Raw genomic sequence first — 57,671 nt, 5'->3', positions numbered from 1 at the left:
ACATCACCGACATGGCATGGCGCCGCGTGCGTCATCCCTCGGAAGTCGTGCAGGCTGGCCAGGAAATCACCGCCAAGATCCTCAAGTTCGACACCGAGAAGAACCGTGTCTCGCTGGGTCTGAAGCAAATGGGCGACGACCCGTGGATGGGCGTTTCGCGCCGCTACCCCTCGAGCACCCGCCTGTTCGGCAAGGTCACGAACATTGCCGACTACGGCGCGTTCGTCGAGCTGGAACCCGGCATCGAAGGCCTGGTGCACGTCTCCGAAATGGACTGGACCAACAAGAACATTGCTCCGACCAAGCTCGTTACCCTGGGTGACGAAGTCGAAGTCATGGTGCTGGAGATCGACGAAGACAAGCGTCGCATCTCGCTGGGCATGAAGCAGTGCAAGGCCAACCCCTGGCAAGAGTTCGCGCAGAACACCAAGCGCGGCGACCGCGTCAAGGGCCCGATCAAGTCGATCACCGACTTCGGCGTGTTCGTGGGTCTGGCTGCCGGTATCGACGGCCTGGTGCACCTGTCCGACCTGTCCTGGAACGAGCCCGGCGAAGCCGCCGTGCGCAACTACAAGAAGGGCCAGGAAGTCGAAGCCATCGTGCTGGCCGTGGACGTCGAGCGCGAGCGCATCTCCCTGGGCATCAAGCAGCTGGACAGCGATCCCTTCACGACCTTCGTGACCGTGAACGACAAGGGCCAGATCGTGTCGGGCAAGGTCAAGACGGTGGACGCACGTGGTGCTGAAATCGACCTGGGCGAAGACATCATCGGTTACCTGCGTGCTTCGGAAATCGCCGTGGACCGCGTGGAAGATGCCCGCTCGGTGCTGAAGGAAGGCGACGAGATCACCGCCGTGGTGGTCAATGTGGATCGCAAGACCCGCAACATCCAGCTGTCGATCAAGGCCAAGGACCAGGTCGACCAGCAAGAAGCCATGGCTTCCCTGTCCGCTCAGTCGGCCAAGGAAAACGCCGGCACGACCAGCCTGGGCGCCCTGCTGCGCGCCAAGCTGGACAACTCCGACAAGTAATCAGCAGCCAGTCTGCTGACCGCTGAAGGTCGGATGCGACGGGCGCCTCCGGGCGCCCGTCGCCATTTCAACCCCTGATTCCTATCCTTGATGACCCGATCCGATCTCGTCGAAGAACTCGCCGCCCGCTTTGGCCAACTGAGCCAGCGCGATGCCGAGCAGGCCGTCAAGACGATTCTTGACGCCGTCAGCGATGCCCTGGTGCGAGGCCATCGCATCGAAATCCGCGGCTTTGGCAGTTTCTCGGTCAACCATCGCCCGCCCCGCATGGGCCGCAATCCCCGCAGTGGCGAGGCCGTCCACATTCCGTCCAAGCGCGTGCCGCACTTCAAGCCCGGCAAGGCCCTGCGCGAAGCCGTGGACCTGCGCCCCGGCGCGGCCATCGATACAGACAACACAGGCTCCGGCACAGGCACCGGCCCTGCCGCCTGAAAGCGGGCTGACCGGCTGCGCGCGCCGCAGCCGCCCTCTCCGCCAGGCTCTAGAATCGTTCCCGTCACACAAGGGAACACATGAAGTACTTCCTGTGGCTGCTCAAGGCGGCCATTTTTTTTACGCTGTTCGCTTTCGCCCTGAACAACCAGCAGGACGCGACGGTGCACTTCTTCTTCGGCACCTCCTGGACTGCGCCGCTGGTATTGGTGGTGCTGGCCGCCTTCGCCCTGGGCCTGATCGTGGGCGTTCTGGGCATGGTGCCGCGCTGGCTCAAGCACCGCAACGCCGCGCGCTCGACCCAGGCCACGGTGCCTGCCGCGGCCGAGGCACCGCAAGCGGCCACGGCGCCCAAGCCCGCCCCATCCCCCATCCTGCCGGGCGACGTGCATGGAATTTGATCTGAGCTGGATATTGCTGGGCCTGCCCGTCGCCTTCGTGCTGGGCTGGCTGGCCTCGCGCTGGGACCTGAGGCAGATTCGCGCCGAAAACCGCCAGGCGCCCAAGGCCTATTTCAAGGGCCTGAACTTCCTGCTCAACGAGCAGCAGGACAAGGCCATAGACGCCTTCATCGAAGCCGTGCAGAACGACCCCGACACTTCGGAGCTGCACTTCGCGCTGGGCAACCTCTTTCGCCGCCGTGGCGAATACAACCGCGCCGTGCGCGTGCACGAACACCTGCTGTCGCGCGGCGACCTCAGCCGCGTGGACCGCGACCGCGCCCAGCACGCGCTGGCCCAGGACTTTCTGAAGGCAGGCCTGCTCGATCGCGCCGAGGACGCGCTGCGCCGCCTGGAAGGCACGGCCTTCGAGGCCGAAGCCCGCCTGGCCCTGCTGGCCATCTACGAACGCTCGCGCGACTGGACACAGGCCGCCGCCATTGCGCGCCGCATGCAGGAAGCCAACCAGGGCGACTTCAGCGGCCGCCTGGCCCACTACCTCTGCGAAGACGCCCAGGCCCTGTTGACCCAGGGCCAGCAGGCCGAGGCACTGCAGCGGCTGCAGCAGGCCATCACCACCGCCCCACAGGCCGCACGCCCGCGCCTGGAGCACGCGCAGCTGCAGCACCGCATGGGGCAATCGACCCAGGCCCTGCACACGTTGGAAAGCCTGGCCGAGCAGTCCCCTGCCTCGCTGCCGCTGGCGGCTCAGCTGCTGGTGGACATTGCCGCCGCCACGGGCCAGCGCCAACACATCCACCAACTGCTCAGCCAGCAGTACGAGCAGGCGCCCTCGCTGGATCTGCTGCAGGCGCTGGTCGCGCTGGACGCTCAAATCGAAGAACAGAGCAACGATGGTGAAACCAAGGCACCGGGACGCGCACGCCTGGTCCAGCATCTGGACAGGGAGCCCTCCCTGGTGGCTGCCGCGCAGTGGCTGGCAGGCGAGAAGCTGGCCGAGGAGCAGTACCACCCGGCCGTGCAACGCGCGCTGGACCACGCGGCCAAGCCGCTGACCCGCTACCGCTGCGCGGCCTGCGGCTTCGAGGCACGCCAGCATTTCTGGCATTGCCCCGGCTGCCAGAGCTGGGACAGCTATCCGGCCCGGCGCGTCGAGGAGCTGTGATGCAGGGCAGGCGCGAGAAGCAGCTCCCCCTGCATCGCGTCACCCCCATTGGCAAACACGGCATGGACGGTGTATTTTCAGAGTATTCCTAGAAACCGCCTTGGCAGGCGCATGGCCATTGACTTTGCACACGTTCGGCCATGCCTGCACGGGCCTGCTGGCCCCCTTCACCGCCTAGCCGCACGCCAAGGCCCTGCATAAGATGCCTCTGGGTCGCAATGTTGCGGCCCTCAACATTTTGGGATCAGGAGGTTTGTATGTTCAGAAAACTGATGGCTGGCTTCATTGCACTGCTGTGGTCCGTGATGGCCCTGGCTGCCGTGGAAGTCAACAAGGCGAATGAAGCCGAACTGACATCCATCAAGGGCATTGGCCCGGCCATGTCGGCACGCATTCTCGAGGAGCGCAAATCTTCCGCCTTCAAGGACTGGCCCGATTTCATTGCCCGCGTCAAAGGCGTGGGCGAACCGACCGCCGCCAAGTTCTCGGGTGACGGCCTGACGGTCAATGGCGCCAGCTACAAGGGCCAGGGAGCCAAGCCCGCTGTAAAGGATACGGCGGCCAAGGATGCCAAGGATACCAAGGACACGGCAGCCAAAGGCACCAAGCCGACCAAGGACCAGGCCGCCAAACCGGCCACGCCGGCCAAGGCCGGCGCGGCCTCCTGAGTACGCCAACTGTCTCTATCCAACCCGCTTCGGCGGGTTTTTCATGCGTACTACCCTCGGGGTATGCGCGGCCATAGCCTGAAACATGCTCAGGTTTTCATAGCGAAGCAAAAAACCTTGCCCGTAAAATGAACCGCCCATGCCCCTGATCACCCTCATCCTCCTACCCTTCATCGGCAGCCTGATTGCCGCAATGCTGCCCGCCAATGCGCGCAATACGGAGTCAACGCTGGCCGGCGTCATTGCTCTGGGCTGCGCCATCCAGACGGCATTGCTGTTCCCCCAGATCGCCGATGGGGAGGTGCTGCGCCAGGAGATCGAGTGGCTGCCGGCACTGGGGCTGAATCTGGTGATCCGCATGGACGGCTTTGCCTGGTTGTTCTGCATGCTGGTGCTGGGCATCGGTTCGCTGGTGGTGCTTTATGCGCGCTACTACATGTCGCCGGCCGATCCCGTGCCGCGCTTTTTCTCGTTTTTTCTGGCCTTCATGGGCGCGATGGCGGGCGTGGTGCTGTCGGGCAACATCATCCAGATTGCCTTCTTCTGGGAGCTGACCAGCCTCTTCTCCTTTCTTCTGATCGGCTATTGGCACCATCGCAAGGATGCACGCCGGGGCGCGCGCATGGCGCTGACGGTGACGGGAACGGGCGGCCTGGCCATGCTGGCCGGCATGCTGGTGCTGGGCCACATCGTGGGCAGCTATGACCTGGACAACGTGCTCATCGCCGGCCAGCAGGTGCGCGACCACCAGCTGTACCTGGTCGCCCTGGTGCTGATCCTGCTGGGCGCACTGACCAAGAGCGCGCAGTTCCCCTTCCACTTCTGGCTGCCGCACGCCATGGCCGCGCCCACGCCGGTGTCGGCCTACCTGCACTCCGCCACCATGGTCAAGGCCGGCGTCTTCCTGCTGGCACGCATGTGGCCCGTGCTGGGTGACACCGATGCCTGGTTCTGGCTGGTGGGCGGAGCCGGCGCGGCAACGCTGCTCATCGGTGGCTATCTGGCCATGTTCCAGCACGATCTCAAGGGATTGCTGGCCTATTCGACGATTTCCCACCTGGGCCTGATCACGCTGCTGCTGGGCCTCAACAGCAAGCTGGCCGCCGTGGCTGCGGTGTTCCACATCATGAACCACGCGACCTTCAAGGCCTCGCTGTTCATGGCCGCAGGCATCGTTGACCATGAAAGCGGCACGCGCGACATCCGCCGCCTCTCGGGCCTGCGGCACATGATGCCCATCACGGCCACGCTGGCCTGCGTGGCCAGTGCGGCCATGGCGGGCGTGCCGCTGCTCAACGGCTTCCTGTCCAAGGAAATGTTCTTCGCCGAGACCGTCTATCTGGACGCTGCCCCCTGGGTGCGCACGGCCCTGCCCGTGGCCGCCACGGTGGCGGGCATGTTCAGCGTGGCCTATTCGCTGCGCTTCACCATTGACGTCTTCTTCGGTCCCAAGGCCACCGACCTGCCGCACGAGCCGCACGAGCCGCCGCACTGGATGCGCGTGCCCGTCGAATTGCTGGTGCTGGCCTGCCTGGTGGTCGGCATGCTGCCCGCGTGGGCGGTGGGCAGCTTCCTTGCAGCGGCCGCCACGCCCGTGGTCGGCGGCGATCTGCCCGAGTACAGCCTGGCCATCTGGCACGGCTGGAACATGCCCTTGATCATGAGCCTGGTCGCCCTGATTGGCGGCATCCTGCTGTACATGCTGCTGCGCTGGCAGCGCCAGGCCGGCCACATCGATAACGCACCGCTGGTGGGCACGCTCAGCGGCCAGCGCATCTTCGAGAACCTGCTGGCCCGCCTGTCCCTGCTGGGCCGCTGGTCACGCCGGCGCCTGTCCACCATGCGCCTGCAGTGGCAGATGCTGTGGCTGGTGTGCACCGCCGTGCTGGCGGGCGTTCTGCCGCTGTGGCTGCAGGGCATCAAGCTGGGCGATCGGGGCATGCTGCCGCTGTCGCCCGCCTTCGTGCTGCTGTGGGCCGTGGGCATTCTCTGCGCCCTGGGCACGGCCTGGAAGGCCAAGTACCACCGGCTGACCGCGCTGATCATGCTGGGCGGCGCCGGCCTGTGCACCTGCCTGACCTTCCTGTGGTTCTCGGCACCCGATCTGGCGCTGACCCAGCTGGTGGTCGAGGTCGCCACCACGGTGCTGATGCTGCTGGGCCTGCGCTGGATGCCCAAGCGCGACAAGAGCCTGCACATTCCCGTGCTGTCCGCCGAGCTGCGAGCCCGCTCGCGCCGCATGCGCGACCTGCTGCTGTCGCTGGTGGCCGGGGGCGGCATGGCCTGGCTGGCCTTCGCCATGATGAGCCGCCCCTTCTATGACGGCGCCTCCACCTTCTTCCTCGAACATGCGCTCAGCGACGGCGGCGGCACCAATGTGGTCAACGTCATGCTGGTGGACTTCCGTGGCTTCGACACCTTCGGCGAAATCGTGGTGCTGGGCATCGTGGCCCTGGTGGTCTATGCCCTGCTGCGGCGCTTCCGCCCGGCGCGCGAGACGCTGGACCTTCCCGAGCAGCAGCGCTACGTGCCAGGCGACCTGCAGACCGATCTGTTCAATCCGCGCAATGCCGGCGATACGGCCGTGGGCTACCTGATGGTGCCCGCCGTGCTGGTCCGCCTGCTGCTGCCTTTCGCGGCCCTGGTCTCGGTCTACATCTTCATGCGCGGCCACAACGAACCCGGAGGCGGCTTCGTCGCCGGCCTGGTGTTCTCGGTCGCCTTGCTGATGCAGTACATCATCTCCGGCACGCAGTGGGTCGAGGCCCACTTGCCGATCTTCCCGCGCCGATGGATCGGTGTCGGCCTGCTGTTCGCACTGGGTACCGGCATGGGCTCCATCGTGGCCGGCTATCCCTTCCTCACCAGCCACACCTTCCATATGACCCTGCCAGTCGTCGGCGACGTGCATCTCGCCAGCGCCCTGTTCTTCGACATCGGTGTGTTCTCGCTGGTGGTGGGCGCGACCATGCTCATTCTGACGGCCATCGCCCACCAATCGGTGCGCAGCCACCGCTACCACGCCCGCCTGCTGGAGGAGCAGCAACAACAGGCCGAGGAGGCCGAAGCCGCCGTGCAGCAGGCCACCGCTGCAGCCCTGGCGCGAGGAGGTTTCTGATGGAAGTCGTGCTTGCCATTGCCATCGGCGTACTGACCGGCTCGGGCGTGTGGCTGCTGCTGCGCCCACGGACCTACCAGGTCATCATGGGGCTGGCCCTGCTGTCGTATGCGGTCAACCTGTTCATCTTCAGCATGGGCCGCCAGGGCCTGGCCATTGACAAGGAGCCCGTGCTGCGGGCCGGCGTACCGCAGGATCTCGCGCACTATGCCGATCCCATGCCCCAGGCGCTGGTGCTCACGGCCATCGTGATCGGCTTTGCCATGACGGCGCTGTTCCTCGTGGTGCTGCTGGCCTCGCGCGGCACCACCGCCACCGACCATGTGGACGGAGCCCATTCCCGCACCGAGCAGGAGATGCCATGAACGAGCTGACCGCCCGTCTCATGCCGCACCTGATGCTGGCGCCCATCGTGCTGCCCATGCTCTCGGCAGCGCTCATGCTGCTGCTGCGCGAGGAGCGCCAGCGCGTGAAGTTCGCCCTCGGCCTGGTGTCCACCGTGCTGGGCCTGGGCGTGGCCGTGCTGCTGATGCTGTGGACCGACCAGGCCGGCGCACCCGTCAACCTGGGCGTCTACATGCCGGGCAACTGGCCCATGCCCTTCGGCATCTCGCTGGCGCTGGACCGCCTGACCGGCATGATGCTGGTGCTGACCTACACGGTGGCCCTGGCCTCGCTGATCTTCTCCAGCGCCCGCTGGCACCGCGCGGGGATGCACTTTCACTCGCTGTTCCAGTTCCAGCTGATGGGCCTGAGCGGCGCCTTCCTCACGGCGGACCTGTTCAACCTGTTCGTGTTCTTCGAGATCATGCTCGCGGCCTCCTACGGCCTGCTGCTGCATGGCTCGGGCCGGGCGCGCATCCAGGCGGGCCTGCACTACATCGCCATCAACCTGGCCGCCTCATCGCTGTTCCTCATCGGCGTGTCCATGCTCTACGGCCTGACCGGCACGCTGAACATGGCAGACCTGGCGCGCGCCATTCCCCAGATCAGCAGTGCCGACCGCGGGCTGCTGCATTCGGCAGCGGCCATCCTGGGCATCGCCTTCCTGACCAAGGCGGCCATGTGGCCGCTGAACTTCTGGCTGGTGCCGGCCTACAGCGCGGCCACCGCGCCCGTCGGTGCCGTGTTCGCGCTCATGACCAAGGTGGGCGTCTACGTGGTGCTGCGGCTGTGGACGCTGCTGTTCAGCTCCGAGGCCGGCTCCTCCGCCCTGTTCGGCAGCACCTGGCTGATCGTCGGCGGCATGCTGACCATGGCCTTCGGCGGCCTGGGCATGCTGGGCTCGCAGCGCCTGACGCATATCGCGGGCTTTGCGGCCATCCTGTCGTCGGGCACCCTGCTGGCTGCCACGGGCTTTGGCCAGAACGCGCTGACGGCGGGGTTGCTGTACTACCTGCCCAGCTCCACCCTGGCCGTGAGCGCGCTCTTCCTGATTGCCGACGTGGTGGACCGCTGGCGTGTGGATGACGACGCGGGCGAGCCCTATGAAGACGATGAGGCGCCCTTCCTCAACGCCGAGCTGCTTCCCACCGAGGGATTCAACCTTGACGAATCCGAAGAGGTGCTGATCGGCCGCGCCATTCCCGCCGCAGCCGCCTTCATCGGCCTGAGCTTCATGCTGGCCACCCTGGTGGTCACCGGCCTGCCCCCGCTGTCGGGCTTCGTGGGCAAGTTCGCCATGCTGTCTGCCCTGCTCAACCCGCTGGGCCTGGGCAACTCCAGCGGCTTCCAGGCCGGCTGGGCCGGCTGGGTGCTGGTGGCGCTGATGATCATCACCGGGCTGCTGGCCCTGCTGTCGCTGGTGCGCGCCGGCATACGCCACTTCTGGGCGACCGAGGAGCAGAACTCCCCCTCGCTGCGCGTGGTCGAAGGCCTGCCCATCGCCTTGCTGCTGGCCTGCTGCGTGGCACTGACGATGCGCGGCGGCGAGCTGATGGGCTACACCCAGCGCGCAGCCGATGCGCTGCTGGCGCCCGATGTCTATGTACGCTCCGTCATGGGCACGCAGCCCGAGCCCAGCCCGGCAGAAAAGAAGGCTCGCCTGGAAGCCGGCCCTGAAGGCGCGGCACGCGCCGCGGCCCAGGCCAGTGGCGCGCCCATACCCGCAGGCATAGGCGATGCAGGCACGACGGCGGGCAAGGAGGATTCCCGATGATGAAAACCTTGCTGCCCGCGCCGCTGCTGTCGGTGGCGCTGTTCCTGCTGTGGCTGCTGCTCAACCGTTCGTTCAGCAGTGGACAGATCCTGCTCGGCGCCTTGCTGGGTCTGCTGCTGCCGCTGCTGCTGCGCGGCCTGCGCCCCTTGCCCGTGCGGGTGCGCCATCCGCTGACCATCCTGCGCCTGGCGCTGCGCGTGGTCTGGGACACCTCGTTGTCCAACTTCAACGTCGTGCGGTTCATGCTGTTTCCGGGCATGCGCAAGCACCCGGCCAACTTCGTGCGCATCCCGTTGGAACTGCGCGATCCCAACGGCCTGGCCGTGCTCGCCATGATCGTGTGCATCACGCCCGGCACGGCCTGGGCCGAGATCTCGCGCGACCGCTCGCAGCTCATGCTGCATGTGCTGGAGGTCGATGATCCCGAGGAGATCGTCCAGCACGTCAAGCGTTGCTACGAGCGCCCCCTGATGGAGATTTTCGAATGATGCCCTGGTTCCACTGGACTTTGATGTTCGCGCTGGGCCTGCTGGTCGCGGCCATGGGTTGCGCCGTGCTGCGCCTGCTCAAGGGCCCGCACGCCCAGGACCGCGTGCTGGCGCTGGACTGCATGTACCTCAACGGCATGCTGGCCATGCTGCTCATGGGCATCATCTACGACAGCACAAGCTACTTCGAGGCGGCCTTGCTGGTCGCGCTGTTCGGCTGCGTGGGCTCCACCGCCATGGCCAAGTTCCTGCTGCGCGGCGAGGTGATCGAATGACGCCGGAGACCACACTGCCGCTGTGGTGCCAGATCCTGGTTGCCGCGCTGGCGCTGGGGGGCGCCATCATCGCCTTCCTGGGCTCCATGGGACTTTGGCGGCTGGGCAGCTATTTCGAGCGCGTGCATGCGCCCTCCATCATCGCCACCATGGGCTGCTGGCTGATCATGCATGCCACCTGGATCTACTTTTCCGTCAGTGGCCAGAGCCTGGCCGTGCATGCGCTGCTGATTGCGGTCTTCATTTCCGTGACCGTGCCCATCACCACCATCTTCCTGATGCGCGCAGCCCTGTTCCGCGCGCGCCGTGCGGGCCAGGACGTGCCGCCGCCGCTGAGCACCGTCGTGCGCAACGAACCGGCCGAGCACCCGGACGTCTGAAATCGCTTGCGGCGCCTGAAAATGCCCGCCCATTGCCGGTGGCGGGCCCCAGGCCCAAGCCCTGCCCAACTGCTCAGCATACGAATCTGCCACCGGCCCCGTCAATGCGCAAAGCAACGGATACGCGAGCCCCGCGGCTATGAGTTTGTGAGCGTATAGTGCAGTCATCATCTGCGCTGGCAACGCATTTGATGGAACGGCCACAGGCGTGGCCGCCCTGGGTTTTTCTGTGTACGAGGGTTCATGCAAATCTCTTCCCCCCTGACCGATACCGATCTGGCCAACGGCTGGTCGGCCCTTCACAACCAGGCGCACAACGGCATGGCATTGCAGCAGAATTCCAATCGCCTCGCCTTCGCGGACCCGGAATTCATGTTCCGCCGCGAGACCCGCGGCATCCGCATGCAGCTGGAGCTGCTCAAGCCCGACCTGGCGCAGATCGAACGCGGCATAGAAAACACCGTCGTGGTCTATGGCAGCGCGCGCTTCGTGGACCTGGAGCAGGCCGAGCAGCAACTGGCCGACGCGCAGGCCAGCGGCGATGCACAGCGCATTGCAGTGGCCGAGCGCGCCGTGCGCAACGCCCACCGCTACGAGCAGGCCCGCGCCTTCACGCGCATCGTGGCCGCCGACAGCCTGAACCAGCCGCCCGAGGAGCGCCTCTATATCTGCACCGGCGGCGGCCCCGGCATCATGGAGGCGGCCAACCGTGGCGCCCATGATGTGGGCGCACCCAGCATCGGCCTGAACATCGAGCTGCCGCACGAGCAAAACGGCAACCGCTTCATCTCGCCGGACCTGAGCTTCAAGTTCCACTACTTCGCCTTGCGCAAGATGCATTTCATGATGCGCGCCAAGGCCCTGGTGGCCTTCCCCGGCGGCTTCGGCACGCTGGACGAGCTGTTCGAGGTGCTGACCCTGATGCAGACCGGCAAGACGCATTCCGTGCCCGTGATCCTGTTCGGCACCGAGTTCTGGAAGCGGCTGCTCAACATCGACCTGATGATCGAGGAAGGCACGATCTCGCCCAAGGACCTGCAGCTGTTCCGCTATACCGATGATCCGGTGGAGGCCTGGGCGCTGATCAAGCAGTTCCACGCTGGCGGCTGGTAAGCCGCAGCGGCCGGCAGGCCGCCACCGCATCGCAAGGCGATCTGCGCACCAAGGCGCAGGTCGCCTTTTTCATTCCGGCTTGCGCGGCGGCAATCCCATGAACCAGGCCGTGCGGATGCCCGAGGCCACGGCTGCGCCCACAACCCAGAACAGCGCAGACACGCCGATCAGCGCCCCCGCCGAGCCGAACAGCACGGGCATGGCCACGCTGGAGGCATTGATGGCCATGAGCCGCAGGCCCAGCGCCTCGCCATGGCGGTGCTCGGGCGTGATCTGGTGCAGCATGCTCATGACCATGGGCTGCACCGAGCCCAGCGAAAAGCCCAGCAGCACCGAGCACACGCCCATGGTCAGTGCCGAGTCCATGAAGGGGTACAGCGCAAAGACGAAGGCGGTGATGGCCATGGCGCCGGAGATCACGGCGCCTTCGCGCAGGCGCTCGGCCACCAGCGGCATGGCCAGGCGGATGGCGGCGGCCGCCACGGCAAAAATGCCCAGCAGCGTGCCGATGACCGAGGCGCTCAACCCCTTCTCATGGCCCAGCAGCGGCAGCACGAAGGTGTGCACATCCCAGCACGCCGACTGCAGCCAGTTGACCAGCAGCAGGTTGCGGAAATTGCGGTCGCGCAGCAGGTCCCAGGCATGCTGCTTGGGGCCGCCGATGGGCGCGCGCACGGGCGGCAGCTCATGCGTGTGGCGCACCCAGCTCCAGGCCAGCACGGGCACCAGGGCCAGCAGGCCGAAGGCGACGCGGTAGCCCATGGTGCTGCCCTCGCCTCCAAAATTCGCGTGATCGATCAGCAGCCCGGTGCTGAAAGGCCCGATGAAGTTGGAGATGGCCGGCCCTATGGCCAGCCAGCTGAACACCTTCTTGAGCGCCACGGCGTCGTGAGTGACCCGCCCTGCATGGCGCTGCACGGCAATCACCACCGCGCCGCTGGCACCGCCCGTCAGCAGCGCCACCAGGCACAGCACGGGATAGACCGGAAACGCCAGTGCCAGCGCACAGCCGCCGCTGGCCGCCAGCATGGACAGGAAAAACGGCTTGCGAAAACCATGCTTGTCCGCAAAGCGCCCGGCCGGCAGCGCCAGGAACACCTGGGTCAGCGCAAACAGCGCCAGCAAGATCCCCACGGCCGCCGCGCTGTAGCCCTGCTGCAGCGCCAGCAAAGGCGCGGCCAGCCGCATGCCGGCCATGGTGGCGTGCACGCTGACCTGGGCCATGATGACTTTGAACAGCGCCAGATTCATCTCAGTCCTGCTCCGACCCTGGCTCCATGCCTGCCGCCGTGTCCTTGTCGTCCGGCAGACCGGGCAGCCCTGCGCTCGAGGCCGGCGCGGGCAGCTCCTGCACATCGCGCAATTGCCGCTGGATGGCGCGCGTGCGAACACCCACCTGCTCGAAGCGCTTGGCGGCGGCATCGATGGATTTGCGCGTGGCATCCACCACCTCGCCGAACTTGGCGAACTCGGTCTTGACCTGGCCCAGCACGGCCCAGACCTCGGAGGAGCGCTTTTCGATGGCCAGCGTCTTGAAGCCCATCTGCAGGCTGCTGAGCATGGCCGCCAGATTGGCCGGGCCGGTGACCATCACGCGGCAGCCGTTTTGCACGGCCTCGACCAGGCCGGGGCGGCGCATGACCTCGGCAAACAGGCCTTCCGTGGGCAGGTAGAGCACGGCAAAGTCCGTGGTGTGGGGCGGGCTCACATACTTGCCATGGATCTTGCGGGCCTCGAACTTGATCGATGCCTCGAAGGCATTGCCGGCCGAGGCAATTGCCGCCTTGTCGGCCGCATCCTGGGCGTCGAGCAGGCGCTGGTACTGCTCCACCGGGTACTTGGCATCGATGGGCAGCCAGACCGGCGTCTCGTCGCTGCGTCCGGGCAGGCGGATGGCGAACTCCACCATATCGTCGCTGCCAGGCACGGTCTTGACGTTGCGCGCGTACTGCTCGGGCGTGAGCACGTTCTCGATGATGGCGCCCAGCTGCAGTTCGCCCCAGGTGCCGCGCGTTTTCACATTGGTCATCACGCGCTTGAGGTCGCCCACGCTGCCGGCCAGCGTCTGCATCTCGCCCAGGCCCTTGTGCACCTGCTCCAGCCGGTCGCTGACCAGCTTGAACGACTCGCCCAGGCGCTGCTCCAGCGTGGCATGCAGCTTCTCGTCCACCGTGCGCCGCATCTCCTCCAGCCGCGCCGCGTTGTCCGACTGGATGGTGGCCAGGCGCTCGTTGAGCGTGCCGCGCAGCTGTTCGGCATGGACCTGGCTGGATTGCGCCAGCCCGCCCAGCTGCTGCTGGATGTCGTTCTTGAGGGAGTCCAGCGTGCTGCGCGTGGTCTGCGCCAGCGCCTCGAAACGCTCCTGCACATGGGCGTTGAAGCGCTGCGTGCTTTCGCCCTGGGCCTCGCGGGCCTGGGCGCTGTCGGCGGCCAGGCGCACGGTGAGCCGGCCCAGTTCCATGCGAAAGGCTGCCAGCGCCTCGCCCTGCTCGCGCCGCGCGGCCTGTGCATCGAGCTGGGCCTGGGCCAGATGGGCCTGCAGCTGCTGCGACACACGGTCCAACCCACCGTCGCTCTTGGCCACGGCCATCTGCGTGGCCTGGGCGCCGCGCTCGAGCTGCTGCAGCCGCACATCCAGCATCTGCAGCGCCTGCAGCAACTGCTGCGGCGCCACCCCGTCATCGCGCTGCGCCGAGCGCCTGCATAGCAGCCAGATCACGGCCGCCTGCCCCAACAGCAGCACGGCCCATGCCGCCCACCACACTCCGGATATCTGGGTCAAGATCTTGCTTCAGCTCCATTCAGCGGGAAGCGGCCAGGGCCTGCCTTCCCGCGATTGTCGGGATACGGCACTCAGGCCTTGGCGCGCGCGCCTGCAGCCGCCGCCTCGGGCTGGTTGACAGGCGTGCGCGGGCCCTTGCCGCTCAGAAAGTCGATCAGGTTGTCGGCTGCCAGCTCGGCCATGGCGCTGCGCGTGCCCATGGTGGCGCTGGCGATGTGCGGGGTCAGCACGACATTGGGCACGGTCAGCAGCTCGGGATGGACCGAGGGCTCGCCCTCGAACACGTCCAGGCCGGCGGCGGCAATGGTCCTGTCGCGCAGCGCCCTGGCCAGCGCCGCGTCATCGACGATGCCGCCACGGGCGATGTTGATCAGCGTGGCCGTGGGCTTCATCCTTGCGATCTCGGCCGCGCCTATGGTGTGGTGGTTTTCCTTGGTGTAGGGCAGCACCAGCACCACATGGTCGGCCATGGCCAGCAGTTCGTCCTTGCCCACGTAGCCGGCCTTGCATTCGGCTTCCAGCTCAGGCGACAGGCGCGAGCGGTTGTGATAGACCACCTTCATGCCGAAGCCATGCGCACCGCGCCGGGCGATGCCCTGGCCGATGCGGCCCATGCCGATGATGCCCAGCGTGCTGCCGTGCACTTCCGAGCCGGCGAACAGGTCGTAGCGCCAGGAGTTCCACTTTCCAGCGCGCAGGTAGTGCTCGCTCTCGGTCACGCGGCGGGCCGTGGCCATGAGCAGGGCGAAGCCGAAGTCGGCCGTGGTCTCGGTCAGCACGTCGGGCGCGTTCGTGCCCTGCACGCCCGCTGCCGTCATCGCGGGCACGTCGAAGTTGTTGTAGCCCACGGCCATGTTGGCCACGACCTTCAGGCGCGGGCAGGCCGCCAGCAGTGCCGCATCGATGGTCTGCGAGCCTGTGGTCAGCACGCCGTCCTTGTCCTGCAGATGCGCGGCCAGTTCCTGCGGACTCCAGACCACGTCGTCCTGGTTGGACTCGACCTCGAAGTGCTGCTCCAGCTTGCGCACCACCTCGGGCGGGATGGCGCGGGCGATCAGGATGCGGGGTTTGCTTGCCATGTCTGTCTCTTTCCTTGTCTTGGCGGGAGGCGGTTCTTCAGCGGAACCAGATGAAGCTCATCAATACGAACAGCGGCACCAGAATGCCCAGCGACCAGGCCATGTAGCCGAAGAAGCTGGGCATCTTCACGCCGCGCTCCTCGGCAATGGCCTTGACCATCAGATTGGGCGCGTTGCCGATATAGGTGTTGGCACCCATGAACACCGCGCCCGCGGAGATGGCCGCCAGCGTGGAGGCCATCGTGGTCATCAGCTGCGCGGCGTCGCCCCCTGCGGTGTTGAAGAACACCAGGTAGGTCGGCGCGTTGTCGAGGAAGGAGGACAGCAGGCCCGTGGCCCAGAAGTACATCAGCGGATCGGGCGTGCCGTCGGCGCGCGTGACGGCGCCCACGATGGCGCCGAACGGCCCGCCCGTGCCCGCCTTGAGCATGGCGATCACGGGGATGATGGTCAGGAAGATGCCCGCGAACAGCTTGGCCACTTCCTGCATCGGCCCCCAGCCGAATTCGTTGGCCTGGTGCACGCTGCGCGGCGTGAGCCGCAGGGACAGCAGCGCCACCACGATCAGGCCCGCATCGCGCACCAGCCCCGGCAGGCCCACATGCGTGCCGGCCAGCACCAGCCCTGCATCGGTGCGCCACAGGCCGCTCATCAGCACCAGGGCCACCACGGCCAGCAGCAGCGCGAAGTTCACGCTGCCATCGAAGCCCAGGCGGCTGGCGCGGCCCGAGGCGTCGATGCTGGGCGTGGGATCGGGCAGGTCCGCCTCGCCGGCCTTGCGCAGCAGCCAGGTGTCGATCGCGTAGAAAAGGGCCAGCAGCACGCCGACCAGGAACAGGGTCTCGGTGAAGATGTGGCGCACCGTCCAGAAGAAGTCCACGCCCTTGAGAAAGCCCAGGAACAGCGGCGGATCGCCCAGCGGCGTCAGCGAGCCTCCGGCATTGGAGACGATGAAGATGAAGAACACCACCACATGCGCCTGGTGCCTGCGGTTGTCGTTGGCGCGCAGCAGCGGCCGGATCAGCAGCATCGATGCGCCCGTGGTTCCCATGAAGCTGGCCAGCACGGCGCCGATGGCCAGGATGGCCGTGTTCAGCCCCGGCGAGCCCTTGAGATTGCCGCGCACATAGATGCCGCCAGACACCGTGTACAGCGCCGTCAGCAGGATCACGAAGGGCAGGTACTCGGCCAGCAGCGCATGCACCAGATTGGCCAGGGCCGCACCCGCACCGAACACCGCTGCAAAGGGCAGCAGGAAGGCCAGCGCCCAGGCCGCCGTCAACTTGCCGAAATGCCGGTGCCAGAAATGGGGCTCCACCAGCGGCACCAGGGCAATCGACAGCAGCATGCCCGCAAAGGGCACGCCCCAGAGCACCGACAGCTGGCCCCCATCGATCTCGGCCGCCAGTGCCCAGGAGGGCACGCAGGCGACAAGCAGCACCAACAATCCACGCAAGGCCTTCATGGTCCCGTCTCCTCTTTGTTCTGTATTCACTGTCCCCTCCTGGCAGCGGGCCGCGCAGTGATCAAGTCTGTGCCGCGGGCGCCGCGATCTCGAACACCTGGCGCAGATAGGCCAGGTATTTCTCGTCGTCGCACATGCTCTTGCCCGGCGTGTCCGAGAGCTTGGCCACGGGCTGGCCGTTGCAGCGCGTCATCTTGATGACGATCTGCAGCGGCACATGGTCGGGCGCGTCGCCCAGGTCATTGGTCAGGTTGGTGCCGATGCCAAAGGCCAGCTGGCAGCGCCCGTGGAAGCGCTGGAACAGCTCGATGGTGCGCGGCACCGTCAGGCCGTCGCTGAAGATCAGCGTCTTGGTCAGCGGGTCGATGCGGTTGGCGCGGTAGTGGGCCAGCAGCCGCTCGCCCCACTCGAACGGGTCCCCGCTGTCATGGCGCGCGCCATCGAAGAGCTTGCAGAAGTACAGGTCGAAATCGCGCAGGAAGGCCGACATGCCGTAGACGTCCGACAGCGCAATGCCCAGGTCGCCCCGGTACTCGCGCGCCCAGGACTCGAAGCCGAAGATCTGGCTGTCGCGCAGGCGCGGGCCCAGCGACTGGCAGGCCTGCAGGTATTCATGGGCCAGCGTGCCCAGGGGCCGCACGCCCAGCTTCATGGCATACAGCACGTTGCTGGTGCCCGCGAACTGCCCCTCGGACTCCGCGGATGCGCCGGGCCGGCCCAGGCGTGCGCACAGCACGCGCAGCACCTCTTCATGCCAGGCCCGCGAAAAGCGGCGGCGCGTGCCGTAGTCGGCAATCTTGAGCTGCTCCAGGCCCGGCTGCTGCAGCAGCGCGATCTTGGCATCCAGCCGGCGCCGGCCCTCGGGAAAATCGGGCACCGGCTGGGTGTTGCGGAAGTACACCTCGTTGACGATGGCCAGCACGGGAATCTCGAACAAGATGGTGTGCAGCCAGGGCCCGCGAATGGTGATGTCAATCTCGCCGCTGGGCAGCGCCTGCACCGTGACGCACTTCTCGTTGAGGTGGAACAGGCTCAGGAAATCGACGAAATCGCTCTTGATGAAGCGCAGGGAGCTCAGGTAGGCCAGCTCCGCATCCTGGAACCGCAGGCTGCACAGCGAGCGGATCTCGGCCCGGATCTCGTTCACATAGGGCGCAAGCTGCACGCCGGGATTGCGGCACTTGAAACGGTACTCGACCTGTGCCCCGGGAAACTGGTGCAGCACCACCTGCATCATCGTGAATTTGTACAGGTCGGTATCGAGCAGGCTGGTGATGATCATGGACAGAGCCGGGCGGTAGGCGCCCAAGCGGTCAGATGGCAGACAGCTTTCGAGTGTAGGCCATCCACACGCCGCCGCGCTGCGAGCGGGCGCCTTGCATGCGCCCCGAACGCCATCAGCCGCGCAGCAGCGGCTCCAGCACCCGGCGCAGCGCCTGCGGAATCTGGGCAGGCCGGCGCGTCTGCCGGTCCACATAGACATGGACGAAATGCCCGGCTGCGGCCGACAGCGGCTCACCCTGCGCAAACAGCCCCACCTCGTAGCGCACGCTGGAGCCGCCGATGCGGGCCACGCGGATGCCGGCCTCCACCTCCTGCGGAAAGGCCAGCGGGGCGAAGTAATTGCATTGGGTCTCTATGACCAGTCCTATCGTCTCGCCCGCATGAATGTCCAGCGCGCCCTGCTCTATCAGATGGGCATTCACCGCCGTATCGAACCAGCTGTAATAGACGACGTTGTTGACGTGCCCGTAGACATCGTTGTCCGACCAGCGGGTTGTTATAAAAGTGAAGTGCTTGTAAGCATCTCTTCCCTCTGGAATAGGTCTAGTAGCTACAGAATTTTTGTCCATTGTCACCCCCATACTTCAAGCAAAACTGCGAAAATGTCCATTGAATTGACCATCTGACCATAGGGCAAGCACATGAGCACCAGAAAATTGACCATTGGCACCAGCCCAGCCCCCAGCCGTCGCCCAAGGCTTCCTAGTGGCATCAGCTACCACCCTACCCCCCAAGGGCTGAAATATCGTATCCGCATCAGGAGCGAGAAGAAGTTGAGGGCTTTAGGAGCTACAGAGCAGATTGATGAAGTGTTTGATGAACTCAAGCAAGCAGAGCAACGACTCATCAAGCTCAAGTACAAGAAAGATGAAGTTCAACAAGAATTTATAAAGAAATTTATTGATGAAGTTTCTTTAATAACAATAGCCGAACTTCTAGAAGAACACTACACACAATATTATTCCAAGCTCAAGTCTTCAAAAGAACACAAGAGTAGAATGAACGTCATCAGCAGAACTTTAATTCTTGCAGAAGACCCGAGAATTATCAAAATTGCAACAATTAAATTCAGAACGACTCAAGCGGTAGACAACAAAATTGAGTTCGGAAGTGTTCCAGTAGTTGAGTTTTCAAAGTATCTAAATTCTTTTATTTTTTCCAGAAAACAAAAAGTCAAAAATCAAACGATTGTCAATGATTTGATGTTTCTATTGACAGCTTTGAAAAATGCACACAACTATTTTTCAAACATTGAGAAGATAAAAGATCCCTTAGAAACTGTAGATTTCAAGCAACTCAAAGACCAAGTTACTTATAGAAATAAGCGACTTAACCCGCAAACAAGAGCAGCAATAGAAACAATTCTCTTAGAGAAAAGCAGGAAGCTGCACTATTGGGAAATGTTCGTATTTCTAAGCGAAACAGGAATGAGAATTTCAGAAGCTTTGTCAGTTCTTAAAAAAGATGTTGACACAAGCAAAGATATTATTTCTTTGATTTCAAAGAAAAACGACAAACCAAGATTTGTCGGAGTGACGGAAAAACTTAAAGAAATTCTCTACAAAAAAATTGAAAATTTAAAGGCTACTGATAGAGTTTTTCCGTTCTCTAAAGAGACATTTCAAACAAAGCTCAAGAACATTCGCCCACATCTAGATGAGTTAGGAATTAGGTTTCATTGGCACATGCTCAGGCATACATTCATCAGCAATGGTTTTGAGAGCAAGTCAATTCCAAACTTAATGAATGAGGTTGATATCAACGACTTCCAGCACTTTCAACAGCAATACTTGAATCCCCACCAGAGTGAACAGATTGCTATCAAAGTAGCCAAAGCTCAACAGCTAACACCCTATGAGATGCAAGTAGTTGCAGGACACGGGAGTCCTGAAGTCACTATAGGCACATACACACATCAAAGAGAGCTAACAAAAGAAGAAATTCTTATAAAGCAAAACGAGGAGCTAAAAATAATGCTCATGCAACTAACAAAGAAAATTGCAGAAAAAGATTAAAAAAGTCCTGGACAAGAGAAAATAATAACAATAAAATGGAGTCTTCTTAAACAGCCAAAGCGAGGGCTTTAAAATGTTTGCCAACCAAAGTTTTTTGACTTCTGCACAAATCAAGGCTCAAATGGAGGCTCTGCAAGCACAGCTTGCACAGGCAGAAGAGATTGAAAAATCCAGCAAGAAAATTATTGAAGAAATCAAAAAGAGCAAGATTGACCCTAAGGCTCTTACCGCTCTTCTTGTTGCCGAGAAACTGATTATTCTTCCTGCGGGCAGCCAATCTACAGATAAAGAACTAATCTTTACTACTGCTGTCACGACAAAAGAAGGTCGGCAAAGTACTTTTAAAGTGTGGAAAGACCGCGAAGTTTGGAAGCTCACTGCTGATGCTCTCAAATACTGGCAATCTGTAAAACAACTTGGGCAAGAAAAATTTATTGAGAAATCAAACGAGGTCGGCAAGGCTTGGTTTGCAACAGAAGCCGGCAAAAATTGGCTGGCAAAAGCTTTTGCATAAGCACCCTATCCCATCCCACACAAGCACTCTACGGAGTGCTTTTTTTTCGTCTAAATCATTTTTGCTTAATTTAGCTTTTTCTTAAAGAACATCTTTTCTCTACGAGAATTTCAGATAAAACAGTGATTTCATTAACCGCTTATCTTAAATACTTAAGAAAGCTTGCATTTTGAATTATTTTGCTGTACAGTTATATAACAACAAAGGAAATAAAATGAAAACAATATCAAATTTTATAATAGATGAAGAAATAAAATTATGCGATGCCTTCCCTTTAGAGGGGGAAGATGCGGTTGCAGCAGTCTTAAAAATAAAACTAGACATGCCTGAGTTAGCTACTTATGAATACTTGACTATATTTTCAAGCATTTATATTGATCAAGGAGAAATCAAAGAAAAACTTTCAAAGCTAAATGGACTGAAAGAAAAGATGCTTCCATTGTTATTAAAAAAATACGAATACAACATCAAATACGAAATAGTTTACGAGTTAAGCGAAGATATTGGCGATGTAGAAATAGAGGAAGAGTTTATTCAAAATAAAGTTGACTACATCAATGAAATTCTAAGGGAAGCAGTTGAGCAGCAAATTAAAGACAATTTTGATCTTTAACCAAACCAGCGAAAGCTGGTTTTTTTTCGCCTCTCAAATCTTTTTAGCATCATTTTATATGATGTTTTTCTATACACCTTTTTATACACTACTCCGCAAACATTGAAACCCGCATGGATAAAGGCTTTCCGAACGATTGAGAAAATTCTTATACACTAATCCATACACCCCACTACTTTTTTATACACTACTCAAGAAACCTTGAAAGCCTTTATCCATGCGGGTTTCAAGGGGGTTGACAAATTTTCTATACACTATTTTCGTGCATTGTTGATATTAAGAGTGACAGATGTATTCTAGAATAAATATCTATTAGATATAGACTAGTATTGTCGTAGACAACTGTATTCTTTGTATTAAGAATAAAAAAAAGGAGGCGGCGCGAAAAAATGCAATTTGCTCTTGATTTTTTATTATTTCACTGTACAGTTATATAACAACAACAGAAAATCAATGAACAATATAAACAACAAGACAGTGAGAGATAGATTTGTAGCAATCAGTCATTTAACAATAACAGCCTTAGCTAAGTTAAATTGTTTAGCTAGCTACACACTGTATTTTTATCTATCTAGCAAACAAACCTTCAAAAACGGACTTGTCGGAGTTTTTGAAGAATTAACAATTTATGATGTTTCAAAATACTTGAGCGAAACACTGAGCAAGAAAATTGACACAACAACAGCAAAATACTATTTGAACAAATTAGAGAAAAATTCTTTAATCAAAACACACAATCAAAAACCTCTTCTTTTGTCTCTAACTCAAGCTGAATTCGCTGAGAGCTTAGAGACAAAAGAAGAGGTTTTTTCTTATGTGCAAAACAATGAAGAAGAGTTTAATTTTCACATACATAGAAGACGAGCAAACGAGTTCTACAGCACTTTCAACATACAGCCGCTAGCTACCCCCTCCCCCACTCCAACGGGGGCAAAGGAGCAGGCTTTAGATGCGCTCATCAAGAGCAGGCCGACAAGAGCACAACCCACAGCCTTGGAGCTCTGCCAAGCACAGACTTGGCGGGATGAAATTGATGAGCTAGACCCGTTTGCAGACCCGCCCGAATTTGACCCATTCGCGCAACATCTAAATAAAAATAGAGAAATAGTAGAAAGATATAAACAACAAAGAAAGATTGAGATATGAAAGATTTATCAAAACAAGATGAGACCAATTTAGCAAAAAAACAGTTCAAAGAAGTCAAAGAAAAGATATTTAACTTGCTAAGTTTTCAAAAAGATAACAGTGAAGAATTAGAGTTTTTAAACAAAACTACAATATTATTTGTCAACAATCAACATGCAAATTATGCTGCTTACGCAGATTTTGACTACAAGTATTTTGACTTTAGAAACGAAGATTACATACATGCTATTGTCTACAACATAGCAAGTACAACAGACAATACCAATCTTTTTATTCACGAGCTAGCTCATTTAATATGCATTCAATACAACATATTAAATGAGAATCAGTCCGGCCACCACTGTTTAGAATTTGCAATAATAAATTATTGCATTCAATGGAAAGCAATTTACCAAAAGATTAATATACATAAAAGTTTTTTCAGGTCATCTGACATAAAAGACGATAAATCTTTCCCTACACTATGTGTAAATGTTTGTCAATTTGACAGCTTTATAAAAAATATTGAATGGCAGACACTTTCAGAATTAGTTAGAGAAAGCAAAAGGCTAGCAAGAATCATTAGACAAAAATCAATTAGATAAAATCAATTAAATAAAGGAAAGTAAAATGAATTTAGAAAATTTAGAAAATCATGAATTAGAAGAATTTCAAAAACAAGTGAATGACGAAAGAAATAAGCTCTACTTGTTTATGCTGGCTTTAGAGATAGCAGAGGACACAAGCGACTTGCAGCATCATTTTGAAGTCTATCAACATCATTACATCATAAATTCTTTTGAAGAAAACATAAATTTCCTAAAATCTCTTGAGCTGGAAAATATCAGTGCAATTGAATTCAGTTCACAGCTATCTTCAGAAATTCAAAGAGAAACATCAACAAGACGGAAAGATTCTCTTGAAAATAATTTAGAAATAAAACACGATAAACTTGATAAAAAGAAAAAGATTTGATATAACTGTATAACTGTACAAGAAAAAAGGAGAAAGAAATGAAGAAAATAGATAGGAAGTTTATAGAGTCATCATCGTTTAGACTTGATTTGCCAACCGCAATCTACAACGAAATAAAAGAGATTGCTGACAAAGAAAACAAATCAAGAACTTACACAATGATTGAAGCTCTGCAAGAATTTATTGAGAAAAAAGGAGAAACAAATGAATGAAGATATACAAGATATTTTAGAACTAGCTTGCTATTCCGTACTGATAATTTTTGTCGGTTTGGCAGAAACAGGAATTCACACGATAGCAAATTTTTTATAAAGGAACAAAAAATGAACGAGACAAAAAAAGAAAAAAGACAATACGATTTTAGTCCAAAAGCAGAAGCAGAACTAAAACTTGCCGGGTTTTTCTTCTTCAGCATGTTTGCCGGCATAATTTTTTCTGTGATGTATTTAATTTTGAAGGGATAATTATGAAAACGGAAAAAGAAATTGACGAGATGAATTTACTCAAGCACTACTACAAAGAGCTGAAGAAAATTCTAAAAGATGACTCACTGAGTCATGAGCAATTTGAAGAGCAATATCATTCAATACAAAAAGAAATAGAAAAATTAGAAAATTAAAGGAAATAAAATGAAATTACAAGAACTACAAACAAGACTCACTGAGAAGAAAATTAATTCGACTTACTCAAAAATCAGTAATGAATTTGTCAATCAAGAAAGAGTTTATCTAAACATCAATAAACAATTTTTAGTTTACTTTATTCAATTTGATGACAAGCCTTTTTTAAAAGTCTACATTCAAAGACCTAAAAATTTTGATTTCAAGAACATCAAACAAAGTGAACTTGAGACAGAACGATGCAAAAAAGCGAAGCTACAATTTTTAAATGCAATCAAATTTCTTGAATCAGGAATTCAAAATTTAGAAGAATATGAAAATTGGAATGATGTACAACTCTCGCCAAAATCCGAAGGCATCAAGATTGAAGTCAACATATAAAAGAGGTAAATTGATTACAAAAAAGGGCTGCAATTTTGTAGCCCTTTTCTTTTTTCTCTCCTGAATTTTTTATCTTTCTCAATTTACCGCTGTAAAAGTAACACTTGTTTTTGAACTGCTAGAAAAGACCGTATTCCACTCCAAGGGACAAGACAGAATACCTTTACACCTGTCGCAACCCCTAGCGGGCTTGCATTAAGAGCTTTGCTCACTCTGAAAACATAGAAATTTGATGGAATACGAGAAGAATACAAAACAACTCTAAGACAGCTTTAGTATTCCACTCAAAGCCTTATTTCATAAGGCTTGCAAGAGATTTTGAAAGTATTCCGCCGAAGACTTGATTTTTAGTATTTTTAGAATACTATAAATAAGCAACAAAGGAATACATATGCAAAATAAAAACAAGATAAAAATATCAGCCGGATTAAATTACTTTCTTCACAAGAAAGCTCAAGAATTTGTCAAAGAGAAAAATATTTCTCTCACATATTTAGTGGAAACTTCGCTTGAACTTTTCTTTGAAGAGCAAAAGAAAATTGAAAGCAACAAGAAATTTGAAGACAACTTTGCAACCCTTGCAGAAATTCTTTTGGAGATAAATCAAAAAATAGACGAGTTAAAAAATGATAACTAAAAGAAAAATACTCTATGCTCGTTCAAGAAAAACAGATTATCAAATCTCAAACGAAGACTATAGAACTTATTTAGACCAACATTTATTTTGGTTCATTGTTAGCTTTGCCTTCTCCACTTTTTTATTTTTTCTATTTTTCAAAGCTCAAGGCTATGAGTTTAGAGAAGCTTTGAAAATAAAAGACAAGCTCACTTTTTACATCATTGTGTCAACAATGATTGCAAGCTATCCAGCAATCAAGTTTGTAAAACCGTTTCAGCGACTCAAGATAAAAGACTTGAACAGTCCGCGACTTGTCTACGATGAAACAGCTTTAGAGCAGTTCAACAGCTACGAGCCCGCTCCCAAGGCTTTACAGCTCACTGACCTGGTACAGCTATCCAAGAGGGCCGCCGAGGTGGCCACTCTCATCACTGGAGAACAAGGCTCAGGCAAGACAGTGACTCTTGACCGCTACCACGAAGCCAGTATTCAGGCCGGCAGCTACTCAATTGTTCACGACCCCAAGGGCGACTACACAGACAAATATCTTTCAGTCGGGGAAAAGATTGCAGTGATTGCCCCATGGCTTGAACAAACAAAAGCCATAGATTTTGGGGGCATGATTTTCAACAAAGATAAGAACAAGCAAGATGTAATTCTTGACTTGTTCTTACTTTCTTTTCATGGCACAAAGCCCGAGGGGGACAGCTTTTGGTATGAAACATCTTATGCAGTTCTTAAAGCGATTTGCTTAAAGCTCTGCAAAGAAAAAGAAAACAACTGGCAAGAGTTAGATATTTGTCAGGAATTTTATTCAAAACAAACAGCAGAAGATTTTCACAACCTCAAAGAATTTTACCCGGCAGTCGGCAACTTAATTTCCAAAGAAGAAAGCAATATGATTTCTTCAATTATTGGCTCTTGTGTGCCCACAATAATTAAATGGCAATCACTTGCAAATTTTTGGCATGATGAAAAAAGCAGACTAAACATCAAAAACTTCATCTACAGAAGAACAAAATACAAACACATCATTATTAGAAATGATGCAACATATGAAAGCATTGCAAACTCTGTTGTTGCCTGCTTTGTCAATGTTGCAACAGCATTTTTATTAGACAGTGAATATTTAATCTTCTCAAAGAAACTAAAAGATTCCGAGCAAAAGTATGAATTCAGATTTCTTCTTGATGAATTTAATGCTTTTGCAAAGTTCTTAGATATACCAAAATTTAATGGCTTGAATGACCTTGGAAGACAAGCCGGCATTAGGCTAGTAATTTGCTTACAGAGAAGAACTCAAGCACTTCACTTTACAAAAAACAAAGACCTAGCAAACGATTTTCTTTCTACATTCCCCAATCTTGTGATTTGCAGAATGGCTACAGATGATGTGAAAGACTATGAAAATATTCTTGGCTCTTACAAAGTCATTGAAACTTCACAATCTGCCAACTTTAATAAAGATGGCCAGAGCTCATCAGAGAGAACTCAAGAGAGGGACATAAAGAATGACCCACTCATTCTAAAAAATATTTTAGGTCCTGATAAAACGGGTGTTTTTGTCTGCATTAAGACAGTACAAAATCCTATTTTTGCAGTGGTAAAAATTCCATTTAAAGAAGTCTTTGGCAAAGAAATTATTGAGCAAAGACAAGCACAGTGCAAAGCAAGCGACGAGAAATTTATAACAAACACCTTCAAGCAGAAGAACAAAGAAAGTAAAGAGATTGTTATAAATGTTGCAAGCAAAGAAGTAGAGCAAGCACAACCCACAAAAGAGAAAGAAGGAGTTCAATTCTCTGTAGATTTTGAAGAAAATCTAACTACGAAGTTAGAACAGCCATCGGCTGAAAGCTCTTCTTCTAAAGAAGAATGCAACGAGATAGCCAAAATCGGCATAGAGGCTCTTACAAGCCTCGCTGACCCAGCCCATTGCATCGGAACAATAAATACGGCTGTAGAGGTTCTTGAGGCTATAGAGCCATCCACAAAAAACACTAACACTCTGACAACAGAGGAAAAACTAAAAAAACTAAAAGGGAGAAGATAAATGCTAAGAATAAAACAATCAAAAAATAGTAGCTACTATACCAATGAGTACGGCGAAAAAGAAAACTATTACGACAAAGAAAGCAAGGGTTTTTGGCTAGGCTCTGCTAAGGAATTTTTAGGCTTGAAAGACGAGCTAACGATAGACGAGTACAACAAACTATTTAAAGGCCAATCACCTAATGGAAAAAATCTTACTTATCAGACTGGCAAGCATAGAACTTATGATTTAACTTTATCTTGCAACAAAGATGTTTCAATCTTAAAAGCAGCCTATCCACAGCTAGCCGACACAATAGACAAAATTACCCTAAATGCAGCCAAAGAAACTTTACAAGAAGCTCAAAAATTCATTGCAGTCAGAGAGACAAAAAACGGAGTAACAACAAAGAATTTTGAGACAAATTCTGTGTTTGGAACTTTCCACCATTCAACAAGCAGAGAGCTAGACCCACAGGAGCACTATCACAACTTGCTCATGCCCTTGAGCTTCAACAGCAAAGGCAAAGCCTATGCAAACGATGTGAGCAAGCTATTTAAAAATCAGAAATATCTAGGGAATATTTTTCAAAAGTCTATTGCTAGAGAGCTAGAAAAACAGCTAGGACTTAAGACCGTTTTCAATGAAAAAGGCTTATCTAGAATTATCGGTATCAACAAAGAAGAAAGAGACTATTTTTCAAAAAGAAAAGAACAGATTGAAAAATTAGCAGGAGACAATGCAAGCTATAGAGATAAAGACTTAGCAAGTCTTGCAAGCAGACAAACAAAAAAGGATTACGATTTATCTAAACTTCAAGAAAATTGGAACAAGGAGCTACAGCAGAAGTTTGGCTTCAATGAAGCAAGACTTCAATCAATGAGAAATAAGCCGGTAGAAACAAAAAAGGCCGACTTGCTTCAAAGCAAATCAGCCAATCTTGACAACAGAACAACAAGACAAATTTCAATATTCAAGAATATTGCAAAATTGTCAAAAGTCAAGCCCCGAGGAATTTCATCAAAATCTGTAGCAAGCTTTTCAAGCTCATCAAGAGAACAGCTACACAACAGCATTGCACAGCTTCAAGCAAGCTTAGGAAGCATACAAGCTCAACTTTCTTCAATGAGGCAAGAAGATCCCAACAGGCTTCAAGTATTTTCACAGTTCTTATCTTTAGGCTTTCAACTTCAAGAACTACAACAACAGCTAGCAGAGCTTCAAAGAAAAGAACTGGAAAAAGCTATTGAGCAAAACAAAGAAAGTGAAAAAACAAAAGGTAGAGAAAGAACTAGATTTGATAGAAGTCCAAAAGACCGCTAACCCCCCTGCCCCCTCTACACGAGGGGGAGAGGACCCCGTGTTTATCAAGAAGAAGAAGGAAGGCAGGACAGCCGTTATCGCTTCGCTACATGGGGCTAGCCCCATACCCCTGAAATGCTGCACGATTGTCCATCTTTTTGACCATTGCACTCTGTAAGCTATTGATTTGTATAGCTAAACATCGTTGTCCGCCCAGCGCGTGCTGATGCGTCGGAATGCCGCATAGGCCGAACGGGGCTGCGGCGCGGGGCGGCTCGGGGGCGATTCATTCATGGCGGCCATTGTGCCGCTGGCCGAATGCGCCCTGTCCCCGGCCACTGTCGCCATCACGACGCGCACTGCGGCCAATCACTCGCCAAGCGAGTAAGCATGCCAACTGAAAAATGTCGTCAAACCGACATAAAACCAATTCAAAATCAAAGACTTACAAAAAACCCACAGCTTTCCGGATTTTTTTGCTGCACCGCAGCATCAGGTACTTGATTCCTTTTTTGCAATCCCTACAATAAGACCCATGCTGCACTGCAACATGACACTCAGTCAGGTCAGCGCAGGCAATTCCCCGTAACCCGAGACCCCTGTGGTCCGTTTTTCTGGAGACTGACATGAGCTTGACCCCTGACCAAATCCTGAGCGCACAAAAGGCCAACCTGGAAACCCTGTTCGGCCTGACGAGCAAGGCCTTCGAAGGCGTTGAAAAGCTGGTGGAACTGAACGTGACCGCCTCGCGCGCCGCACTGACCGAAGCTGCCCAGCACACCCAGGCTGTCCTGAGCGTCAAGGACGCACAGGAACTGCTGTCGCTGCAGGCCAACCTGTTCCAGCCCCTGGCTGAAAAGACCGCTGCCTACAGCCGTCACCTGTACGACATCGCCAGCGGCACCGGCGCCGAACTCGCCAAGACCTTCGAAAGCCAGGCTTCCGACCTGCAAAAGAACTTCAGCGCCCTGGTGGACACCACGGCCAAGAATGCACCCGCCGGTTCCGAAACCGCCGTTGCCGTGATGAAGAGCGCCGTGTCGGCTGCCAACAATGCCTTCGAGTCGGTGCAAAAGGCCGTCAAGCAGGCTTCGGACCTGGCGGAAGCCAACTTCACGGCCGTGACCAACACCGCCAACGAAGCCGTCCAGTCGGCCCAGACCCGCAAGCGTTGATCACGCTGTCTTACAACGAGGCTGCGTGCAAGAATCAGTGATTACCCGCATAATTGCACGCATCCCGGGTCGAAAGACCTGACCAGTTGTCTCCTTGGATCCTCTTGAAACCCCCGTTTCTGGATCCTTTCAAACCCAGTCTTTGGACTGGGTTTTTTTTCGTGCGCTTTTTCGCGCGCCTTGGCTCACGGCCCACCAGGGACCACCGCGCACAAGCCCTTAGACGGGCCCCACCCTTTATTAAGAACAATTCGCGTTTGACCTATCATCGCGCTTTGCCAACAAAGAGAGGCCTGTCTTCATGTCGAAATCCCTGAAAGCCCTGTTTGCCGCTTGCGCCCTGGTGGCTGCCGGCACAGCCATTGCCGACTCCCAGGTCGTCAACCTCTACTCCGCGCGCCACTACTCCACGGACGAGGAGCTGTACAACGGCTTCACCAAGGCCACCGGCATCAAGATCAACCGCGTGGACGGCGACGACGCTGGCATCATTGCGCGCCTGAAGGCCGAGGGCCAGGCCTCGCCGGCCGATGTGATCCTGCTGGTCGATGCCGCACGCCTGTACCGCGGCGAGGTCGATGGCCTGTTCCAGCCCATCCACTCCAAGCTGCTGGAAGACGCCATCCCCTCCAACCTGCGCGCCCAGCCCACGGCCGATGGCATCAGCTGGTTCGGCCTGTCCACACGCGCCCGCGTCATCGTCTACAACAAGGCCAAGGTCCAGCCCGCCGACGTGCAGAACTACGAATCGCTGGCCGACCCCAAGTTCAAGGGCCAGTTGTGCATCCGCTCGGGCTCGCACCCCTACAACCTGAGCCTGTTCGGCACCGTGGTCGAGCACATGGGCGACCAGAAGGCCGAAGGCTGGATCCAGGGCATGAAGGCCAACCTGGCCCGCCCGCCCAAGGGTGGCGACACCGACCAGATCAAGGCCGTGGCCTCGGGCGAATGCACCATCGGCGTGACCAACAGCTACTACCTGGCGCGCATGATGCGCTCGGGCAAGCCTGAGGATCAGGCCGTGGTCGGCAAGATCGGCGTGGTCTTCCCGAACCAGTCCAGCTGGGGCACGCACCTGAACATCGCGGGCGGCGCCGTGGCACGCCATGCCAAGAACAAGGACAACGCCGTCAAGTTCCTGGAGTACCTGGCCAGCCCCGCCGCCCAGAACTACTTTGCCAACGGTAACAACGAGTGGCCAGCAGCCAAGGGCGTGGAACTGGACAACCCTGCCCTCAAGGAGATGACCGGCGGCAAGCCCTTCAAGAGCGAGACCATCCCGATCACGGCCGTGGGCAAGAACATGACCAAGGTCCAGCAAATGCTGGACCGTGCCGGGTTCCAGTAACCCCCATCGCGCCCATCACCAGCCCGGCACTGCCGGGCTTTTTCTTGGGCGCGACATGGCTGCGGCCGGGGCTGCATGCATAATTTGAGAGTTACGTTTACGTCAACGTCAGATAACCAAGGAGACATTCCATGCAGATCAAGGACCGGGTATTCATCGTCACGGGCGGCGCCTCCGGGCTGGGCGAAGGCACGGCGCGCATGCTGGCGGCCGAGGGCGGCAAGGTGGTGATCGCCGACATGCAGGCGGACAAGGGCGAGGCCGTGGCGCGCGAGATCGGTGGCGTCTTCGTCAAATGCGACGTGAGCCAGGAGGCCGATGGCCAGGCCGTGGTGGACAAGGCCGTGAGCCTGGGCAAGCTGGCAGGCTTGGTCAACTGCGCAGGCATTGCGCCGGCCGAGAAGACCGTGGGCAAGAACGGCGCGCACAACCTGGCGCTGTTTTCCAAGACCATCACCGTCAACCTGATCGGCAGCTTCAACATGATCCGCCTGGCCGCCGCCGCCATGTCGGCCAACGAGCCCGAGAGCACGGGCGAGCGCGGCGTGCTGATCTCCACGGCCAGCGTGGCGGCCTACGACGGCCAGATCGGCCAGGCGGCCTATGCGGCTTCCAAGGGCGGCGTGGTCGGCATGACGCTGCCCATTGCGCGGGATCTGGCGCGCAACGGCATCCGCAACATGACGATTGCCCCCGGCATCTTCGGCACGCCCATGCTGTTCGGCATGCCGCAGGAAGTGCAGGACGCGCTGGCCGCCGGCGTGCCCTTCCCCAGCCGCCTGGGCACGCCCCAGGACTATGCCAAGCTGGTGCGCCACATTCTGGACAACGACATGCTAAATGGCGAGGTGATCCGGCTGGATGGGGCCATTCGTCTGGCGCCGAAGTAAGCACCCCCTGAGCGGCTGTGCCGCTTCCCCCTCTCTTTCTCGCTTCGCGAGGGAGGGGGACGACACCCTCGCGGCGGGGCGGCGCGGCCGGCATAGGCCCTTGCTCGGTGTCCCTCGCTTTGGGCCGTGCCGGTTTTTGAGATACGCGCGTTATCACACCGTGGTGTCTGCAGGCGTGTCTGCAGGCGCTCTGGCCATCATCTCCAGCCCCTTGCGCAATGCAGGGAACAGGCTGTGCTGGAAGTTGTTCCAGCGCAGCTCGAGGATGGTGTCTTCGGGATCGATGTCGGTGCCCAGCACGTCGGCGATGACTTCGCCGGAGTCGATGCCGTTGTCCACGTAGTGAAAGGATGCGCCGGTCTTGAACAGGGGCGGGACCGGGCGCTGTTCCATGGTCTTCCAGTCCACGATCTTGTAGCCCTGCGCGCCATGCAGCGCGTCCAGCGTGGCGCAGGCGCCCCGGCGTTCATAGGGTGATTCCAGCCGCGTGATGCCGGGGTGGATGTTGGCAATCCTGCGGTGGAACAGGGCCCCGGGCCGCACGAGTCGGTCCAGGATGACGAGCAGGCCGTCCAGCACCACCCGCTCGGCACCCAGCTGCACCAGCCTGTCCTGCAGTTGTGCCTCGAACATCTGTTTGCCCGCGGCGCGCTGCGGATCGTTCAGCGGCAGGCGCCGGTAGGAGGACGGCACGGCCATGAGCAGGTCATTGACCCTGCGCCCCTGGATGCGCAGGTCCGGCGGATAGAACCAGCGGCCGCCCGGCTGGTAGCTGAAGCCGTAGTCGCCGATTTTTTCGCGGTCGCGGGGCGAGGCCTCGTCGTCGTCGTGGATCACGGCCTCCAGGCTGTAGATATCGCCCAGCGGGCTGGTGTCCAGCAGCTCGCCCAGGTATTCGAGCGGCGACTTCATGTAGCGCGTTGCGCCCTTGTAGGCGATGTGCTGGCCGGCCTGGTCGGCGGCGGCGTTTCTCAGGGACCAGATGTAGACGAGTTTTGTCTTTGCCATGTTCGTGGATTCAGCAGGAATTCAGATGTCGGCCAGCGCGCCTTGACTGGCGGGACTGGCCGATGCAGCCGCCACCGGCTGCGCCCCGTCTTGCGGCAGGACCATGCGGCCGGCCTCCATGCGCACGATGCGGTCGGCCAGGTGGAAGTAGCGATCGTCATGGGAGATGACCACCAGCAGGTGGCCCCTGGCGCGCAGCTCGGGCAGCAGCTCGGTGTAGAACAGGTGGCGGAAGCTCGGGTCCTGGTCGGCCGCCCATTCGTCGAAGACCAGCACGGGCCGGCCCTCCAGATAGGCGTGAACCAGGGCCAGGCGCTTGCGCTGGCCGGTGGACAGGTCGATGGTGCTGAAGCTGCCGTTGCGCACGCTGACCTTGTGGGCGATCTCCAGCCGCTGCAGGTAGGGCAGCGCGGCCTCGGGCAGCGCGGCGGCCTGGCCCTCTTCGCCGCCGGCCACCAGGTCCTCGAACAGGTAGAAGTCCGAGAACACCGTCGTGAACAGCTGGCGGTAGTCGTCGCGCGTCTGCGCCGTGACGGGCTGGCCGTCGTGCAGGATCTCGCCCTGCTGGGGCGCGTACAGGCCCAGCAGCAGCTTGATCAGCGTGGTCTTGCCCGAGCCGTTGTCGCCCACCACAAAGACCAGTTCGCCCTTGCCCAGCTTCAGGTCGATGGGGCCGATCTCGAAGGCCTTGCCGCCTTCGGGCGCATCGAAGGCATAGCGCACGCCCCGCAGCTCCAGGCCGCGGTCCAGGCGGACCTCGCCGGGCGGGCTGTCCAGGTGCAGGTGCGGCTCGGGGCTGGCAAAGCGCGCCGACAGGTCGGCAATGCGCTGCAGCGCCACCTTGGCACGGCCCAGGTTGGGCAGCGCGCCCGCGATCTGGTCCATGGGGCCCTTGAGGAACAGCAGCACCAGCACGAAGCCGCTGAGCACCACGGGCTCGGTGGTGCGCAGCGCGGCCCAGCCCAGGATGAGGGCGATCAACAGAAAGAACAGCGCCGAACCGAAGGCCGAGGCCAGCACATAGGTGTTGATGGCGCGGCTGTTGATGCGGCGGATGGCATCCACGGTGGAGCCAATCTGCCCGTCGAAGATGCGGCCCCGGCGCGCGCGGTGCATGCGCAGCTCCTTGGCGCCTTCGCTGATGGCGCGGTAGGCCTTGTGCAGCACTTCCTCGTGATCGCGCGCCTTCCAGAACCCCGCCACGCCGCGTGACTGCGCCAGCGCCTGCAGGCTCACGCCCAGCACCAGCGCCACCACCAGCATGGCAAACAGCGGCGGCGACAGCAGGGCCAGATAGGCCAGGCAGCCCAGCGCAATGGCCAGGGCGATCACGTTGGAGGCCAGCACAAAGGCCACGTCGCTGATCATGTCCACGTCCTGCGTGAGCACGGGCATGAGGCGGTGCGTGCGGTAGCGCTCCAGCGCATCGATGGGCGCGGCCAGGATCTTGCCGGCCAGTTCCTTGCGCAGCTGCGCCACCAGGCGCTGCCCCACGAAATTGCCCGACATGTCCGACGTGGCCCGGCACACCAGCACGGTGGCACACAGGGCGATGAAGGTCAGCAGCAGCCCGCCCGCAAGCCCACCGGGGCGGTTGAGCACCTGGTTGATGGTCGCCAGCAGCGCCACCGTGGCCCCACCCGCGCAAATGCCCGTGACCACGGACAGCGCCATCCACGGCAGGAAGGGCCTGAGCAGGCGCAGTACCTCGGAGGGCGGTCGGCTGGCGTTTTCCATAAGGGATTCCTCTGGCGCCCGTGGGCGCATGACCTTGCAATGCCGGCGCGGCCCGGCGTTTCCTGGAGCGCGGCGCACGGCGAGCACTCCCTACTCCCTGCAAGACGTGCGTGCGCCAAAAATGTTCACTGCCCAGGCGATGAACAAATTCCGCCGCCCTGCGTCATCACGAAGAAGGGGCAGCGCGGGCGCCCTGCCCTGCACCGGCCCGCTTTGCCTTGTCTGCCGCACACCCGAAGGACGCCATGGCTCTCCACCCCGACCTGCAAGCATTTCTTGAACTCGCCAACGCCCAGGCATCCAGCCGCCCGCGCATGAGCCAGATGACGGCAGCGCAGGCGCGCGCCGCCTACGACAACGCCACGCTGGCGCTGGACCTGCCGGGCGACGATCTGCCCACCGAGGACCTGGATCTGCCCACGCGCGACGGCGCGCGTATCCGTGCCCGGCTCTACCGCGCAGCCCCTGAACACACAGCCGCGCCCTGCCTGCTGTTCTTTCACGGCGGCGGCTACGTGCTGGGCGGGCTCGAATCGCATGACAGCCTGTGCCGCAGCCTGGCGCTGGGCACGCCCTGCAATGTGCTGGCCATCGACTACCGGCTGGCGCCAGAGCACCGCTTTCCCACCGCCTTCCTCGACGCAGAGGACGCCCTGGCCTGGCTGCTGGAGCACGGCGGCCGCCATGGCCTGGACGCGCAGCGCCTGGCCATTGGCGGCGACAGCGTCGGGGGCACGCTGGCCACGGCCCTGTGCATCGCCGCACGCGACGTGGGCATGCCCCAGCCCTTGCTGCAGTTGCTGCTCTACCCCTGCACGGCAGCGCAGCAGGACAGCGACTCGCATGCGCGCCTGGCCACCGGCCATCTGCTAGAAGGTGACACCCTGGCCTGGATGTTCGGCCAATACCTGCGCAGCGATGCGGACCGGCAGGACTGGCGCTTTGCCCCCCTGCAGGCATCCGACCTGGGCCGGCTGGCCCCCACGCTGATGGTGCTGGCCGAGTACGACCCGCTGATCGACGAAGGAAAGCGCTATGCCGAGCGGCTGCAGGCCGCTGGCGTGGCCGTGGACCTGCAGATCTACGCCGGCATGGTCCATGACTTTGCGCGGCTGGGCGCCCTCACCGAAGAGACCGAGGTGCTGCGCGACCGGCTCTGCAAGGCACTGGCCCATGCCTTCCAGGCGGCCCGCAGCCCGGCCCTGGCATGAACGGCCCTGGCATGAACATTTGCCGCTCCTGCGCGTCATCCCGGTCATGAGGCTGCCTTGTGTCCCTTGTGTCCCTTGTGTCCCTTGTGCCCCTTGCGCCCCTTGTGCCCTTGCCCGAGCCCCGACCCGTGTCCCACACGCGGGGCATTCCATCTGAAAGAGTCCACGTGCGTCCAGTCGAAGCCACCGCTACACCGTCACCAGACGCCTCCGGCGCCAGCTACCTTGCGCATGCCGGCGCCGAGACGATCAGCGTCTTCGGCGATGGACAGCGGCTGCGCCTGGAGCGTTCGGGGTCCGTGGATGCCGGCAGGCCCGGCAAGCCCAGTCTCTGGAACCTGTCGCCCACGGCCGCGCCAGGCCTGATGCAGCTGCAATGGCTGGGCCCCTGCTCGGGCATGCCCGAAACGGATGAACTGCTGGCCGCGCTGCAGGCAGGCTTTGGCCTGCATCCCGATGCGCAAGCCATCGAGCTGTCCCTGCCCCGGCTGCCGCCCGGCCTGCGCGACAGCATTGCCACAGTGCAGCCGGGCCAGGCCCCGTGCGTGGCAAGAAGCGTGCTGTGGCAGCAGCCCCTGTGGCTGCCCCGCCCGCGCCCACCCTATGCGCTGCACTACACGATCAGCGAAGGCGGGCGCCACCCCGTGCGCCTGCACAAGCCGCGCGGCGAGGTCTATCGCCGCTTCATCCCCTGGCTGGGCCGCACGCTGAGCTTTCGCACCGTGGAGCCCGAGGCCGACCTGCCCCTCATCCACCGCTGGATGAACGACCCGGTCGTCGCGCATTTCTGGGAGGAAAGCGGCGACCTCGCCCACCACCGCGCCTACCTGCAGCGCATGGCCGGCGACCCGCATGCGCTCAGCCTCATCGGCTGCTTTGACGGCGAGCCCTTCGGCTACTTCGAGGCCTACTGGGCCAAGGAAGACCGCATCGCCCCCTTCTATGACGCGGGCGACCATGACCGGGGCTGGCATGCGCTGGTGGGGGAGGCGCGGTTTCGCGGCCAGCCCTACCTGACGGCCTGGCTGCCCTCGCTGTCGCACTACCTCTTTCTGGACGACTGCCGCACGCAGCGCATCGTCGTGGAGCCGCGCGCCGACAACCGCAAGATGCGCAAAAGCCTGCCGCGCTGCGGCTATGCGCTGGTCAAGGAATTCGACTTCCCGCACAAGCGCGCCGTGCTGGGAGTCCTGCTCAGGGAACGCTTTTTCGCAGACGCCTTGTGGATACCGCAGACCGACGCAGCCGCGCCGGACGCACTGGACGCATCGACCCAATGAAAGGACCTTCCATGCAAACCCACCCGCTGATCGGCATCGGCTTCGGCCCCTCCAACATTGCCCTGGCCATCGCCCTCAAGGAGCGCGAAACCGCCGCGCGGGCCATGCACCCCGTCTTCATCGAAAAGCAGCCGCGCTTCGCCTGGCACCGGGACATGCTGCTGGAGCAGGCCCACATGCAGGTGTCCTTCCTCAAGGACCTGGCCACGCTGCGCAATCCCACCAGCCGCTTCACCTTCATCAACTACCTGCACGAGAAGGGCCGGCTGCAGGACTTCATCAACCTCAAGACCTTCTTTCCCAGCCGCCACGAATTCAACGACTACCTGGCCTGGGCCGCCTCCAAGTTCGAGGACCGCTGCGTCTACGGCCAGGAAGTCATCGAGGTGCTGCCTGAAAAACGCGACGGCAAGGTGGAGCTGCTGCGCGTGCGCTCGCGCGATGCGGCCGGCAACGTGCATGAGCGCCTGGGCCAGAACCTGGTCATGAGCATCGGCGGCACGCCCAGCATTCCCGAGCAGTTCAAGCCCCTGCGCGGCGACGCGCGCGTCTTCCACTCCAGCGCCTACCTGCGCAGCATTGCCGAGCATGCCAGGCCGCTGCGCATCGCCGTGGTCGGTGCGGGCCAAAGCGCAGCGGAAATCTTCATGGACCTGCATGGCCGCTACGCCGCCGCCGAGATCGACCTGGTCATGCGCGCCCGCTCCATCCGCCCCTCGGACGACAGCCCCTTCGTCAACGAAATCTTCAACGCCGACTTCGTGGACCATGTCTACAGCCGCCCGCACGACGAGCGCGGCGCCCTGCTGCGCGAGTTCTGGCACACCAACTACGCCTGTCCCGACCTGGAACTGATCGAGAGCATCTTCAAGGTGTTCTATGAACAGAAGGTCGTCGGCGACACGCGCCACCGCTTCCTGCGCCGCCACGAGGTGCAGGACGTGCGCGCCGCCAGCGATGGCATCCACCTGGGGCTGCGCGATCTCAACAACGGCATCGACCATGCATCGCGCTACGACGTGGTGGTGCTGGCCACCGGCTATGCGCGCGAGCACCACAAGACCCTGCTGGACCCGCTGGCCCCCTACCTGGGCGACTTCTCCGTGAGCCGCGACTACCAGGTGCACACCACGCCGGACTTTCGCCCCGCCATCTTCCTGCAGGGCGCCTGCGAGGGCTCCCACGGCCTCAGCGACACCCTGCTGTCCGTCACTTCGGTGCGCACCGGCGAAATCGGTGAAGCCCTGCTGGCAGCGCAAGCCCAAAGACCCGATGTTGCGCGCACAGAACAGCTGGCGCTGCAGGATTGAAAGATCGCACGGGGCATGATGGCGCAGGGATCTCCCATGCCATAATTTGAATGCAAACCATTTGCATTTGAATTTGAATCACCTGCGCCGCTGAATCCCATACCCGCTGCTGCACCGCCCCGGCCCTGGCCGGGGTTGCAGCATCTGGTAGGCCCTTCTCTGTACGGACCCAGGGGTTCCAACCCATCGCCCTTGCGGAAAGGCAGGTATCCGGATGCGTGACCTGATCCAGGAACTCGTGGCTCACTATGGCGATCTGCGCCGCCAGCTCACGCGCGATCTCCGAGATCCGCACTATGCGGCCGACATCGCGCAATCGAGCTTCGAGCGGGTCTATGTGCACGCCCTGGGCCTGCGCAGCGGCAAGAAGGCCGAAACCCTGCCCGACGCCGGCATCGAATCCCCACGCGCCCTGCTGTTTCGCGTGGCACGCAATCTGTGCATCGACGATGCGCGCAAGCGCAAGACCGCCCAGGAATGGACGCGCCAGCAAATGGTGGTGCAGCACAGTGCGCCCTCCAGCGAAACCCTGGCCGCCCAGCGCCAGATCCTGAACCGCGTCGTCCAGGCGCTGGAAGGCCTGCCGCCGCGCCGGCGCGAAGTCTTCATCCTCTTTCGCGCCCATGGCTACACGCGCGCGGAAATCGCCGATCAGCTCAACATCACCGAAATGGCCGTCGCCAAGCACATGGTGCGTGCCACGCTGGACTGCTCGCGCGTGCTGGCCCAGCTGCGCTCCGAACTGATCGAGGACCATGCGCTGGGCAGCGCCATGGATTTCGACAACAGTACACTGACCGACGACGCATCCTGACTCCCCCTTTCCATGGCAAGTGCACCTAGCGAGCGCATGGTCGAGCATGCGCTGACGCTGATCGTTCAAAGCGAAATCGCTCCCGACCCGGTGGCCGACCAGGCCCGCCTGACCCTGGGCGAATGGCGCGGGAAATCAGCCCGGCACGATGCCGCCGCACGCGAGGCGCACCTGCGCTGGAACCTGCTGGGCGGCATGTCCGGCGGCCTGCGCGAGCAGTTCCAGGAAACCGCCCTGCTGGCCGACCGGGCCTCGCGCTCCACCCAGGCCGTCCGGCGCCGCAAGATGCTACTGTCCTTCGCCGGGCTGCTGGGCACAGGCGCGCTGGCGGGCCGTGGCGCCTACTGGTACTGGCAGCAGCCCATCCACACCTCGGCCTACGCCACGCGCAACTCGCAGATCCTCAAGATCACTCTGGCCGACGGCAAGCTGCCGCTGCAGGCCAGCCTGGTGGAACTGGCGCCCCAAAGCGCCATTGCCGTGACGCTCTACCGCCAGCGCCGCAGCGTGTCCATGGCCCGGGGCGAAGTGCGATTCGACGTGGCCCCCGATCCCGACCGGCCCTTCGAGGTCATCACGCGCGAGGCACGCATCGAGGTCGTGGGCACGGTCTTCACCGTGCGCGACCGCGGCGGCCCCGTCACCGTGGGCGTGGAGCATGGCCATGTCAGGGTCCGCGTGCTGGGCAGGGATGCGCAGGATGCGACGGGCCCGGCGGCGGCAACGCTGGACCTGCTGCCCGGCCAGATCGTGGACATCCGCAACGGCCAGGCCGAGGCCGTGCGCCAGGCCGATGCCGCCACGCTGTCCGCCTGGCGCGAGGGCTGGCTGGTCTTCGAGAACACCCCACTGGCCGAGGCCCTGGCCACGGTCAACGCCTACCGCACCCAGCCCATAGAAGCCGCCGATGCGCGCGTGGCCGCGCTGCGCCTGACCGGGCGCTTTCGCGCCAATGACTCGGCCGGCCTGCTGGCCGTGCTGCCGTCCATCCTGCCGCTGCGCGTACGCCCGCAGCCGGATGGCGGGGTGCAGTTGCAGGCGCTCTGAACGGCGCCTTCGGTTCCCCGACAAAGAAAAGGCCACGGCCGGATCGCTCCAGCCGTGGCCCACGGCCCATGCCCGCTTACCAGCGATAGGTGGCCGTGCCGATCACCTTGCGGGGCTCGCCGTAGAAGCAGCCGTAGGAGCAGCTGGCGATATAGGTCTTGTCGGTCAGGTTGGTGAGGTTCAGGGCGAAGCGCCAGGGTCCGGTGGTGTAGCTGACCATGGCATCCACCAGGGTGAACGCCGGCAGCGAGACGGGAACGCCATAGGCCAGGCCGCGTGTCTGGCCCAGGTACCTGGCGCCCATGCCCACCTTGAGGCCCGCAAGCCCGAAGTCTCCAAAGCTGTAGTCGCCCCACAGCGATATCTGGTTGTAGGGCACGCCGATGGAGCGCTTGCCCAGTTCGTCCGGCTGCAGGGGGCTTGCCTGCGTGGTGCGCGCATCCGTGTAGGCATAGGCGGCAATGATGTTCACATTGCGGCCGATGGAGCTTCGCGCCTCCAGCTCGAAGCCGCGGGAACGGACTTCCCCGGCCTGTATGTTGAACGCCCTGCTGGCGTCCTGGGGGTCGGGCACGAGAAGGTTCTGCCGGGTGAGCTGGAAGACCGCTGCCGAAACCATGGCCCTGGAGCCGCTGGGCTGGTAGCGGACACCGGCTTCGTACTGCTGTCCCGTCGTCGGCTTGAACCGTGATCCAAGGCGGTCCTGGCCCTGGGTGGGCTCGAAGGACTCGCTGTAGCTGAAGAAGGGGGCAAGGCCATTGGCGGCGAGATAGACCACGCCCAGCCGGCCCGTGAAGGCCGAGCTTTTCTCATTGGCCGCGCTCACGTCCCCGGTGAAGAAGTTCGTCTCGTTGAAGCGGACCTTGTCATAGCGGCCGCCCAGCAGAACCACCCACTTGTCATCGATCTTGATCTGGTCCTGCGCATAGATGCCGAGGCGCTTGTAGTCGTTCTTCCAGGACGAGCGGTAGTAGGGGGAGACAGGCCCCACCGGCTTGCCGTAGACCGGGTTGAAGACATCGAGGTCGGCGGCCTGCTGTTCATAGCGCTCGGTCTCGTGCTTAGGCAGGGCGTAGTCGAAGCCCACCAGCATGGTGTGCTTGACGCGGCCCTGGTCCAGCTGGTACTGCAGCGAGGTATCGGTCACGAAGGCCGACGAGCGGTCCCAGCGCGGCTGGTAGTAGCGCTCCACCACCGAGCGCTGGTCGGCGGACAGGCCCCAGCCGTCCGTGCTGAAGTAGCTGCTCTTTGCGTTGTAGTAGCGCATGCTGTTCCTGAGCTTGAGCTTCTCGGAAAAGGCATGTTCGAAGAGATAGCCGATGGAGTAGCGGTCCAGATCGAATTTGTCCCGTCCCGCCTCTCCGATGAAGCGGTTGCGGGGAATCTGTCCATTGATGTTGGGCAGCAGCGTGCCGTAGGCGGGCAGTCCGTAGACGTAGGTGGTGCGGTCCTTCTGGACCTCGGCCAACAGTGTCAGCGAGGTGTTCGCATCGGGCTGCCATTTGAGCGACGGGGCGACATAGGTTCTGTCATCGGGAACACGGTCGATGAAGCTGTCGCTGTCGCGCTTGAGCGCCACCAGCCGGTAGGACCATTTGCCCTCGTCGTCCAGGGCGCCCGCAAAATCACCCGAGACCTGCTTGCGCCCGAAGCTTCCGGCGTCGATGTTCAATTCCCGGATTTTTTCCGTGGTGGGCCGCTTGCTCACGGTGTTGACCACGCCGCCCGGGGAGACCGAGCCAAAGATCACCGAAGAGGCGCCCTTGAGCAGCTCGATGCGCTCCAGGCCGTAGGGCTCCTGCCGTCCATCGTAGATGTTGGCCGTGAACAGGCTGCCGTCCCGGTACATGCCCGTGGTGCGGAACCCGCGCAGGTACAGGCTGTCAGAGGTCCGGTCCAGGCCCTCGGCGCGGGTGACGCCGGCGGCGTAGCCCAGCGCATCCTGCAGGCTTTGCGACTTCAGCGTCTCGATCTCCTGGGCACCGATGACCGTGATGGACTGCGGTGTCTCCAGGATGGGCGTATCGGTCTTCGTGCCCGTTGAGCTGCGCCGGGCGACATAGCCCTGCACGGGGCCGGCTGCGGTTTCGCTGTCCATGACGTTGATGGTCGGCAAGGTCGCGCCGGAGACCGCGGGACGGCGGATGGCGAAGCCTCCGTTGTTCGTCCTGGTGGCTTCCAGGGACGTGCCGGCCAGCAGCTCCCGCAAGGCCTGCTCCGATGTCAGGCGGCCGTTGACGGCGCGGGAACTGAGCCCGGCCACCAAGTCGCCTGCGGCAAACATCTGGGTTCCCGTCTGGCGGGACAGCTCGTTGATGGCCGAAGCCAGGGCCTGGGCCGGCACATGGATATCGAACACTTGGGCAGCCTCCTGCCCTGTGGCCTGGGCCACCGCCTCGGTGCTCCAGAACGAGACGGAACCAAATGCCGTGGCAAGGGCCAGGCTCAGCAGATGTTGACGGGGCAAGGAACGCATGGTTGAAGAATTTCCAAAGGCATTGAATGAGACTGGTTACCAACCGGACGCGGACCTCGGCGCTGGTTGTTGTGCATTCCAAAGACGTTCTGCGCAGAAAAATGGAGACAAGGTGTAACCCCGATTTCACGAAAAAACCGGGATGGGACGGGGGCGTCCTGCCCCCGTCCCCGGCTCACGTCAGTCCAGCGCGTACTCCAGCGCCAATGCATCGAGGATTTCAGCCGTCAGCCCCTCGTTCCTCATGATGGTGTAGTGGTCGGCGCGGATCACCGCGCCCTCTGCCCTTTCGGCCCTTTCGGCACCCTCCTGGCGCAGCTGGTGCGCAAGCCGCAGCCGGTGCCCGGCCGCGGTTTCATCGCTCCACCAGAGGCTTGCCGCCGCTTGCACGGGCGCCAGGGCCTGCGCCTGCAGCGCCAGGTGCTTCAGGTGCAGGGTGGTCAGAAAGGCCTGGGCCAGGTCGGCGCCGTCCATGCAGGCATGGCCGCTGGGTCCCCCCGGTCCCTGCCTTGACGCTTCACGGCCCAGCGCGGCAGCCAGCAGATCGGCGCGGGGCGGCACCGATGCATCGATGTCCGCAAGGTCCTCGATGCGCGCCAAGGGCAGCATCTGCGAGACAAAGAGCCGGAAGTCATCCCACCACGACGGGGACCCGGCCGCATCGCCAGCAGGCACGAACGGGTCCACCAGTCCCAGGAAACCCACCGTCTGTCCCTGGCTTTCGAGCCGGGCCGCGATCAAGGCCGCCAGGCTGCCGCCCAGGGACCAGCCGAGCAGGTGGTAGGGACCGGTGGGCTGTACCTGCCTCACCATCGCGCAGTAGTCGTCGGCCATCTGCTCCAGCGAGCGGTCGCGGTAGCCGGGATCGCCCAGGCTGCGGCAGGGTATGGCGTGGACGGTCCGCCGGTCCTGCAAGGCCCGCGCCAGCGGCTGGTAGTCAAACACCGTGCCGAACCCGGCATGCACGCAGAACAGCGGTGGTGCGGCTTCACATACGGCGTTGAGCGCCACGACGCCCCCAGCTCCACCGGCGCCGGCTGAGCGAAGCTCCAGCAGGCCGGCAATGGTGGGCCGCTGCAGCAGGTCGCGCAGCTTGAAGTCCAGTTGCGGATCGCCCAGCTTGCGCACCTTGGCGTGCATCCTGAGGCTGAGCAGGGAGTCCCCGCCCAGCTCGAAGAAGTTGTCGGTCTCGCCCACGCGTTCCACGCCAAGCACCTCCTGCCAGATGCGGGCCAGCGCCATGGCCGACGCTGTGGACGGTGGCACGTGAACCCGCCCGGCATCTGTCTGCGGCAGCGGCAGCGCACCACGGTCAAGCTTGCCGCTGACCAGTCTTGGCAAGGCCGGCAGGACCAGCGTATGGGCCGGCAGCATGTAGTCGGGCAGGTGCTCGCCTGTCTGCTGGCGGATGCGCTTGACCAGGGACTGCGCGGCGGTGCCCTCCTCCCCTACCACATAGGCCACCAGCTGCTTGCCTGTACCGGCATCCTGGACCAGCACGGCGGCATCGACCACGCCGGGCACGGCCCGGACGGCCTTCTCGACCTCGCCCAGCTCGATGCGGAAGCCCCGGATCTTGACCTGGTGGTCGGCCCGGCCGATGTACTCGATGTTGCCGTCCGGCATCTCGCGCACCAGGTCCCCCGTGCGGTAGAGGCGGCCGCCACCGCCGTCGAAGGGGTCGGCGACGAAGCGCTCGGCCGTCAGGCCGTGGCGCGACAGATAGCCGCGCGCCAGGCCATAGCCGCCGATGTACAGCTCGCCCACGACGCCGTGCGGCACCCGGTGCAGGTCGGCGTCCAGGATGTGCACCGTGCGCTCGCCCACGGGCCGGCCGATGGGGGCGTAGGCGCAGTCGAAGGTCTCGCTGGCCTCGGCCTTCCAGATCAGCGGCGTCACCACCGTCTCGGTGGGGCCGTAGCCGTTGATCAGCAGGCGCGGGCGCAGGCTCTGGCGCACCTTGTCGTAGGCGGCCTTGGGCATGGCCTCGCCACCGAAGACATACAACTCCACCGGCGGCGGCTCCTGCGACTGCTCTGCGGCCCAGTCCGCGATCTGCGCCAGATAGGCCGGCGGGAACGCGGCATTGGATATGCCGTGGTGGCGCAGGGCCTCGCAGGCCTGCTCCGCCGTCCACATCTGCGGCTCGCGCAGCACCAGGCCGGCGCCGATGCTCAGCGCCGTCAGCCAGCGCTCGTGGGCACCGTCAAAGGAGAAGGACATGAAATGCAGCTCGCGCGAGTTCGCCCGCATGCCGTAGATCCCGGCCGTGGCCGCGCAGTGCATGGACAGCGGCCCGTGCTCGACAACGACGCCCTTGGGCTGCCCGGTCGAGCCCGAGGTGTAGATCACATAGGCCAGGTCGCGCTCATGCACGGCATGGGCCGGCGCCGCGTTGCAGGCCTGGGTGAAGTCCACCTCCTCGGCCACCACCAGATGGGCCACGGCCGGCGTGCCCAGCTTGTGCAGCGCCGCCCTGTGGGCGATCAGGTGGGAGGCACCGCTGTCTGCCAGCATGAACCTCTGGCGTTCGGCGGGCGACGCCGGGTCCAGGGGCAGGTAGGCCGCGCCCGCCTTGAGCACGGACAGCAGGCAGATCACCATTTCCAGCGAACGCTCCATGGCGATGCCGACGATGGCGCCGCGCCCCACGCCGGCCTGCACCAGGCGGTTGGCGAAATGGTTGCTGCGCGCCTGCAGCTCGCCATGGCTGATGGTTTGCTCGCCCATGACCAGCGCCACCGCACCCGGGTCCCGGCGCGCCTGCAGAGCCATGCCGGCATGCACGGGCAGGAACGGCGGGCGGCAGGCATCCGTGCCCATGCCCGTGCCCGCCGGCCCATCGCGGCCGGGCTCGGGCAGCAAGGCGATGTCCCGCAAGCAGTGCATGCCCTCGCTCGCCATGGACTCCAGTACCTGCACCAGTTGCCGCAGCAGGGCCTGCACGGCGTCATCGCCGAAGCTGCTCCGCTGATAGATCATCTTGAGCGACAGCACATCGCCCAGCCGCACCTCCAGGTCCATGGGATAGGAGGTCACGTCGATGGCATGCGTCACCGCAAACCGCAGATGCGGGTCGTCGTGCGCGGACAGCACGGCATCCATGGGATAGTTCTCGAACACCAGGATGCTGTCGAACAGGCCGCGCTGGCCCTTGCCCGCCCAGCGCTGGATGTCCGAAAGCGACGTCTGCTCATGCTCGCGCGAGGCCAGGTTCTGTGCCTGCAGCGTGCGCAGCCAGGGGCCCAGCTCCAGCGCGCCGTCGCAGGCCACGACCACCGGCAAGGTGTTGATGAACAGCCCCTGCATTCTTTCCACGCCGGCCAGCTCGGGCGGGCGGCCTGCCACTGTGGCCCCGAAGGCCACCGTGGCCTGGCCCGTGTACCGCGCCAGCACCAGCGACCATGCGGCCTGCACCAGGGTGTTGGCCGTCACGCGCTCGCGCTGGGCAAACTCCACCAGCTGCTGCGTGGCACCGGCCTCCAGCGCGGCGCCGGCCTCGTGGTGCCCCTGTCGGGCTGCGGGCAAGGCACCAGGCCGGACAGCAGGCCGAGCAAGCGCATCCACCAGCAAGGTGGGCTCGTGCAGCGGCTGCACCAGGCGCCTCCAGTAGGCCTCGCTGGCCCCGTGGTCCAGGCCTTGCAGCCATGCGATGTAGTCGCGGTAGCTGGTGTCCACGGGCTCCACGGCAATGCCCTTGTAGTCGCGCAGCACCTCGCCCAGCAGGCTCGATGAACTCCATCCGTCCGTGAGCAGGTGGTGGGCGGTCCAGATGCAGTGGTGGCTGCCATCGGGCACCCGGACCAGGGCCAGCCGCATCAGCGGCGGCTTCCTGAGGTCGAAGGCCGCGAACTGCCCGGCGGCCAGGGCATCCAGGGCCCCCGCCACATCCTCGCTGTGCCGGCAGTCATGCTCGGTGATGTCCAGCAGGACCTGCCTGGCCACCCATTGCAGCGGCAGGGACGCATCGGCCAGGAAGCCGCTGCGCAGCACGGCATGGCGGTCCAGCACCGCCTGCCAGGCCTTTCGGAAGCGCGCGGCATCCAGGCCATGCGCGTCGATGCGCAACTGGGTGACATAGGACAGCCCCGAGGGATCGGACAGGCTGTGGAACAGCATGCCCGACTGCATGGGAGACAGCGGATAGAGGTCCGCCAGATTGCCCGCAGGCAGGTCCAGGCCGTCCAGCTGCGCCTGCGTGACCCGGGCCAGCGGGAAGTCCGAGGGCGTCACCCCCTGCGCGCCGCTCAGGCAGTGGTCGATCAGGCCTTCCAGCTCCTGCCGGTAGCGCCCCATCCAGGCCTGCACATCGGCGGTGTCGTGGCGCGCCGTGCTGAAGGCGGCCGTCATCACCAGCTCGCCGTCGTACACGCGGCCATTGATGGTGAACTCGTGCGACAGCGGCGCCGAGGCGTCGGCCGGCATGCCGCTGCCCTCGGCAGCCGGCAACCATTGAGCCGCGCTGTCAAAGCTTGCGTCGAACTGCCCCAGGTAGTTGAAGACCAGGCTGGCCTGGGGCAAGGCCCGCATGGCCTGCCTTTGCTGCGCCGTGCCCAGGTACTTGAGCACGCCATGGCCCAGGCCGTGCAGCGGCACTTCGCGCAGGCTTTGCTTGACGCGCTTGAGCGCGTCGCCCGGGCCTGTGCCCGCATCGAGCGCCACCGGGAAGACGCTGGTGAACCAGCCCACGGTGCGCGAGACATCCACACCGGCCGACAGCTCCTCGCGGCCATGGCCCTCCAGGTCCACGAGGATGCGCTGCTGCCCGCTCCACGCGCACAGGGCGCGCCCCAGGGCGGCCAGCAGGATGTCGTTGATCTGCGTCCTGTAGGCCGCCGGCGCGCGGCTGATCAGGGCCTCGGTGCGCTCGCGGTCCAGCCGCAGCTCGACGCTGGACTGCCATGCCAGGGTGTTGGCCCCCTCCGGGCGGGCGCAGGGCAGGACGGCCGGCACCTGGGCCAGCGCCTGCCAGAAGGCCAGCTCGCCGCCGCATTGCGCGGCATGGGCCTGCAGCGCCTGCGACCAGCGCTGGTAGCTGGCGGTCTTGTGGACCCTGGCGGGCTCCAGGCCCTGCAGCCGGCTGGCATAGGCCGAACGCAGGTCTTCGAGCAGGATGCGCCAGGAGACCCCATCGACGACCAGATGGTGGGCCACCAGCAGCAGGCGCCAGCTGCCGTCGCCCACCTCGATGCACAGCCCGCGCAGCAGCGGCCCGTGGACGATGTCCAGGCTGCGCTGCGCCTGTTCGCACAAGGCCTCGATCGCGCCGGCATCCCGTGCCTGGCGCACCCACAGCAGTGCCTGCAGGTCGGCCTCGGACGGGCTTGCGTAGGCCTGCTCCCAGGCGCCCTGCGCCGTGGGTCGAAAGCGCAGGCGCAGGCTGTCGTGCCGGGCCAGCAGATCGGCCAGGGCCTGGCGCAGCGGCGCAGGCTGCAGCGGCTGCGTGCTGCGCAGCAGCAGGGCCTGGTTCCAGTGGGATCGCTGCGGCACGTCCGTTTCGAAGAACTCCGCCTGAATGGGCAGCAGGGGAACGCTCCCTTGGACCAGGGTCTCCTGCTCCACGGCCTCGTCCTGTACGGGCTCGGCCACACGCGCCAGCTCGGCAATGCTTTGCCGTTCGAACAGCTGCCGTGGCGACAGCTTCCAGCCGAAGCGGCGCAGGCGCGAGACGATCTGCAGGCTGAGGATGGAATCACCGCCCAGCGCGAAGAAGTTGTCGCTGCGCCCCACCCGCTCCAGGCCCAGCACCTCGGCCCAGACACGGGCCAGCAGCGCCTCCAGTTCGCCCTCGGGCGCCTGGCTGGCTGCTGGCATGCCGAACGCGGGCAGGGCCTGCCGGTCCAGCTTGCCGTTGGCGTTCTGCGGCAACTGGTCCAGCACCATGATGGCGCCCGGCACCATGTAGTCGGGCAGTACCGTGGCCAGGCGCTCGCGCATCTCCTGCTCGTCCAGGGTCCGCCCGCTGCGGGCAGACACGTAGGCCAGCAGCCGCGTGCCCGCCGGTCCCTCGCCGGCCACGACCACGGCCTCGCGCACATCGTCCAGCGCCAGCAGTTGCGCCTGCACCTCGCCCAGCTCGATGCGCAGGCCGCGGATCTTGACCTGGTGGTCCACCCGCCCCAGGTACTCCAGCTGGCCCTGCGCATTCCAGCGCACCAGGTCGCCCGTGCGATAGAGTCTTGCGCCATCGCGGCCGAAGGGGTCGGCGACAAAGCGCTCCGCGCTGAGCCCCGCCCGGTTCAGGTAGCCGCGCGACAGCAGGGGGCCGCCTATGCACAGCTCGCCGGCCACGCCCAGGGGCACGGGGCGCATCCGGTCGTCCACCACCCACATGTGCCGGCCCGCCAGGGGCCGGCCTATGGGAAGGTCCTGTGACGGCAGCGCCTGCGGCGCCGCGCCGGCGCCTTCCACCAGGCCCGTGCAGTCGAAGAGGGAGGCCGTGACGGTGGCCTCGGTCGGGCCGTAGGCATTGAGCAGCCTCACATGGCCCAGCCCGGCATCGCGCCAGGCCTGCAGGCCGGCGCCCGGCATGGCCTCGCCGCCCACATGCACCTGCCTGAGCCGCCCGTATCCGCGCAGGCCCTGGCGCGCAAAATCCTGGACCAGCAGCAGCCAGTAGGCGGTGGTCAGATCGGCCACGCTGATCTGCCTGGCCATGAGTTCCCTGTGGAAGGTGGCACTGTCCCAGAGTTCGGGCCCGCGCAGCACCATGGCCGCGCCGGCCACCAGCGGCGCGAACAGCTGCTCGATGCAGCCATCGAAATTCAGCGTGGCGAACTGCAGCACGCGGTCCTGCGGCGACAGCGCGGCGAAGCCGACGGCCAGCTGCGCCTGTTCGGCCAGACAGCGGTGGGAGATGCCCACGCCCTTGGGCCGGCCGGTGGAGCCCGAGGTGTAGATCACATAGGCCAGGCATTCGCCATGCACGGCGGCGCCGGGGTTGTGGTCGGGCCCCGGCATGGCGCCGATGGCATCCAGGTCCAGCGCCTTCACGCGACCGGCCGCCTCCAGCCCCAGGCGAGACTGCGTGAGCAGGCAGGCCATGCCGCTGTCCTCGACCATGTGGGCCAGGCGCTCGGCCGGATAGCCGGGGTCCAGGGGCACATAGGCCGCGCCCGACTTGAGCACGGCCAGCACGGCAACCACCATCTCCACCGAGCGTTCCACCGCAATGCCCACGCGCACCTCCGCGCCCACGCCCTCGGCGATCAGGCGGTGCGCAAGGCGGTTGGCACGCCGGTTGAGCTGCGCATAGCTGATGCATTCGTCGCCAAAGACCAGGGCCGTGGCCTGGGGCCGCTCGTCCACCTGCTGCTCGAACAGCCTGTGCACCAGGGGCTGGGCGTCGCGGCTCTGCGGGTTGCATCCAGACTGCACCGATTGCGCCCATTGCGTCAGCTGCGCCCATTCATCCCGGTCCAGCAGCTCGATATCGCAGGCCGGCAGCGCGGGCGATTCGGCCAGGGCCGCAACAATGCCTTCCACGGCGGCCAGCATGTAGGCGCACAGGCGCTGCGCACCCACGGTCTTGCTGGCCTGCCCGACCAGGCGAAAGCCCTGGCCCAGGTCATCGATGGACATGTCCACCGGGTAGTTGGTGCGCTCCTGCCCGCCCAGGGCCGTCATGCCCTCCCACGCGCCCGAGGCTGCGTCCGCTGCGGCGCCCTCTTGCGGGGCCACGCTGTAGCGGTAGTTGAGCAAGGCCGAGAACAGCGGCGTTCCCCCCGCCAGAGCGCTGCAGCGCTGTGCCAGCGACAGCGTGGCGTGCTCGTGGTGCATCAACCCCGTCAGCCCCGCATGCGTCTCTTGCAGGCACTCCTGCACGCTGCGGCCGCCCAGCCGTATGCGCAGCGGCAGCGTGTTGATGAACATGCCCAGCGCACTGTGCGCGCCCTCCCCGCCCTGCATGCGGCCAAAGAGCACGGTGCCGAACACCACATCATCCTTGCCCGTGGTCCTGCCCAGCACCAGCGCCCAGGCCAGGTGGAACAGGCTGGCGGCACTCACCCCATGGCGCTGCGCCTGCCGGCGCACACTGCGCGCCAGGGGCTCGTCCAAGGCCAGCCTGGCCTCCTCCACCGCGCTGCCATCGCCCTGCACATCCAGCAGGCCGAAGGGCGCCGTGGGCTCATCCACATCGCCGAGCATGGCGCGGAAGAAGTCCTCGTGCTCGCTGGTGCTCACGCCCAGCCGGGCCTGGGCCACGAAGCGCCTGAACGGCAGGGGCCTCGGCAACTCCGCCTCGCGGCCCTGTGTCATCAGCGCAATCTCCTCGACGATGCGCTCCAGCGTCGTGTGGTCCAGCACCAGGTGATGGGTCAGCAGCTGCAGCAGCCAGCGCCCGTTGGGCGCATCCTGCGCCGCCACGGCGCGGATCATGGGCGCGCGGCGCACATCGATGCGCTGCACGCGCGGGTCCAGCCGCTGCTGAAGCGCGGCGGCCACATCGCCTTCGCCCTCGCTTTCACCAGGCTCCAGCCAGTCGAGCAGCACCTGTGCCTGCCGGCAGACCACCTGCATGGGCTCGGCCAACCCCTCCCACAGCACGGCCGTGCGCAGGATGTCGTGGCGTGCGATGACCTGGTTGAGCCGCTGCACAAAGCCCAGCAGCCGCTCGCGCGTGTCGAAGCCCAGCAGCGTGGGCGTGGCATAGGCATCGCCCTGCTGGTGCAGGGTGTGGTGGAACAGAATGCCTTCCTGCAGCGGCGCCAGCGGATAGATATCCTGGATGTTGGCCGCGCCACCTGGCACGGCGGCCTCGACCCGTGCGATCTCCTGCACGTCCAGCGCCACCAGCGTCAGCATGGCGGGCGTGATGGCCGTGCAGCCTTCGGGAATGCCGTTGGGCGGCACCTGCACCTGGGCGGCGCCGTCCGCCTGCATCAGTTGCGCCGCAAAATCCGCCAGCTGCGGATGCTGGAACAGGCTGCGCACCGAGGCCGACAGGCCATGCGCACGCATGCGCTCCAGCATGCCCATGGCCAGCAGCGAGTGCCCGCCCAGCTCGAAGAAGTTGTCGCGCCGCCCCACGCGGTCCTGCACCAGAAGCTCGGCCCATATCGCCGACAGCTGCTGCTCGACCCCGTTGTGCGGCGGCTCGTATCCACGCTGTGCCCATTCGGGCTGCGGCAGGGCCTTGCGGTCCACCTTGCCGTTGGCATTGAGCGCAAGCGCAGGCAGCACGACGATGGCCGAAGGCTGCATGTAGTCCGGCAGCCGCCGGGCCAAAGCCTGGCGCAAGGTTTCGGCCAGCCCCGCATCGGCGTCCGGACTGGCCACATAGGCGACAAGGCGTGCGCCCGCCGCGCCCGACGTGGCTTGTGCCGCGACCACCACGGCCTCGCGCACGCCGGGCTGGGCCAGCAGATGGGCCTCAATCTCGCCCAGCTCGATGCGCAGGCCGCGGATCTTCACCTGGTGGTCCAGGCGCCCCAGGTACTCGATCTGGCCTTCGCCGTTCCAGCGCACCAGGTCGCCCGTGCGGTACAGCAGGCCGCCCTGCGTGTCCAGCGGGTCGGCCACAAAGCGCTCGGCCGTCAGTGCGGGGCGGTTCAGATAGCCGCGCGCCAGGCCCATGCCTCCCAGGTACAGCTCGCCGGCCACGCCCTGTGGCGCCGGCCGCATGGCGCAGTCCAGCACATAGGTGCGGATGCCGCTGATGGGCTGGCCGATGGGAACCTGGCGCCGCCCGTCGTCGCGGCAGCGCCAATGGGTGACGTCGATGGCCGCCTCCGTCGGGCCATAGAGGTTGTAGAGACCGGCCCCGGGCAGGAGCCTGAAGACGGCGTTCTGCGCCTCGGCCGGCAGGGCCTCGCCGCTGCACAGAATGCGCCTAAGGCCCGTGCATGCCGCCACGCCCGTGTGCGCCACAAAGGCTTGCAGCATGGAAGGCACGAAGTGCACGGTGGTGACGCCATGGCCCGTGATCAGCGCCACCAGCCTTGCGGGGTCACGGTGATCGCCAGGCGCGGCCATCACCAGCCGGGCGCCGGCCATCAGGGGCCAGAAGAACTCCCAGACCGACACATCGAAGCTGAACGGTGTCTTTTGCAGCACGGCGTCCGAGGCATCGAGCGCATAGGCCTGCTGCATCCAGGCCAGCCGGTTGTGCAGGGCCGCATGCCGGTTGGCCGCGCCCTTGGGGCGGCCCGTGGAGCCCGAGGTGAAGATCACATAGGCCAGATGCTCCCCATGCACGGCAACCACCGGGTTGCGCTGCGATTCACCGGCCACATCGATACGGTCGATGTCCAGCCACTGCAGATCCTCGCCTGCGGGCAGGCGCTCGCGCAGCGCGCTGTGGGTGAGCAGGCGCCGCACGGCGCCGTATTCGATCATCTGGGCCAGCCGTTCGGGCGGGTGATCGGGGTCCAGGGGCACATAGGCGCCACCGGCCTTCATGATGGCCAGCAGGCCCACCACCATCTCGATGGACCGCTCCATGGCGATGCCCACCCGGGTCTCCGGCCTCACGCCCAATGCCATCAGCCGGTGGGCCAGCTGGTTGGCGCGGCGGTTGAGCTGGTCGTAGCTCAGAACCTGATCGCCAAAGACCAGCGCCACGGCATCCGGCCGTGCCTGGGCCTGGCGCTCGATCAGCTGGTGCACCGGCTGCATTCCGGGTTCGGTTCGGGCGCCCAGACTCCAGGCCTGCAGCTGCGCCCATTCATTGCCGTCCAGCATGTCCAGCGCCGCAGCCTCCAGGCCGGGCTCGCCTTCCAGCGCGTGGACCAGGGAGGCCACGGCCGCCGCCATGTATCCACACAGCCGTTCAGCCCCCAAAGCAGCATCGGCCTGGGCCACGATGCCAAAGCCTTCGCCCAGGTCGTCGATGGACACGGTCACGGGGTAGTTGGTGCGCTCCTGCCCGCCCAGGGCCGTCATGCCTTCCCACGCGCCCGCTGCGCCCCCCTCCTGCGGCGCCACGCTGTAGCGGTAGTTGAGCAGTGCCGAGAACAGCGGCGTTCCCCCCGCCAGAGCGCTGCAGCGCTGCGCCAGCGAAAGCGTGGCGTGCTCGTGGTGCATCAGCCCCGTCAGCAATTCATGCGTCTGGCGCAGGCATTCCTGCACGCTGCGGCCACCCAGCCGACCGCCCAACCGTATGCGCAGCGGCAGCGTGTTGATGAACATGCCCAGCGCGCTGTGCGCGCCCTCCCCGCCCTGCATGCGGCCAAAGAGCACGGTGCCGAACACCACATCGTCCTTGCCCGTGGTCCTGCCCAGCACCAGCGCCCAGGCCAGGTGGAACAGGCTGGCGGCACTCACCCCATGGCGCTGCGCCGCCCGGCGCACACTGCGCGCCAGGGGCTCGTCCAAGGCCAGCCTGGCCTCTTGCACCGCGCTGCCGTCGCCCTGCACATCCAGCAGGCCGAACGGCGCCGTGGGTTCATCCACATCGCCCAGCATGGCGCGGAAGAAGTCCTCATGCTCGCTGGTGCTCACGCCCAGCCGGGCCTGGGCCACGAAGCGCCTGAACGGCAGGGGCCTGGGCAGCTCCGCCTCGCGGCCCTGGGCCATCAGCGCGATCTCCTCGACGATGCGCTCCAGCGTCGTGTGGTCCAGCACCAGGTGGTGGGTCAGCAGCTGCAGCAGCCAGCGTCCGTTGGGCGCATCCTGCGCCGCCACGGCGCGGATCATGGGCGCGCGGCGCACATCGATGCGCTGCACGCGCGGGTCCAGCCGCTGCTGAAGCGCGGCGGCCACATCGCCTTCGCCCTCGCTTTCACCAGGCTCCAGCCAGTCGAGCAGCACCTGTGCCTGCCGGCAGACCACCTGCATGGGCTCGGCCAACCCCTCCCACAGCACGGCCGTGCGCAGGATGTCGTGGCGTGCGATGACCTGGTTGAGCCGCTGCACAAAGCCCAGCAGCCGCTCGCGCGTGTCAAAGCCCAGCAGCGTGGGCGTGGCGTAGGCGTCGCCCTGCTGGTGCAGCGTGTGGTGGAACAGAATGCCTTCCTGCAGCGGCGCCAGCGGATAGATGTCCTGGATGTTGGCCGCGCCACCGGGCACGGCGGCCTCGACCCGCGCGATCTCCTGCGCGTCCAGCGCCACCAGCGTCAGCATGGCGGGCGTGATGGCCGTGCAGCCTTCGGGGATACCATTGGGCGGCACCTGCACCTCATGCCGGGGCAGGCCCTGCTCGCGGCGCAGAGCCAGCGCCAGATCCGCCAGCCGGGGGTGCTGGAACAGCGTGCGCACCTGCGTCACCCAGCCCTGGGCGCGCATGCGCTCCAGCAGCTTCAGGGCCAGCAGCGAGTGCCCGCCCAGCTCAAAGAAATGGTCCTGGCGCCCCACGCGCTCCACGCCCAGCACCTCGCTCCAGAGTGCTGCCAGACGCTGTTCGCCGTCGCCCACGGGCGCCTCGTAGTGCAGGCTGGCCAGCAGTTCAGGCTCGGGCAAGGCGGCCCTGTCCACCTTGCCGTTGGCATTCAGGGGAAGGCGGTCCAGCACCATGATGGCGGCCGGCACCATGTAGTCCGGCAGTTCAAGGGCCAGGCGCTCGCGCAGCTCGGCCGCCGTGACCTGCTGCCCTTCATGCGCCGAGACATAGGCCGCCAGGTGCATTCCGGCAGAGCCCTTGCGGGCCACGACCACGGACTCCCGCACCTGGGGCTGGGCCAGCAGCCGGGCCTCGATCTCGCCCAGCTCGATGCGAAAGCCCCGGATCTTCACCTGATGGTCCAGGCGCCCCAGGTACTCCAGCTGGCCTTCATCGTTCCAGCGCACCAGGTCGCCCGTGCGGTACAGGCGGCCGCCGCCCTGGTCGAACGGGTCGGCGACGAAGCGCTCGGCGCTCAGGCCGGGCCGGCCCAGGTAGCCCTGCGCCAGCGCCTGCCCGCCCAGATAGAGTTCGCCCGCCACGCCTGCGGGAACCAGTCCCAGATCCTGGCCCAGCACCAGGGCCTTGGTCGCACTGACGGGGCGGCCGATGGGGACCGGGCTGCGGCCATCGTCGCGGCAGGTCCAGTGCGTCACGTGGATGGCGGCCTCGGTCGGGCCGTAGAGGTTTTGCAGGCTGACGCCGTGCAGGCGGCGCAGGGCCTCGCGCTGTGTCTCGGCCGGCATGGCCTCGCCGCCGCAGATCACATAGCGCAGGCGGGTCTCCTCCTCGATGCCTTCATGGGCCAGAAACGCCTGCAGCATGGCCGGCACGAAGTTCAGCGTGGTGATCTGGTGGCGGCGGATCAGCGCGACGATGCGCTCGGGATCGCGGTGGTCGCCGGGCCGGGCCACCACCAGGCGCACGCCCGCCGTCAGCGGCCAGAAGATTTCCCAGGCCGAGACATCGAAGCCGAAGGCCGCCTTGTGCAGCACCGCGTCGGCCCGCGTGAGCCGGTAGTGGTCCTGCATCCAGGCCATGCAATTGGACAGCGCGGCATGCCGGTTGGCCGCCCCCTTGGGCCGGCCGGTGGAGCCCGAGGTGTAGATCACATAGGCCAGATGGTCGCCATGGACCGCCACGCCGGGATTGTGGTCAGGCCCTGCGTCCAGGTCCAGATCGTCGAGCTCGACCACGTTCAGCGCCTGCGCGAACGGCAGGCGCTCGCGTGCCTTGCGCTCGGTGAGCAGCAGGGCAATGCCGCTGTCCTGGGCAATGTAGGCCAGGCGGTCCACCGGGTACTCCATGTCCAGCGGCACGTAGGCGCCACCGGCCTTGAGCACCGCCAGCAGTCCCGCCACCATGTCCACCGAGCGCTCCAGCGCAACGCCCACACGCACGTCCGGCCCCACGCCCAGGGCCATCAGCCGGTGGGCCAGCCGGTTGGCACGGGCGTTGAGCTGGGCCGAGGTCAGCGCCTCGTCGCCATGGACCAGACAGACGGCATCGGGCTGCTCCCGCACGCGGGCCTCGAATTCCCGGTGCACGGGCAGGGCCTCAGGATGGGACTTGCCATTGAGGCTCCACTGCAGCAGCCTGTCCCGTTCATGCGCGGGCAGCACCGCAATCGCGGTCACGGGCTGGCCGGGGTCGCGCGCCAGGGCATCGGCCAGGCCGTCCAGCGCCTCGTGCATGTAGCCGCACATGCTGTGGGCATTCACCGCATCGATCACATGCGCGATCAGCGTGAAGCCCTCGCCCGTGTCGTTGACCGACAGGCCGAACGGGAAGTTGGTGCGCTCGTGGCTTTGCAGTATCTGCACGCCGGTCCAGGCATCGCCAGCGTCCGCGTCCTGCAGCGCCGTGTGCCGGTAGTTGAGCAGGGCCGTGAACAGCGGCGCCCCGCCGGCCAGGCCGCTGCAGGACTGGGCCATCGACAGGCTGGCATGCTCGTGGTGCAGCAGGTCCGTCAGCGCGGACTGGGTCTGGCGCAGGGCCTGGGCCACGCCACAACCGGCCAGGCGAACGCGCAGCGGCAGCGTGTTGATGAACATGCCCAGCGCGCGGGCCGCGCCCTGCTGCGCCTGCATGCGGCCGAACAGCACGGTGCCGAACACCACGTCGTCCCTGCCGCTGGTCCTGGCCAGCACCAGGGCCCAGGCCAGGTGGAACAGCGCGGCGGCGCTGACGCCGTGGCGCCTGGACTGCTGACGCAACCGGGCTGCAAGGCCGCCGTCAAGCACCTGCCGCACCTCGTTCGTGCGCGCTCCGTCGCCCTGGACATCGAGCAGCCCGAATGGCGCCGTGGGCTCCTGCACATCGCCCAGCATGGCGCGAAAGAACGCCTCATGCCCGGCCGTGCCCTCGCCCGAGCGCGCCTGGGCCACAAACTGGCGGAACGGCAGCGGCCGGGGCAGTGCGCTGGAGCGGCCCTGCTGGATCAGCGCGATCTCGCCGATCACCTGCTTGAGCGTGGTGTTGTCGTCCACCATGTGGTGGGCCAGGATCTGCAGCAGCCAGCGCTGGCCCGGCGCGTCGTGCGCGGCCACCAGGTGGATCAGCGGCGCCTTGCGCAGGTCGATGCGGTAGCCCGGGGCGCAGGCGGCCAGCCGGGCCAGCGCGTCCTGCGCGTCCTGCGCGTCCTGCGCGTCCTGCGATGGTGCCGCTGTTCCGCCCTCCTCCAGCCAGGACAGCGGCAGACGGGCCTGCCGGCAGACGACCTGCACGGGCGTCGCCAGGCCCTCCCAGAACACGGCCGTGCGCAGGATGTCATGGCGCGCGACCACCTGGTCGAAGCTCTCGGCAAACCGCTGCAACCGCTCGCGCGAGTCGAAGCTCAGCGTGTGCGAGGTGACATAGGCATCGCCCTCGGACTGCAGCAGGTGGTGGAACAAAATCCCCTCCTGCAACGGCGCCAGCGGGTAGATGTCCTGGATGTTGGCCGCCCCACCGGGCACCGCAGCGGCAATGCGTGCAATCTCATCCTCATCCAGCGCCACCAGGGTCAGCATGTCCGGCGTG

At 62.1% G+C, this 57,671-nt stretch carries 43 protein-coding genes and 1 pseudogene (1 of these 44 running past the window's edge); 33 read left to right on the top strand and 11 right to left on the bottom strand.

Annotated elements, in window-relative coordinates:
- The 12 genes from rpsA to ACM14_RS01305 all read left to right on the top strand — a co-directional run.
- On the top strand, positions 1-1,031 hold the 3' portion of the coding sequence (gene rpsA / locus ACM14_RS01360) for a 30S ribosomal protein S1 (protein WP_288124655.1). Its footprint begins 673 nt before the window's first position; only the last 1,031 of its 1,704 coding nucleotides appear in the window; the start codon falls outside the window, past its left edge; the stop codon is at positions 1,029-1,031.
- A gap of 90 nt (positions 1,032-1,121) precedes the next feature.
- Complete coding sequence (locus ACM14_RS01355) at positions 1,122-1,463, top strand: integration host factor subunit beta (protein ID WP_013801626.1); 342 nt, start codon at positions 1,122-1,124, stop codon at positions 1,461-1,463.
- 80 nt (positions 1,464-1,543) lie between these two features.
- On the top strand, positions 1,544-1,864 hold the full coding sequence (locus ACM14_RS01350; RefSeq protein WP_065345046.1) for a lipopolysaccharide assembly LapA domain-containing protein: 321 nt from the start codon (positions 1,544-1,546) through the stop codon (positions 1,862-1,864).
- Positions 1,854-3,029 carry a lipopolysaccharide assembly protein LapB gene (gene lapB, locus ACM14_RS01345; RefSeq protein ID WP_065345045.1) on the top strand — a complete coding sequence of 392 codons (1,176 nt, stop codon included), beginning with the start codon at positions 1,854-1,856 and terminating at the stop codon, positions 3,027-3,029. The genes ACM14_RS01350 and lapB overlap by 11 nt, the downstream gene beginning before the upstream one ends.
- 257 nt (positions 3,030-3,286) lie before the next feature.
- The gene (locus tag ACM14_RS01340) at positions 3,287-3,697 is read left to right on the top strand and encodes a helix-hairpin-helix domain-containing protein (protein WP_065345044.1); all 411 of its coding nucleotides are present in this window, start codon (positions 3,287-3,289) and stop codon (positions 3,695-3,697) included.
- 139 nt (positions 3,698-3,836) lie between these two features.
- Positions 3,837-6,815, top strand: coding sequence for a monovalent cation/H+ antiporter subunit A (locus ACM14_RS01335; protein WP_065345043.1), 2,979 nt, complete (start codon positions 3,837-3,839; stop codon positions 6,813-6,815).
- Positions 6,815-7,180: a Na+/H+ antiporter subunit C gene (locus ACM14_RS01330; protein ID WP_012206529.1), complete on the top strand. Its 366-nt coding sequence runs from the start codon at positions 6,815-6,817 to the stop codon at positions 7,178-7,180. The genes ACM14_RS01335 and ACM14_RS01330 overlap by 1 nt, the downstream gene beginning before the upstream one ends.
- Complete coding sequence (locus ACM14_RS01325; RefSeq protein ID WP_012206530.1) at positions 7,177-8,973, top strand: monovalent cation/H+ antiporter subunit D; 1,797 nt, start codon at positions 7,177-7,179, stop codon at positions 8,971-8,973. The genes ACM14_RS01330 and ACM14_RS01325 overlap by 4 nt, the downstream gene beginning before the upstream one ends.
- Positions 8,970-9,461 carry a Na+/H+ antiporter subunit E gene (locus ACM14_RS01320; protein ID WP_013801620.1) on the top strand — a complete coding sequence of 164 codons (492 nt, stop codon included), beginning with the start codon at positions 8,970-8,972 and terminating at the stop codon, positions 9,459-9,461. Before ACM14_RS01325 ends, ACM14_RS01320 begins: the two co-directional genes overlap by 4 nt.
- Positions 9,458-9,736, top strand: a complete 279-nt coding sequence (locus ACM14_RS01315) for a K+/H+ antiporter subunit F (RefSeq protein WP_012206532.1) — start codon at positions 9,458-9,460, stop codon at positions 9,734-9,736. Before ACM14_RS01320 ends, ACM14_RS01315 begins: the two co-directional genes overlap by 4 nt.
- Positions 9,733-10,116 carry a monovalent cation/H(+) antiporter subunit G gene (locus tag ACM14_RS01310; protein ID WP_012206533.1) on the top strand — a complete coding sequence of 128 codons (384 nt, stop codon included), beginning with the start codon at positions 9,733-9,735 and terminating at the stop codon, positions 10,114-10,116. Before ACM14_RS01315 ends, ACM14_RS01310 begins: the two co-directional genes overlap by 4 nt.
- A 243-nt stretch (positions 10,117-10,359) precedes the next feature.
- Complete coding sequence (locus tag ACM14_RS01305; RefSeq protein WP_013801619.1) at positions 10,360-11,229, top strand: LOG family protein; 870 nt, start codon at positions 10,360-10,362, stop codon at positions 11,227-11,229.
- Positions 11,230-11,298: 69 nt separating this feature from the next.
- Here the strand turns inward: ACM14_RS01305 and ACM14_RS01300 are convergent, their stop codons facing one another.
- The 6 genes from ACM14_RS01300 to ACM14_RS01275 all read right to left on the bottom strand — a co-directional run bounded on the left by ACM14_RS01300 (position 11,299) and on the right by ACM14_RS01275 (position 18,408).
- Positions 11,299-12,480, bottom strand: coding sequence for an MFS transporter (locus tag ACM14_RS01300; RefSeq protein ID WP_065345042.1), 1,182 nt, complete (start codon positions 12,478-12,480; stop codon positions 11,299-11,301).
- 1 nt (position 12,481) lies between these two features.
- On the bottom strand, positions 12,482-13,972 hold the full coding sequence (locus ACM14_RS01295) for a DNA recombination protein RmuC (RefSeq protein ID WP_034398730.1): 1,491 nt from the start codon (positions 13,970-13,972) through the stop codon (positions 12,482-12,484).
- Positions 13,973-14,082: 110 nt separating this feature from the next.
- Positions 14,083-15,090 carry a D-glycerate dehydrogenase gene (locus ACM14_RS01290; protein WP_065345041.1) on the bottom strand — a complete coding sequence of 336 codons (1,008 nt, stop codon included), beginning with the start codon at positions 15,088-15,090 and terminating at the stop codon, positions 14,083-14,085.
- Positions 15,091-15,127: 37 nt separating this feature from the next.
- Complete coding sequence (locus tag ACM14_RS01285; protein WP_065345040.1) at positions 15,128-16,555, bottom strand: sodium:proton antiporter; 1,428 nt, start codon at positions 16,553-16,555, stop codon at positions 15,128-15,130.
- 61 nt (positions 16,556-16,616) lie between these two features.
- Positions 16,617-17,837, bottom strand: coding sequence for a nicotinate phosphoribosyltransferase (gene pncB / locus ACM14_RS01280; RefSeq protein ID WP_013801614.1), 1,221 nt, complete (start codon positions 17,835-17,837; stop codon positions 16,617-16,619).
- 115 nt (positions 17,838-17,952) lie between these two features.
- On the bottom strand, positions 17,953-18,408 hold the full coding sequence (locus ACM14_RS01275) for a thioesterase family protein (RefSeq protein ID WP_065345122.1): 456 nt from the start codon (positions 18,406-18,408) through the stop codon (positions 17,953-17,955).
- 72 nt (positions 18,409-18,480) lie between these two features.
- Here ACM14_RS01275 and ACM14_RS30360 point away from each other — a divergent pair, with 72 nt between their 5' ends.
- The 13 genes from ACM14_RS30360 (at position 18,481) to mobF (ending at position 28,056) form a co-directional block, all read left to right on the top strand.
- Positions 18,481-19,854, top strand: coding sequence for a site-specific integrase (locus ACM14_RS30360; RefSeq protein ID WP_084027237.1), 1,374 nt, complete (start codon positions 18,481-18,483; stop codon positions 19,852-19,854).
- Between the two features lie 73 nt (positions 19,855-19,927).
- Positions 19,928-20,368 (top strand): hypothetical protein, encoded by a 441-nt coding sequence (locus ACM14_RS31105; RefSeq protein ID WP_139093291.1) that lies wholly within the window; start codon positions 19,928-19,930, stop codon positions 20,366-20,368.
- 214 nt (positions 20,369-20,582) lie between these two features.
- A complete protein-coding gene (locus ACM14_RS31100; RefSeq protein WP_139093290.1) occupies positions 20,583-20,981 on the top strand; it encodes a hypothetical protein in 399 nt (132 codons plus the stop codon).
- Positions 20,982-21,434: 453 nt separating this feature from the next.
- Positions 21,435-22,127: a hypothetical protein gene (locus tag ACM14_RS31095; RefSeq protein ID WP_139093289.1), complete on the top strand. Its 693-nt coding sequence runs from the start codon at positions 21,435-21,437 to the stop codon at positions 22,125-22,127.
- Positions 22,124-22,711, top strand: a complete 588-nt coding sequence (locus tag ACM14_RS31090; protein WP_139093288.1) for a hypothetical protein — start codon at positions 22,124-22,126, stop codon at positions 22,709-22,711. Before ACM14_RS31095 ends, ACM14_RS31090 begins: the two co-directional genes overlap by 4 nt.
- Positions 22,712-22,736: 25 nt before the next feature.
- On the top strand, positions 22,737-23,081 hold the full coding sequence (locus ACM14_RS31085; protein WP_139093287.1) for a hypothetical protein: 345 nt from the start codon (positions 22,737-22,739) through the stop codon (positions 23,079-23,081).
- Positions 23,082-23,119: 38 nt separating this feature from the next.
- Positions 23,120-23,293, top strand: a complete 174-nt coding sequence (locus tag ACM14_RS31950) for a hypothetical protein (protein WP_013802251.1) — start codon at positions 23,120-23,122, stop codon at positions 23,291-23,293.
- A gap of 111 nt (positions 23,294-23,404) precedes the next feature.
- Positions 23,405-23,545: a hypothetical protein gene (locus ACM14_RS31945; RefSeq protein ID WP_175403218.1), complete on the top strand. Its 141-nt coding sequence runs from the start codon at positions 23,405-23,407 to the stop codon at positions 23,543-23,545.
- Positions 23,546-23,547: 2 nt separating this feature from the next.
- Positions 23,548-23,700 (top strand): hypothetical protein, encoded by a 153-nt coding sequence (locus ACM14_RS31940; protein ID WP_175403217.1) that lies wholly within the window; start codon positions 23,548-23,550, stop codon positions 23,698-23,700.
- Positions 23,701-23,710: 10 nt separating this feature from the next.
- Positions 23,711-24,082, top strand: coding sequence for a hypothetical protein (locus ACM14_RS31080; protein ID WP_139093286.1), 372 nt, complete (start codon positions 23,711-23,713; stop codon positions 24,080-24,082).
- A gap of 391 nt (positions 24,083-24,473) precedes the next feature.
- Positions 24,474-24,719: a hypothetical protein gene (locus ACM14_RS31075; protein ID WP_013802247.1), complete on the top strand. Its 246-nt coding sequence runs from the start codon at positions 24,474-24,476 to the stop codon at positions 24,717-24,719.
- Positions 24,709-26,754 (top strand): type IV secretion system DNA-binding domain-containing protein, encoded by a 2,046-nt coding sequence (locus tag ACM14_RS30355; protein ID WP_084027235.1) that lies wholly within the window; start codon positions 24,709-24,711, stop codon positions 26,752-26,754. The genes ACM14_RS31075 and ACM14_RS30355 overlap by 11 nt, the downstream gene beginning before the upstream one ends.
- Positions 26,755-28,056, top strand: coding sequence for a MobF family relaxase (gene mobF, locus ACM14_RS30350; protein ID WP_084027233.1), 1,302 nt, complete (start codon positions 26,755-26,757; stop codon positions 28,054-28,056).
- A 177-nt stretch (positions 28,057-28,233) separates the two neighbouring features.
- Here the strand turns inward: mobF and ACM14_RS32685 are convergent.
- A pseudogene (locus ACM14_RS32685) lies at positions 28,234-28,338 on the bottom strand (acyl-CoA thioesterase); the annotation flags it as partial.
- Between the two features lie 323 nt (positions 28,339-28,661).
- Here ACM14_RS32685 and ACM14_RS01265 point away from each other — a divergent pair.
- From ACM14_RS01265 to ACM14_RS01255, 3 genes are all read left to right on the top strand, one after another.
- Positions 28,662-29,210 carry a phasin family protein gene (locus tag ACM14_RS01265; protein WP_013801612.1) on the top strand — a complete coding sequence of 183 codons (549 nt, stop codon included), beginning with the start codon at positions 28,662-28,664 and terminating at the stop codon, positions 29,208-29,210.
- Positions 29,211-29,511: 301 nt separating this feature from the next.
- Positions 29,512-30,558 carry a Fe(3+) ABC transporter substrate-binding protein gene (locus ACM14_RS01260; RefSeq protein ID WP_012206542.1) on the top strand — a complete coding sequence of 349 codons (1,047 nt, stop codon included), beginning with the start codon at positions 29,512-29,514 and terminating at the stop codon, positions 30,556-30,558.
- A gap of 131 nt (positions 30,559-30,689) precedes the next feature.
- Complete coding sequence (locus ACM14_RS01255) at positions 30,690-31,448, top strand: 3-hydroxyacyl-CoA dehydrogenase (RefSeq protein ID WP_034363673.1); 759 nt, start codon at positions 30,690-30,692, stop codon at positions 31,446-31,448.
- A gap of 153 nt (positions 31,449-31,601) precedes the next feature.
- On the opposite strand, the gene ACM14_RS01250 is transcribed toward ACM14_RS01255, so the two are convergent.
- Positions 31,602-32,456, bottom strand: a complete 855-nt coding sequence (locus tag ACM14_RS01250) for a N(5)-hydroxyornithine transformylase PvdF (protein ID WP_065345038.1) — start codon at positions 32,454-32,456, stop codon at positions 31,602-31,604.
- A 21-nt stretch (positions 32,457-32,477) separates the two neighbouring features.
- Positions 32,478-34,193 carry a cyclic peptide export ABC transporter gene (locus ACM14_RS01245; protein ID WP_065345037.1) on the bottom strand — a complete coding sequence of 572 codons (1,716 nt, stop codon included), beginning with the start codon at positions 34,191-34,193 and terminating at the stop codon, positions 32,478-32,480.
- A 245-nt stretch (positions 34,194-34,438) separates the two neighbouring features.
- Here ACM14_RS01245 and ACM14_RS01240 point away from each other — a divergent pair, with 245 nt between their 5' ends.
- The 5 genes from ACM14_RS01240 (at position 34,439) to ACM14_RS01220 (ending at position 39,855) form a co-directional block, all read left to right on the top strand.
- Entirely contained in the window at positions 34,439-35,404 is a 966-nt protein-coding gene (locus ACM14_RS01240; protein WP_065345036.1) for an alpha/beta hydrolase, read from the top strand.
- 167 nt (positions 35,405-35,571) lie between these two features.
- Positions 35,572-36,684 (top strand): GNAT family N-acetyltransferase, encoded by a 1,113-nt coding sequence (locus ACM14_RS01235; RefSeq protein ID WP_065345035.1) that lies wholly within the window; start codon positions 35,572-35,574, stop codon positions 36,682-36,684.
- A gap of 11 nt (positions 36,685-36,695) precedes the next feature.
- Positions 36,696-37,994, top strand: coding sequence for a lysine N(6)-hydroxylase/L-ornithine N(5)-oxygenase family protein (locus ACM14_RS01230; protein WP_065345034.1), 1,299 nt, complete (start codon positions 36,696-36,698; stop codon positions 37,992-37,994).
- Positions 37,995-38,208: 214 nt separating this feature from the next.
- A complete protein-coding gene (locus ACM14_RS01225; RefSeq protein ID WP_012206549.1) occupies positions 38,209-38,808 on the top strand; it encodes an RNA polymerase sigma factor in 600 nt (199 codons plus the stop codon).
- 12 nt (positions 38,809-38,820) lie between these two features.
- Positions 38,821-39,855 carry a FecR family protein gene (locus ACM14_RS01220; protein WP_065345033.1) on the top strand — a complete coding sequence of 345 codons (1,035 nt, stop codon included), beginning with the start codon at positions 38,821-38,823 and terminating at the stop codon, positions 39,853-39,855.
- 76 nt (positions 39,856-39,931) lie between these two features.
- Here the strand turns inward: ACM14_RS01220 and ACM14_RS01215 are convergent, their stop codons facing one another.
- Positions 39,932-42,331 (bottom strand): TonB-dependent siderophore receptor, encoded by a 2,400-nt coding sequence (locus ACM14_RS01215; RefSeq protein WP_065345032.1) that lies wholly within the window; start codon positions 42,329-42,331, stop codon positions 39,932-39,934.
- Positions 42,332-42,511: 180 nt separating this feature from the next.
- A complete protein-coding gene (locus ACM14_RS01210) occupies positions 42,512-57,661 on the bottom strand; it encodes a non-ribosomal peptide synthetase (RefSeq protein WP_254661980.1) in 15,150 nt (5,049 codons plus the stop codon).
- Between the last annotated feature and the right edge of the window lie 10 nt (positions 57,662-57,671).

The sequence above is a fragment of the Delftia sp. JD2 genome (genome assembly GCF_001682645.1).
Taxonomy (GTDB): Bacteria; Pseudomonadota; Gammaproteobacteria; order Burkholderiales; family Burkholderiaceae_C; genus Comamonas; species Comamonas acidovorans.
Note: the sequence above shows the minus strand (reverse complement) of the source record. Positions and strands in the feature narration are given on the sequence as shown.

What these genes read in the sequence shown, in the direction of transcription:
- ACM14_RS31105 (WP_139093291.1), top strand. Translation starts at nt 19,928, where the DNA reads ATGTTTGCCAACCAAAGTTTTTTGACTTCTGCACAAATCAAGGCTCAA.
- ACM14_RS01215 (WP_065345032.1), bottom strand. Translation starts at nt 42,331, where the DNA reads ATGCGTTCCTTGCCCCGTCAACATCTGCTGAGCCTGGCCCTTGCCACG.
- ACM14_RS01265 (WP_013801612.1), top strand. Translation starts at nt 28,662, where the DNA reads ATGAGCTTGACCCCTGACCAAATCCTGAGCGCACAAAAGGCCAACCTG.
- pncB (WP_013801614.1), bottom strand. Translation starts at nt 17,837, where the DNA reads ATGATCATCACCAGCCTGCTCGATACCGACCTGTACAAATTCACGATG.
- ACM14_RS01305 (WP_013801619.1), top strand. Translation starts at nt 10,360, where the DNA reads ATGCAAATCTCTTCCCCCCTGACCGATACCGATCTGGCCAACGGCTGG.
- ACM14_RS01350 (WP_065345046.1), top strand. Translation starts at nt 1,544, where the DNA reads ATGAAGTACTTCCTGTGGCTGCTCAAGGCGGCCATTTTTTTTACGCTG.
- ACM14_RS01320 (WP_013801620.1), top strand. Translation starts at nt 8,970, where the DNA reads ATGATGAAAACCTTGCTGCCCGCGCCGCTGCTGTCGGTGGCGCTGTTC.
- ACM14_RS01330 (WP_012206529.1), top strand. Translation starts at nt 6,815, where the DNA reads ATGGAAGTCGTGCTTGCCATTGCCATCGGCGTACTGACCGGCTCGGGC.
- ACM14_RS31080 (WP_139093286.1), top strand. Translation starts at nt 23,711, where the DNA reads ATGAAATTACAAGAACTACAAACAAGACTCACTGAGAAGAAAATTAAT.
- ACM14_RS01245 (WP_065345037.1), bottom strand. Translation starts at nt 34,193, where the DNA reads ATGGAAAACGCCAGCCGACCGCCCTCCGAGGTACTGCGCCTGCTCAGG.
- ACM14_RS31085 (WP_139093287.1), top strand. Translation starts at nt 22,737, where the DNA reads ATGAATTTAGAAAATTTAGAAAATCATGAATTAGAAGAATTTCAAAAA.
- ACM14_RS01325 (WP_012206530.1), top strand. Translation starts at nt 7,177, where the DNA reads ATGAACGAGCTGACCGCCCGTCTCATGCCGCACCTGATGCTGGCGCCC.
- ACM14_RS31075 (WP_013802247.1), top strand. Translation starts at nt 24,474, where the DNA reads ATGCAAAATAAAAACAAGATAAAAATATCAGCCGGATTAAATTACTTT.
- ACM14_RS01225 (WP_012206549.1), top strand. Translation starts at nt 38,209, where the DNA reads ATGCGTGACCTGATCCAGGAACTCGTGGCTCACTATGGCGATCTGCGC.
- ACM14_RS01260 (WP_012206542.1), top strand. Translation starts at nt 29,512, where the DNA reads ATGTCGAAATCCCTGAAAGCCCTGTTTGCCGCTTGCGCCCTGGTGGCT.
- ACM14_RS01275 (WP_065345122.1), bottom strand. Translation starts at nt 18,408, where the DNA reads ATGGACAAAAATTCTGTAGCTACTAGACCTATTCCAGAGGGAAGAGAT.
- ACM14_RS31095 (WP_139093289.1), top strand. Translation starts at nt 21,435, where the DNA reads ATGAACAATATAAACAACAAGACAGTGAGAGATAGATTTGTAGCAATC.
- lapB (WP_065345045.1), top strand. Translation starts at nt 1,854, where the DNA reads ATGGAATTTGATCTGAGCTGGATATTGCTGGGCCTGCCCGTCGCCTTC.
- ACM14_RS31950 (WP_013802251.1), top strand. Translation starts at nt 23,120, where the DNA reads ATGAAGAAAATAGATAGGAAGTTTATAGAGTCATCATCGTTTAGACTT.
- ACM14_RS01310 (WP_012206533.1), top strand. Translation starts at nt 9,733, where the DNA reads ATGACGCCGGAGACCACACTGCCGCTGTGGTGCCAGATCCTGGTTGCC.
- ACM14_RS31090 (WP_139093288.1), top strand. Translation starts at nt 22,124, where the DNA reads ATGAAAGATTTATCAAAACAAGATGAGACCAATTTAGCAAAAAAACAG.
- ACM14_RS01355 (WP_013801626.1), top strand. Translation starts at nt 1,122, where the DNA reads ATGACCCGATCCGATCTCGTCGAAGAACTCGCCGCCCGCTTTGGCCAA.
- ACM14_RS01240 (WP_065345036.1), top strand. Translation starts at nt 34,439, where the DNA reads ATGGCTCTCCACCCCGACCTGCAAGCATTTCTTGAACTCGCCAACGCC.
- ACM14_RS31100 (WP_139093290.1), top strand. Translation starts at nt 20,583, where the DNA reads ATGAAAACAATATCAAATTTTATAATAGATGAAGAAATAAAATTATGC.
- ACM14_RS31945 (WP_175403218.1), top strand. Translation starts at nt 23,405, where the DNA reads ATGAACGAGACAAAAAAAGAAAAAAGACAATACGATTTTAGTCCAAAA.
- ACM14_RS30360 (WP_084027237.1), top strand. Translation starts at nt 18,481, where the DNA reads ATGAGCACCAGAAAATTGACCATTGGCACCAGCCCAGCCCCCAGCCGT.
- ACM14_RS01315 (WP_012206532.1), top strand. Translation starts at nt 9,458, where the DNA reads ATGATGCCCTGGTTCCACTGGACTTTGATGTTCGCGCTGGGCCTGCTG.
- ACM14_RS30355 (WP_084027235.1), top strand. Translation starts at nt 24,709, where the DNA reads ATGATAACTAAAAGAAAAATACTCTATGCTCGTTCAAGAAAAACAGAT.
- ACM14_RS01335 (WP_065345043.1), top strand. Translation starts at nt 3,837, where the DNA reads ATGCCCCTGATCACCCTCATCCTCCTACCCTTCATCGGCAGCCTGATT.
- ACM14_RS01300 (WP_065345042.1), bottom strand. Translation starts at nt 12,480, where the DNA reads ATGAATCTGGCGCTGTTCAAAGTCATCATGGCCCAGGTCAGCGTGCAC.
- ACM14_RS01210 (WP_254661980.1), bottom strand. Translation starts at nt 57,661, where the DNA reads ATGCTGACCCTGGTGGCGCTGGATGAGGATGAGATTGCACGCATTGCC.
- ACM14_RS01255 (WP_034363673.1), top strand. Translation starts at nt 30,690, where the DNA reads ATGCAGATCAAGGACCGGGTATTCATCGTCACGGGCGGCGCCTCCGGG.
- ACM14_RS01250 (WP_065345038.1), bottom strand. Translation starts at nt 32,456, where the DNA reads ATGGCAAAGACAAAACTCGTCTACATCTGGTCCCTGAGAAACGCCGCC.
- ACM14_RS01340 (WP_065345044.1), top strand. Translation starts at nt 3,287, where the DNA reads ATGTTCAGAAAACTGATGGCTGGCTTCATTGCACTGCTGTGGTCCGTG.
- ACM14_RS01220 (WP_065345033.1), top strand. Translation starts at nt 38,821, where the DNA reads ATGGCAAGTGCACCTAGCGAGCGCATGGTCGAGCATGCGCTGACGCTG.
- ACM14_RS31940 (WP_175403217.1), top strand. Translation starts at nt 23,548, where the DNA reads ATGAAAACGGAAAAAGAAATTGACGAGATGAATTTACTCAAGCACTAC.
- mobF (WP_084027233.1), top strand. Translation starts at nt 26,755, where the DNA reads ATGCTAAGAATAAAACAATCAAAAAATAGTAGCTACTATACCAATGAG.
- ACM14_RS01230 (WP_065345034.1), top strand. Translation starts at nt 36,696, where the DNA reads ATGCAAACCCACCCGCTGATCGGCATCGGCTTCGGCCCCTCCAACATT.
- ACM14_RS01285 (WP_065345040.1), bottom strand. Translation starts at nt 16,555, where the DNA reads ATGAAGGCCTTGCGTGGATTGTTGGTGCTGCTTGTCGCCTGCGTGCCC.
- ACM14_RS01290 (WP_065345041.1), bottom strand. Translation starts at nt 15,090, where the DNA reads ATGGCAAGCAAACCCCGCATCCTGATCGCCCGCGCCATCCCGCCCGAG.